This is a genomic window from Actinomadura sediminis, assembly GCF_042675525.1.
Lineage (GTDB): Bacteria > Actinomycetota > Actinomycetes > Streptosporangiales > Streptosporangiaceae > Spirillospora > Spirillospora sediminis.
Map to the genome: position 1 here is coordinate 170017 of NZ_JBHTJA010000001.1, position 55222 is coordinate 225238.

Consider the following 55222-nt stretch of genomic DNA (forward strand, 5'->3'; position numbering starts at 1 on the left):
CGCACCGTTTGAGCGCGAACGGCGATTCCTTTACGAAGAATTCCGGTTTGCGCCCGGAGTGGAGATCGACTTTCACCGGCGGACGGCCCGCGCCGCGTCGAACGCACCCGGCGAGCGGACGTCCGGGCGGCGCGGCGACCGGGCACGCGGGGACACTCGCCGTGTCGCGGTATGTCGCGGTCGATATCCCCGCGTATCCCCATCCCCGCGTATCCCCATCCCCGCGTATCCCCACCCCCGCGTGTTCCCACCCCTGCGTATCCCCGTCTCGCGCGGCGACCCGGCGCCTGGAGGCGGGCGCCGGGTCGCGGGGCGAGATCGGCCGAGGGCCGGCCGGGGGTCAGCTGCCGGGGCAGGTGTCCCGGTACTCGGAGATGTTCCGGTCGCCGGTCGGCGCCGGGCAGAGGAACCGCTCGTAGCGGGTGTCGTTGTCGACGTACCGCTTCATCCACGCGATCGTGTACTTGGCGATGGTGTCGTTCGGGGAGTTCGCGACCAGGTGGCCCGCGCCCCTGATCTCCAGGTACGCCTTCTCCCGGGCGGACCGGAGGCTGTTGTAGAACGGCTCGGAGTGCAGGCCCACCGACGCGATGAGGTCGTTCTGCGCACCGATGATCATCGTGGGGGTCCGGACGTCGCGCCAGTCGGTGAACAGGTTCCACGGCATGAGCGGGACGGCGGCCTTCAGCGACGTGCGCTCCTTGACCGCGTGCAGGGTGCCGCCGCCGCCCATCGAGTGGCCCATGACGGCGAGGCGGTTCGGGTCGACGCGGTCGCGCACCGGGCTGTCGCGGCTCGTCAGGAAGTCGAGCGCGGCGAGGAGCTGGTCACCGCGCTGGGCGGGCTGGTCGAGCAGGGTGGTGGTCTCGATCGTCATGACGACGAAGCCGCGCGACGCCAGCCGCTCCCCGTACCAGGAGACGAGGAACTCGGGCGAGACGAACCCGGGCGACACGGCGATCGCGCCGAACGTCCCCTGGCTGCGGTCCTTGGGCGCGTAGATCGTGCCCTTGTTGAAGCCCGGCCCGCTCCACGAGCCGACGCCGATCCGCTCGACGTCGAACGAGCCCCGTTCGGCGACGATGCTCCGGTCGGTCGGATCCGGGCCGCGCTGGTACGGGTTCTCGGCCGCCTGCGGAGCCTGCGGAGCCTGCGGAGCGGCCGGGGCGGCCGCGGCGGCGGTCGCGGCCGGCGCCACGGCGGCGCCGGCCGCGAGGACCGCGGCGGGGAGCATGCTGAGCGCACGCGTCAGACGCTTGTTCATCGGGCGTACCCTTCGCTGGACGAACCCGCGGCGGGGGACTCGCGGGTGCCAGAATTGTGGGACGCCCGATCATCCGAAACTTCTCACTTTCCGACATCTTTCACGCGCGATGCTTTGCGCGGGCGAACAAAATGGCCGGAACGCAACGGCGGGCGGGGCGGCGACACGGAACCCGGAACGCGCGGCCGGTGCGGGGAACGCACGCGGGGCCGTGCGTCCGCCCGTCCGTCCGCGGCGTGCGGTCGTCAGCTCCCGGGGCAGGTGTCCCGGTACTCGACGAGCGCCGGGTCGCCGGTCGGCGCCGGGCAGAGGAACCGCTCGTAGCGGGTGTCGTCGTCGACGTACCGCTTCATCCACGCGATCGTGTACTTCGCGATGACGTCGTTCGGGGTGTTGAACGACATGTGCCCGGCGTTGCCGAGCTCCGCGTACGCCTTCTCGGGCGCGGCCGTCAGCCCCTCGTAGAACGGCTCCGAGTGCACGCCGTTCGCGGCGATGAAGTCGTTCTGCGCGCTGAGGATCATCGTGGGCGTCCGGACGCCGCTCCAGTCGCGGTTCAGGTTCCACGGGGCGAGAGGCACGGCGGCCTGCAGGGCGGTGCGCTTGCGCGCGGCCTCGAGGGTCCCGCCGCCGCCCATCGAGTGGCCCATGACCGCGAGGCGGGCGGGGTCGACCCGGTCGCGGACCGGGCTGCCGCCGCTCGTCAGGTAGTCGAGGGCGGCGAGGAGCTGGTCGCCGCGCGCGGCCGGCTGGTCGAACAGCGTCTTCGTCTCGATCGTCATGACGACGAAGCCCTGCGAGGCCAGCCGGGGCCCGTACCAGGAGATCCAGGCTTCGGGGGAGACGAACCCGGGCGACACGGCGATCGCGCCGAACGTCCCCTGGCCGCGGTCCGTCGGTGCGTAGATCGTGCCCCGGTTGAAGCCGTCGCCGCTCCCGGCGGGGACGGCGATGGCCTCGAACTCGAACGGGCCCTCGTCGGCGGTGATGCTCTCCTCGGTCGGCGCGGGCCCGCGCTCGTAGGGGTTCGCGGCGGCCTGCGGGACGAGCGGGACGGCCGGCGCGGCCGGGGCGCTCGCGGCCGAGGCGCTCGCGGCGGGGGCCAGGGCGGCGCCCGCGGCGAGGACCGCGGCGGGCAGCGCGCCGAGCGCACGCGTCAGACGCTTGTTCATCGGGGCGACCCTTCACTGGACGAACCCGCGACGGGGGTGCTCGCGGGTCCCAAGAATTCTGGGGCGACCCGACGCCGGCGTTCTTCGTGTTCCGCTACGCGTTCCGGCCGGTGGCCTCGGCGGCGACTGACAAAAGCCGCCGGAAACGGGACGGAGGGGCCACTCCCCCCGAAGTGACCCCTCTCCCCCCGTTCCGCCGCGCCGGCCAGGTGCTCTCTGGGGCTCGCCGCTCCCCCCGAAGCGGCTCGCACCGGCGCGCGGCGGATGAGTCGAAGGTAGCCACCCCGTCCAGGGAAGTTCGAGGGTTCGCGCCCCGATGTCGATGAGCGGGCCACTCTGTGCGACGAGTGGATTACATGCTGCGTTCGGCGCGCCCTGCAACCATGGGGCATATCCCGACCGAACAGGACGATCCGGTCGGTGGGTTCAGCCTCGCCAGACGGGCAGCGTGAGCGCCGAAGGGCGGGACGCGTCCCGGAAGACCTCGAAGCCCGTGCGGCGCATCGCCACCGCCCGTCCGATCGGCTCGCCGGTGCCCGGATTGCGGGCGAACCGGGGGAACGCCCCGCCCGCGAGGACGACGCGGAGCCGGTGCCCGCGCCGGAACCGGTAGCCGGTCGGGTGCATCTCGACGTCGGCGCGGACGGTCCCCGGTTCGGCGATCCGCACGATGCCGTCGGTGACGTTCCGGGACACGCCGTCCCTGTCGACGTCGCAGAGCCGCACGAACAGGTCGCCGTGGCCCGTGCTCGTCCAAACGTGGACGGTCGCCGACACCGGCCCGATCAGATCGAGGTCCCGGTCGAGCGGCGCACCCGTCAGGACGGCGACGTCCCCGCGCCGCTCCATCACCGCGTTGTCGCGCTGCCGTCCTTTGCCCGGCGCCAGGAGCGGCCCGCCGATGTTCGGCGTGGGATCGAACGGGTCGTAAACGAACGTGGCCGGATCGTCCGTCCCCGTCGGCTCCTCCCACGCGAGCCCCTGCGACAGGTAGAGCCGCGTGGGTTCCGTGCCCGGGGGCGGCCACGCGTCGAAGTCGAGCCAGCGCCCGGCGCCCTGCAGGTACAGGCGGACGGGCGCGCGCCGCAGCTCGGCGGCGTCCCCGTGCAGGTGCGCGCCGAGCCACGACACCTGGTCCGCGAGGACGGCCCGCAGCGCCCGCGCGTCGTGCCCCCACGGGCCGATCGTGATGCGCGGGCCGCGCCCCGCGGCGTCCAGCGCGGCGAAGTCGCGGAGCTGCCCGCGCAGGAACAGGTCCCACCAGCCGGTCACCATGCTCGCGGGCGCCGTGGTCGCGGCGACGGCCGCACTGTGGTCGGTCGCGTCCCAGAAGCCGTTTCCTGGCTCGGTGTGCGCGGCGACGTCCCGCAGGAACGGCTCCGGACGGCCGATCGCCGCCAGGTCCGCCTCCCCGACCGGCAGGTGCCGCATCGCCCGCCGGACGCGCCGCGCGTGCAGCGGCGCGAACCGTTCGTCCCGCGTCCCCATCGACGACGACCACACCAGCGTGTTGAACAGCGCCATCGCGCCGCCCGGGTAGAACGAGCCGACGAACTCCGACGCCGTCACGCCGAGGCCGAGCGCCGCGAGCGGCGGGTCCGCGTACGGCGCGACGGCCCACTGCGTGAAGCCGAGGTAGCTGGCCCCCGCCATCGCGACCCGCCCGTCGCACCACGGCTGCGCCCGCAGCCACTTCAGCGTCGCGAGGCCGTCCTCGCGCTCGTGGTGGAACGCGCGGAACTCGCCGCCCGAGCCGCCGATGCCCCGCACGTCCTGCACGACGACCTGGAACCCGCGCCTCGCCAGCACGCCCGTGAAGTACCGCACGGGCCGCTGCGCCTTCCCGTACGGGGTGCGGACCAGGACGGCCGGCAGCGGGCCCGCGCCGCGCGGGCGGTGCAGGTCGGCGCGCAGGACCGTCCCGTCCGGCATCGGGACGCGCAGGTCACGGGCCGTCTCGACGGCCGGTGTCGTCTCTTCCGGAAGCCCGAGGAGACGATCCACGAACCGGGCCATGAACGGGCTCCCTCCGCCGCGATGCCAGCGCGCGCGAGCGCACCCACACGCTACTCGGGAGTGTCCGCCATGTACGGCGGGGCGGGCTCGTACTGGATCTCCGCGCGCACCGCGCGCGCGTGGTCGCGGCCGTGGAGACGCCCCACCAGCCACAGGGACAGGTCGATCCCCGCGGACACGCCCTGGCTGCTGATCAGGTTCCCGTCCACGACGTACCGCGCGTCCCGCACCACGGTGACGTCCCCGCGCCGCTCCAGCTCGTCCTCCCAGGACCGGTGCGTGGCGACGCGGCGTCCCCGCGCCGGACCCGCCGCGTGCAGCAGGAACGCCCCGGTGCACACGCTCGCCACCCACTCGGCCCGCTCGGCGGTCTGCACGATCCACTCCGTGACGGCCGGGTTCTCCGGCTGCGTCACCCGCGCCCCGCGGCCGCCCGGGACCAGCAGGACGTCCAGGTCCGGGTGGTCGTCGATCGTCCGGTCGGGCACGACCCGCAGCCCCTTCGCGCACCGGACGGGCTCGTCCCGCTCGGCGATCAGCATCGCCTCGTCCCCGGCGCCGCGCAGCAGCGCCGACGCCGCGAACACCTCCCACGGTCCCGCGAAGTCCAGCTCCTCGGCGTCCTCGAACACCAGCAGCCCGTAGGTCGTCATGCGTCCTCCCTCGTTCCTCTGAATCGGTTCCGGTAGTCGGCCGGGGCGACGCCCAGCCGCCGGTGGAACACCCGGCGGAGCGTCTCGCCCGTGCCGAAGCCGAGCCGGCGCGCGAGCGCCTCGACCGGCTCGTCGCCCTCCGCGAGCGCCCGCCGCGCCGCCTCCACCCGCACCCGCTCGACGTACGCGGCGGGCGGGACGCCCAGCTCGGCGGCGAACCGGCGCTGCAGGTGCCGGGGGCTGAGCCCGGCGCGGTCGGCGAGGTCGCCGAGCGCGTGCCGCGCGCCCGGGTCGGCCTGGACGGCCGCGACCGCCGCCCGGATCGGGTCGCTCTCCGGCTGCCGCGACCACAGCGGGACGCTGAACTGCGACTGGCTCCCGGGACGCCGCAGGAACATCACCAGCTCCCGCGCCGCCGCGTGCGCCGCGTCCCGGCCGCGGTCGTCCTCCACGAGGGCGAGGGCCAGGTCGATCCCGGCCGTCACCCCGGCGGACGTCCACAGGCGCCCGTCCCGGACGAAGATCGGGTCGCAGTCGACGGCCGCCTCGGGGTGCTCGCGCCGGAGCTGTTCCTCGCGCGCCCAGTGCGTCGTGACGCGGCGGCCGTCCAGGAGCCCGGCCGCGCCCAGCAGGAACACGCCGCTGCACACCGACGCCACCCGGCGGGCGTGCCGCGCCGCGTCCGCGATCCAGCCGACGAGCGCCGCGTCCCGGCGCGCCGCGTCCACGCCCCGGCCGCCCGCGACCACGAGCGTTTCGACGCCGTCCGGCGGCACGTCCGCGACACCGTGCGCGGCGTGCATGGGCAGCCCGCCGCTCGACCGGACGGGCCCCGCCGCCGGCGCGACCACCCGCAGGTCGTAGCCGCCCGCGTGACCGAACACCTCGTGGGGGCCGGTCAGGTCGAGCACCTGGAAGTCCTCGTAGATCACGAACGTGACGCGCATGCCTCCAGGCTCGGGGCCGCGGGGCGATGGCGTCAACGACACGTACCCCACAGTTCGCGCCATCGACGTCCCCGGAAAGGGCGGCGCGCATTTCCTGGAATTCGTGGTTGACATCGTCGGTGCCGTATGGCTTACTTCTAACCATGCTGCTTTGATGCTTCTCCGGTTGAGCCGCCCGCGACGCCACGTCGCCGGCCCCGCTCCCGAATCCCCTCGGCGTCCCGGACGCACCCCGTACCCACTGCTCGCATGCGCGCGACCAGTGCCGTCGGCGTGCCGCCCCGGCCTCACGCCGCCCGCTCACCCTTTTCGCGGCCATTCTTTTCGGCCGAATTCGAGCCTGCCCGGAGGTGGTTCATTCATGCGTGCCATTAACCAAGAGAACATCCCCTTCCCGAACGCCAAGAAGAAGAACAAGCGCAAGGGGCCCGACGTGAAGTCGGCGGCGTTCGCGAACCACAACCGGCGGAACGCCCGGCAGTTGCCGACCCGGCAGCTCAACCGGGGCCGCTGACCGCTTCCGCCTGCCCCCGGCCCGTCCCAGGGCCGGGGGCTCTCCCGACCCCACGCCGCCACGATCGCCTACCCTGAGTAGTCGATGATCACTGTCGGCGACGTCCGGGGGCTCGGCTGTGGCGAGACGAGAACGGTTCGACCGCTGGTGTCGGCGCGTGTTCCTCTCGGTGCGCGGCCGCGCCACCGTGATCACCATCGTGGTGTCCGGGCTGATCCTCGCGCTCGTGTTCGTCCTGGTGCTCCTCCTCGCGCGGGACGCGCTGATGAACCGGACCATCGACACCGCCCAGCGGACCACCGAACGCGTCGCCGACGACCTGCTCTCCGGCGTCCCTCCCGCCAGGGCGCTCGTCCCCCGGCCCGGCGAGGCGCCGCTGATCCAGGTCGTCGGCCCGGACGGCCGCCTCCTCGCCGCGAACCGCCGCGCCGCGAACCGCCCGGTGCTCGGCAGGTCCGCCATCGCGCACGGCGAGCTGCTCGTCAGCGGCCGGAGCTGCCGGCCCGCCGGGGCGCGCTGCGTCCGCTACTTCGGCATGCGGCTGCGCGAGACCCGCTGGGGCGGCGACATCACGGTGATCGCCGCCGAGCCCGTCCCGCTGATCGGGCGGTTCTGGCCCCTCCCCCTCGCCATGGCCGCGATGCTCGTGGGGCTCCTCGCCCTGATCGGCTGGTGGACGTGGCGGACGATCGGGCAGGCGTTCGTCCCCGTCGACCGGATCCGCGCCGGGATGGCCGAGTTCACCATCCGCGGCCTCTCCCACCGCGTCCCCGTCCCCGACACCGGCGGCGAGATCCAGGACCTCGCCGAGACCGTCAACCGCACCCTCGAACGGCTCGACGAGGCGATGAGCCGCGAACGCCGCTTCATCTCCGACGCGTCCCACGACCTGCGCAACCCCATCACCGGGCTGCGGACCCGCCTCGAGCTCGGACTCGACGAGGACGACGTGGACGAGTGCCGGGAGACGATCCGCGCCGCCCTCCGCGACACCGAACGGCTCAACGACATCGTCGTCGACCTCCTCGAACTGTCCCGGCTCGACTCCCGCGCGCCCGTCCCCGTCGAACGCGTCGACCTCGCCGACCTCGCCCGCCGCGAGGTGGCGCGCCGCCCGCGGGGCACCCCCGTCGCCACGCGGCTCGAACCCGGCGTGGTCGTCGAGGCGAACCCGGTCCGGCTCGCCCGCGTCGTCGGCAACCTCCTCGGCAACGCCGAGCGGCACGCCGAGTCCCGCATCGAGGTGACCGTCGCCCGCGACGGCGACGAGGCCGTCCTGCGGGTCGCCGACGACGGCGCCGGCGTCCCCGCGGACTCCCGCGAGCGCATCTTCGAGCGGTTCGCCCGCCTCGCCGACTCCCGCCGCCGCGACCCCCAGGGCACCGGCCTCGGCCTGCCCATCGCCCGCGAGATCGCCGAGATCTACGGCGGGACGCTCCGGCTCGTCGACGCCCCCGCCGCCGGCCCGCCCGGAGCCAACTTCGAGATGCGACTCCCCCTCGCCGGGCCGTCCGGGGATTGAGCGGGCCGGCGAGGGGCGCGGCCGCGTACCCGTCGAGGCGGTGGCCGTGGCCGTACCGCCGCCTGTCACGGGCGGGCATGCCCGGACGCGGGGACGGCGGGGACGGCGGCGCGCGGGACGTTCGGCGGGCGGGTGTCAGGCGCCCTTGCGGATCACGTTCATGACGCTGGTCAGGCCGTCGGCGCCGTGGCCGGCGTCGACGGTGCGCCAGAACAGGTCGCGGAGCGCGCGCGGGCCCATGGTGTCGATGCCGGCCGCTTCGGCGGTCTCGACGACGTGGTCGGCGCCGACGGCCTGCATGAGCATGCTGTTCTCCCCGCCGGGGCTGGTGCCCGCGTCGATCTCCTCGGCGATGATCCGCAGGAAGCCCATCGGCCCGTCGACGCCGAGCGACGTGACGGTCTCGGCCGCGAACGGGCGGAACTGCTCGGCGGAGACGCCCGCCGACTGGAGCATCGCGATCGAGTGCATGTAGGCCGCGAGCGTGGACCAGAACAGGTAGAGCTGCGCCTGGTAGTACAGGTTGGACAGCCCGACGTCCGCGCCGACGTAGGTCGTGTCGCCGAGCACGCGCAGGGTCGCCCTGTGCCGGTCCAGGAGCTCTTCCGGGCCGCTGTACATGATGTACGCATCGGGCCCGCCGATGCCCGGGGGCGGGGTCATGACGCCGCCGGTGAGGAGGGCGGCGCCGTTGGCCGACGCCCACTCGCCCGCACGGCGCAGTTCGTCCGGGCTGCCGGAGCTGAGGTTCACCAGGACGCGGCCCTTCAGGTCGGCGCCGTCCAGCGAGTCGTACATCGCCTTGTAGTCGGTCTGGCTGATGACCGCGAGTTCGGACGCGGCGAGCGCCTCGGCCGGGGTCGCGACGAGGGCCGCTCCCTGCTCGACCAGGGACGCGGCCTTGGACGCGGTGCGGTTCCACACGGTGGTCGGGTGGCCGTTCCTCAGGAACGCCGCCGCCATCGCCCTGCCCATCGGGCCGAGGCCGACGACCGTCACCGGAGCTTTCATGGTTCCTCCTCGTTGTCGTGGCTCCACGGTCGTGGGCGGCGCTTCGGGATCCCTACGGGTCCGTCCGTAGCGGGAGATACGGTGACAAAATGCGCTTCGGGGTGTTGGGGCCGCTCGCCGTGTGGACGGGCGACGGGACGGCCCTGCGGGTCCCCGAGGCGAAGGTCCGCGCGGTCCTCGCGGCGCTGCTGGTCGAGCCCGGACGGACCGTCTCCGCCGATCGGCTGGTCGACGCGCTGTGGGGCGACCGGCCGCCGCGCAACCCGGCCGGGACGCTGCAGGCGCGGGTGTCGCAGCTCCGGAAGGTGCTGGACGACGCCGAACCTGGCGCGCGGGCGCTGATCGCGACGCGTCCGTCCGGGTACGCGCTGGACGTCGAGCCGGACGCGGTGGACGCGGGGCGGTTCGCGGCGCTGCTCGTCCGGGCGCGGGACACGGCGGACGGGCTCGCGCGGTCGCGGCTGCTCGGCGACGCGCTCGCGCTGTGGCGGGGCCCCGCGTTCGCCGACTTCGCGGACGCCGGGTTCGTCCGGGAGGCGATCGCCGAGCTGGAGGAGCGGCGGCTCGCGGCCCTGGAGGACCACGCGGAGACGCGGCTGGAGCTCGGCGAGCACGCGGCGCTGGCGGCGGAGCTGGCCGGTCCGGTGGCGCGGGAGCCGCTGCGGGAGCGGCTGCGGGCGGCGCACCTGCGGGCGCTGCACCGGGCCGGGCGGCGAGGCGAGGCGCTGACCGGCTACCACGGGCTGCGCGAGCGGCTCGCGGAGGACCTGGGCGTCGACCCGAGCCCCGAGCTGTCGGAGTTGTACCAGGAGATCCTGGAGGATCGTCCCGCCGAGCCGGTGCGGCCGAGGCCGGTCGTGCGGCTGCCGGTGCCGCTGGACGAGCTGATCGGCCGGGACGCGGCGGCCGGGCGGGCCCGCGCGCTGCTGGACGGGCACCGGCTCGTGACGCTGACGGGGCCGGGCGGGGTCGGGAAGACGCGGCTGGCGCTGGAGACGGCCGGGCGGTCGGCGGCCGGGCATCCGGACGGCGTCTGGTTCGTGGAGCTGGCCCCGGAGCGGCCGCGTGCGGCGGCGGACGTCGCCGAGCTCGTCGCGCGCGAGCTGGGCCTGCGGGACGAACCGGCCGACCCGGGCGCGGGGATCGTGGACCGGCTCGCCGACGCGCTGCGCGGGCGCCGCGCGCTGCTCGTCCTCGACAACTGCGAGCACGTCGCCGAACCGGTCGCCGAGCTGGCGGGGCGGCTGCTGGCGGGGGCGCCGGGGCTGCGGATCCTCGCGACGTCGCGGGAGCCGCTGGGCGTCCCGGGCGAGCGGCTGCAGATCGTCCCGCCGCTGGACCTGCCGGGCAGCCGCACCGGCCCGGACGACCTGCGGCGGTCCGGGGCGGTGCGACTGTTCGTCGCGCGGGCGTCGGCGGCGGCGCCCGGGTTCGCGCTGGACGCGGCGACGGCGCCGTGGGTCGCGTCGATCTGCCGGCGGCTCGACGGCGTCCCGCTGGCGCTCGAGCTCGCGGCGACGCGCGTCCGGGCGCTGGGGGTGCGGGAGCTGGCGGCGGCGCTGGACGACCGGTTCCGGGTGCTGGGCGGCGCCCGGCGGGGCCCGGAGCGGCAGCGGACGCTGCGGGCGACGATCGACTGGAGCTGGGGGCTGCTCGCCGGGGACGAGCGGGCGGCGCTGCGGCGGCTCGCGGTGCACGCGGGCGGCTGGACGGCGGACGCGGCGGCGGAGGTGTCCGGCGCGGACCTGGACGTGCTCGCCCGGCTGGTGGACCGTTCCCTCGTCGCGCGCGGCGCGGACGGCCGGTACCGGCTGCTGGAGTCGATCGCCGCGTACGGGCTGGAGCGGCTGCGGGAGGCGGGCGAGGAGGACGAGCTGCGGCTGCGGCACGTCCGGTACCTGGTGGGGCTCGCGGAGCGGGCGGCGGCCGGGCTGCGCGGGCCGGAGCAGGCGCGGCTGCTCGGCCTGCTGGACGCGGAGGCCGCCGGGTTCCGCGCGGCGCTGGAGCACGCGCCGCCGGACCTCGCGCTGCGGCTCGTGAACGCGCTGGCCTGGCACTGGTACCTGCGCGGCCGTTTCGGCGAGGCGCGAATCGCGTTCGCGGACGTCCTGGAATCGGCTCCCGAGGGCCCGGGGCGGCGGGAGGCGGAGACGTGGCTCGCGGTGATGACGATGGCGTCCGGGGAGAGCTCCGACTCCGACGAGCTCCGCCGCGCCGCCCTGGAGCGGTACGGCGGCGCCGAAGAGTTCGAGCGGGCCAAGGCGCAATGGCTGCTGAGCCGCGTGCACTGGGCCTACGGCGACTTGCAGGCGGGCCATGACCGCGTGAACGAGGCCCTCGCCGTCTTCCGCGCGCGCGCCGACCGCTGGTACACGGCCGCCGCGCTCGCCACCCGCGCCATGCTCGCCGTCGGACGCGGCGACGTGGCGTCCATGCGGGCCGACGCCGCCGAGAGCCTGGAGATCTTCGACGGCCTCGGGGACCCGTGGGGACGGCTCGAGGCGACGGACGTGCTGGCGCAGCACGCCGAGATCACCGGCGACTACGCGGCGGCGGCCGAGCTGCTGCGGGCCGGGCTGCGCCTCGCCGAGGAACTCGGGATGTGGCCGGAGGCGTCGTTCCGGCTGTCCGGGCTGGGCCGGATCGCGCTGCTCGGCGGCGCTCTCGGCGAGGCCCACGAGCTGCACGAACGCGCGCTGTGCACGGCGACGCGGCACGCGGCGAGATCGGCCGAGGAGTTCGCCGAGCTGGGGCTCGGGCTGGTCGCGCGGGCGCGCGGCGAGCCGGACGCCGCCGAGGCGCACCTGCGCGCCCCGCTGGGCTGGCTGCGCGCCATCGGCGGGACGGCGGGGATCGCGTTCGTGCACGCGCAGCTCGGGTTCATCGCCGAGGAGCGCGGCGACGCGGACGCGGCGCTCGCCCTGCACACCGAGAGCCTGGCGGCCGCCCGCGCGACCGGCGATCCGCGCGCGATCGCGCTGGCGCTGGAGGGCCTCGCGGGGGCCCGGGCCCTCGCGGGCCTGCACGGCGAGGCCGTCCGGCTGCTGCGGGAGGCGGCCGGGCTGCGGGCGGCGGCGGGGGCGCCGCTGCCGCCGGGCGAGCGGCGGGAAGTCGACCGGATCGCGGGGATGATCACCGATGCGCTCGGTGTTTCCCCCTTTGACGGATATATCCCCGAGAGGACGTCCCGATGACCACCCAAGACGCCATGGACGATCTCGGCTTCGGCTGGCGCGGCGACGCGGTCGACCTGCCCGCCTACCTGAAGCGGATCGGACTCGACGCCGGGCTCCCGCCGACGGAGGCGACGCTGCGCGCCCTGCACCGCGCGCACGTCACGTCCATCCCGTTCGAGAACCTGGAGATCATGCTGGGCCGTCCGGTCGACGTCGGGCTGGAGGCCGTGCAGGCCAAGCTGATCGACCGGCCCCGCGGCGGCTACTGCTTCGAGCACAGCGGCCTGTTCGCGGCGGTGCTGGAGCGGCTCGGCTTCCAGGTGACCGGCCTGCTCGGCCGCGTGATGATGGGCGCGGAGAAGCTCCGCCCGACGACGCACGGGATCCTGCACGTCCGCCTCCCGGACCGGCCCGCGGACGAACCGGGCTGGCTCTGCGACGTGGGGTTCGGCGGCGGGCCGCTGGAGCCGCTGCGGTTCGACGACGGCGCGGAGGTCGAGCAGGACGGCTGGGGTTTCCGCCTGCGGCGGGACGGGCGGGACGGCTGGGAGCTGTACCAGCGCGATCCCGGCGGCTGGACGCGGCGGCACGTCTTCGCGATGACCGAGGCGTACCGGATCGACTTCGAGGCGCTCAACTTCTACGTGTACGCGCATCCGCGCTCGCCGTTCACGACGCGCCCGTTCGTCCAGCGGTTCCTGCCCGAGTCGCACCACGTGCTGGACGGGACGACCGTCACCGTCACGCGCCCGGACGGGTCCGTCGAGACCCGCGAGCACGCGCCCGCCGCGCTCCCGGACGTCCTGGCCTCGGATTTCGCGATCACGCTGGAGGGCGACGACCCGGCCCGGCTCGTCGGGTGGCTCGAAGCGCGGTCGTGACCGGGGTGGCGCGGACAAACCTGGACATGTAATATCCCGATTATGCGGATGAGCGAGGGCGTCGAGTGGGCGGCGCACTGCTGCCTCCTCCTGGACTGGCTCGGCGAGGACGGCCCCGTGCCGACCTCGCGGATCGCCGCCGGTTACGAGCTGCCCCGCCCGTACCTGAACAAGCAGCTCCAGGCCCTCGTCCGGGCAGGCATCGTCACCTCGACCCCGGGCGCGCGCGGCGGTTTCCGGCTCGCGCGCCCGCTGGCGGAGATCACGATGATGGACGTCGTCACCGCGATCGAGGGCCCGGAACCGGCGTTCCAGTGCACCGAGATCCGGCGGCGCGGCGTCGGCGCCGAGGCGCCCGAGTCGCTCTTCCGCACGCCCTGCGCCGTCAGCACGGCCATGCGCACGGCCGAACTGGCCTGGCGCAAGGCCCTGGCGGAACAGACGCTCGCCGACGTGAACACGGCGGCGACGCGCGGCAACCCGGCCCTGCCGAGCCAGGTCCGCGCCTGGTACGCCCGCAACTGACCCGCACACCCCGACCGCCGACCGCACGCCAATTCTGGACATTCCCCATCTCTGAAAGGGACTCCCCATGGAACCGCGCATGAGCAACCTGCCCGCCCTCGCCGCCGACGGCTTCAAGGCCATGCTGAACCTGGAGGGCTTCCTCGCGAAGAGCCCCGTGCCCGGCAGCACCCTCGAACTCGTCCGGATCCGCGTCAGCCAGATCAACGGCTGCGGCTTCTGCGTCGACATGCACGCCCGCGACGCCAAGAAGGCGGGCGAGACGGACGAGCGCCTCTGGGCGGTCGCCGCGTGGCGCGAGGCGCCGTACTTCACCGACGAGGAGCGCGCGGCGCTCGCGCTCGCCGAGGCCGCCACCCGCATCGCCGACGACCCGGCGGGCGTCCCCGACGACGTGTGGGACGAGGCCGCCGACCACTACGACGAGGAGAGCCTCGCCGCCCTGATCTTCGCCATCGCGGCGATCAACGCCTGGAACCGCCTCAACGTCACCACCCGGCAGATCGCGGGCACGCCCATCGCCTGACCCGGGGGCGGACCGGTCACCTGACGGATGCCGGGCCACGGCCGTCCTCCCTAGCGTCGTCGGTACCGAAAGGAGCACCGATGACCAGTGAGAAGACCGTGGCCGACTGGGTCGCCGCCACCGCGCGGCCCGTCCACGCCGACACCGCGGACGGGCCGCTCACCGACCTCGAACCGCTCCGGGACGCCGCCCGCGGCGCCGTCGCCGCCGCCGTGGCGACCGCCACGCGCGGCGCGCACGAACTGTTCGTCCTGCACGACCGCGTCCTCCGGTTCCTCGTCGAGGAACTGGGGTTCCGCACGCTCGCGCTCGAGGAGGACTGGACGACCGGCCTGCGGCTCGACGCGTACGCCCGCACCGGCCGGGACGACCCGGCCGCGGCGCTGCGCGACGCGTGGCTGCCCTGGCAGACCGCCGAGGTGCTGGACGCGCTCCGGTGGATCCGGTCGTTCAACGAGCGGCACCCGGACGACCCCGTCCGGATCATCGGGCTCGACTTCCACGCGACCCGCGCGTCGGCCTACGACGCCGTCGAGGAGCACGTGCGGCGCGCCGCGCCCGGCCGGGCCGCCGAACTCGCCGGGCTGCTCGCCCCGCTGCGCCCCGACGGCCCCATCGACGAGCACGTCGCGCGGTACCGGGCGCTTCCCGACAAGCGGCCGCACATCGAGCGGGCGGAGCGGGCGCTCGCGCTCGTCCGGTCGCTTCCGGTCGACCCGATCGCCGTCCGGCACGCGCAGGCCATCGCCGACTTCCACCACCTGCACGCGCGGCCCGTCCTCGACATCGAGCACGTCGAGAGGCGGTTCGCGCAGAACATCCTGTGGTGGCACGAGCACACCGGCTCCAAGGTCGTCTACTGGGGCGGCACCGCCCACGCGTCCGCGGGCGAGGCGGTGCTGAACGGCGGACTCGGCCAGGCCCGGACGAACGCGGGCGGCCTCCTGCGGCGGCGCCTCGGCGCGCGCTTCCTCGCGATCGGGCTGACCTTCGACCACGGCGCCGTGCACGGCGGCGTGCCCGTCCCGCCGCCGCCCGCCGCGTTCGGCGACGCGGTGCTCGGCACCGCCGGCCCGCCGCACTACCTCCTCGACCTGCGCGACGCCCGCACCCGGACGGACGAGGTCGGCGCGTGGCTCGGGACGCCCGCGCCCGTCCGGGTGATCGGCCCCGGCTACCGGCCCGCCGACGACCCCGACCACAACATCCAGGGCGGCGCGCCGGGCGCGCTGTTCGACGTCGTCGTCCACTCCCGGGAGGTCACGCCCGCCCGGCCGCTGCCCTAACCGAGCGGCAGGCGGGCCAGCTCGCCGCGCGACGCCACCCCCAGCTTGGGGTACGCCTTGTAGAGGTGGTAGCCGACGGTCCGGGGGCTGAGGAACAACTGCGCGCCGATCTCCCGGTTGCTCAGTCCCGTCGCCGCCATCCGGACGACCTGGAGTTCCTGCGGCGTGAGCCGCGCCGCCAGATCGTCCGGTGCCGCGCCGTCGCCGAGGCTCTCCCCCGCGGCCCGCAGTTCCGTTCGCGCCCGCTCGGCCCACGGCACCGCACCGAGCCGCTCGAACCGCTCCAGGGCCGCGTGCAGCATCGCCCGCGCGTCGTTACGCCGCCGAGCCCGGCGCAGCCACTCCCCGTACACCAGCTCGGTGCGCGCGCGCTCGAACGGCACCTTGCTTTCGCGATGCAGTTCCAGCGCGCGCGTGTACGTCTCCTCAGCCTTCTCGTCCGGCCCCAGGAGGGCTTCGCAGCGCAACGCGACCGCCTCGGCCCACGGCTGCCGCACCTGCGCCGCCCACTCCGCGTACCAGGCCGCCGCCTCCCGCCCGTCCTCCGGACGCCCGGACCGCACCGCCGCCTCCACCAGGTCGGGCAGGCTCACGATCGACCCCTGCCGGTTCGGTCCCGCGACCACGTCCGCCAGCCGCCGCAGCGCCTCCTCGTGCCGCCCGAGGCCCAGGTCCAGCAGGCTGAGCGCCCCCGCCGCGTGCACGTCGCTCGGCGGGACGCCCCGCGCGAGGGGTTCCGCGGTCAGCTCGGCGCACCGCGCCTCGTCCCCCTCCATCGCGGCGATCAGCGCCAGGACCGTCTCCAGGTAGACGCGGACGCGGTGCTGCCCGGTGTCGGCGGCGATCCGCAGCCCCTCCGTCGCGGCCGTCAGCGCCTCCCGGTGCCGTCCCAGGAAGAGCAGCGTGCGCGACCGCAGCATCAGCACGGACGGCAGCAGCCCGATCGCGCCGTCCTCGCGGAACCGCCGCTCCAGCAGCGCCGCGTGCTCCTCGGCGCCCGCGAAGTCCCCGAGCATCAGGTGCCACATCCCGGCGCGCACCCGGTCCCGCGCGCCGAAGCACTGCGTCATCCCGTCGATCAGCTCGCGCAGCGCCGCCACGCCGTCCGCGCTCCCGGCCTCCCCGAGCGGGTTCTGGCCGGCGAACACGCGGGACAGCGCCGCCAGGCTCGACCCGTTCGGCAGGCCCGCGCCGCGTTCCGCGATGTCCTCGACCGCCGCGAAGTCCCCGGCATTCGCCGCCGCCGACGCCGCCTGGAAGAACAGGTACCCGGCCGTCATCGGGTCCGTGTCCGCCACGGCCGCCGCACTGTCCGCGAACAGCCGGTACGCCTCCTTCGTCCGGTCCTGTTCGTCGGCGAGCGTCGCCCGGATCAGCACCAGGGACGCCCGCGCCACCGGATCCGCCAGATCGGGCTCCGCCCGCGCCGCGAGCTCCACCGCCCGCTCCGCCAGCCCCGCGTCCGCCGCGGCCCGCGCGGCCGCCGCGAGCCGCCGCCCCCGCTCCGCCCGGTCGGGGCTCAGCTCACCCGCGGACTCGTACATCGCCGCCACCGACGCGTACCCGCCCGCGTTCCGCTCCGTCTCCGCCGCCTCCTCCAGGACCCGCGCGACCTCCTCGTCCGGGCCCGTCACCGAACGCGCCAGATGGAACGCCCGATGGCACCCGTCGCCCCGCTCCCCGTACGCCTCCGCGAGCGCCCGGTGCGCCGCGAGCCTGCGCCGCAGCGGCTCGTCCCCGTACACCGCCGACCGGATCAGCGGATGCCGCACCTCGATCCGCCCGTCCACCGAACTGCGCAGCAGCCCCGCGCGCTCCGCCGGCTCGAGGTCCGCGACGGACGCGCCCAGCCGCGCCGCCGCGTCCGTCACGACCCCCACGTCGCCGAGATCGTCCGACGCCACCAGCAGCACGAACACCCGCGACGGCTCCGGCAGCGCCGCGACCTGCACGGCGAACGACCGCCGGATCCGCTCGTACGCGGACGAACCGCCGTCCGTCCCCGGGAACTCCAGCAGCGCGAGCGGATTGCCCATCGCCTCCGTGAGCACCTCGTGGTGCACGTGCCTCGGCAGCTCGGGGGCCCGGCTCGCCAGCAGCCGCGCCGCCGCGTCCGGGTCGAGCCCGCCCAGCCGCAGCTCCGGCACCCCCGCCGCCCGGAAGTCCCCCGGCTCCCGCGCCGCCAGCAGCATCGCGATCCGCTCCGCGCCCAGCCGCCGCCCCGCGAACAGCAGCGCCTCCGCCGACGGGCCGTCCAGCCACTGCGCGTCGTCCACCAGCACCAGCAGCGGACGCTCCTCGGCCAGGTCGGCCAGCAGCGTCAGCACCGCCAGGCCGACCAGGAACCGGTCGCCGCCCTCGCCGCCCATCCCGAGCGCCGCCCGCAACGCCCGCGCCTGCGGGTCCGGCAGCGTCCCGACGCCGTCCAGGTGCCGGCCGAGCATCATGTGCAGGCCCGCGTACGGCATCCCGCTCTCGTACTCGACGCCCGTCGCCCGCAGCACCCGCGCGCCCGCGGCCCCGGCCCGCTCCGCCGCGTACTCCAGCAGCGCCGTCTTGCCGATGCCCGCCTCGCCCCGCAGGACGAGCATCCCGCTGCGCCCGTCCCCGGCCTCCCCGAGCAGCCGGTCGATCTCGGCCCGTTCGTCTTCCCGCCCGTACAACACGATCGCCAGGCTATGACCTCCGTCCCTGGACCGGCACCGCGGAGCGAGGCCGTCCCGCGCGACCGGTCACGTGACGGATGCCCCGCCGCCCAGGGCGTCCGTAGCGCTCACGTCATGAACACCACCGTGGAATTCACGCTCGACATCCCCTGCGTCTGGTCCTACTTCGCGTTCGCCCGCCTCCGCCGGGCCCTGGACCGGTTCCGGGCCGACGGCGGCCGAACCCAGATCGTCTTCCGGCCGTACCAGTTGAGCCCGGAGGCAACCGCGGCGGGCGAGCTCAAGACCGAGGTGCTGCGCCGCGCGTTCGGCGGGGACCCCGCCGACGCCGTCGCCGAGATCACCGCCAGGGCCGCCGAGGAAGGGCTGGAGTTCCGGCACGAGCGGGCGATCTTCTCCAACACCTTCGAGGCGCACCGCCTGATCGGCGTGGCCGCGGCCCAGGGGCGGGCCGAGGAGATGGTCGAGCGGCTCTTCCGGGCGCACCACACCGACGAGCTCAACATCGCGGACGTGGAGGTCCTGAAGGGGCTCGCGGCCGAGGCCGGGGTCGAGTGGAGCGACGAGGGCGCCGACGCGACCCGCCGGGAACTCGACCGGGTGCGGGGCTCGGGCGTCCGCGGGGTGCCGGTGCTGCGGTTCGGCGGCCGGCCCCAGGTCTCGGGCGCCCTGCCGGAGGAGGAGTTCCTGGCCGCGCTCCGGGAGAGCGCCGCCCCGCGCCCCGCCGTCCACACCCCTGTGGACGGCGCGGACCTGGCCGCCCTGCGCCGGCTGGTCACCGACATCGAGGACGGCTTCAACGGGAAGCGGGCCGCCATCCTGGACCGGCCGTTCGCCGCCGACGCCGTCGTGGTCGTCCCGGACGGCACGATGATCCGCGGCTGGGACGACCTGTTCGCCTACCACACCGCCCGGCTGGCCGGTCCCGTCGCCGACTGGCGGACCCGCGTGACCCTGCTCGACGCCGTGTCCCCGAGCCCGGGCACGGCCGTCCTGCACCTGCGGCAGGAGACGACCGGGCCGGACCTCGCGTTCGCCAACCACGGCACCGTCGTCGCCGTCCGCCGCGACGGCGCCTGGTGGATCGGCGCGCTGCAGAACACCAACGTGGCCTGAGGCGTCGAATCGCGCTCGCCGGGTAGCGGTCCCACCATGACCCAGGACAAACGCGACGAGGACAAGCCGCTCGCCGACCGCCGCGACGACGTCGGCGAAGCCGAGCCCGACTTCGCCGACGAGCACGCCCCCGGCCCCACCGACCCGCCCAACGCCGAGGCCGAGACGCCCGGCGGCGAGGACGACGGCTACGAGCCGCAGACCCGCGCGTAACCGCCGGGCCGGGCGCGCGGACGGCCCGGCCCGGCGGCCAATTTAGTCACGATTCTTGACCATCAAGAATCTTGACTATAACGTGGGCGGCAACGGCACAGCGGCGCGCCCCGTCACCGACGGCCGGGGGCGCGACCGGCCGACCTCCTGGAAGGAGCCGCCCCCATGTCCCGACCGGCGCTCAAGCCCGCCCCCGCCCGGCGGCGGCCGCACGCGGCCTTCACCGGCGCCGTGCACCTGCCCGGAGAGACCCGGTACGACGACCTCCGGCGCACCCCGTTCGCGCCCATCGACCCCCGCCCCGCGCTGGTCGCCGAGGCCGCCTGCGCGGACGACGTCCGGGCGGCGGTCCTGGCGGCCCGCGCCGCCGGAATGCGGCTCGCGGTGCAGGCCACCGGGCACGGCACCCGCGTGGCCTGCGACGACGGCCTGCTGCTGCGGACGTCCCGGATGGCCGGAGTGCTCGTCGACCCGCACCGGCGCCTCGCCCGCGTCGGTCCCGGCACCCGGTGGGACCGGGTCCTGGCGGCCGCCGCGCCCTTCGGCCTTGCCGGGCTGTCGGGCTCGCACGGCGACGTCGGCGTCACCGGCTACACCCTCGGCGGCGGCCTGGGCTGGCTGTCGCGCGCCCACGGCTTCGCCGCCGACAGCGTCCTGCGCGCCTGGGTCGTCACCGCCGACGGGCGGCAGGTGGTCGCCTCCCCCGACAGCCACCCCGACCTGTTCTGGGCGCTGCGGGGCGGCGGCGGCAACTTCGGAGTGGTCACCGCGCTGGAGTTCCGGCTGTACCCGGTGTCCCGGGTCTTCGCCGGGACCGCCTGCTTCCCGGTAGAACGCGCCGCCGAGATCGTGACCCGCTACCGCGACTGGATCGACGGGGCGCCCGACCGGCTCAGCACGGCCCTGCTGTTCACCACGATGCCCGAGGGGCCCGGCGTCCCGCCGTCCGTGCGCGGCCGCCGCGTCCTGCAGCTCAAAGCGCTGTACGCCGGGAGCGCCGACCGGGCCCGGCGCCTGCTCCGGCCGCTCGTCCGGGCCGCGGGCCCGGCACTCGCCGAGGACTTCCGCGTCCTGCCCTACGCCCGGGCCGAGATGGGCGCCATCGCCCCCGGCCAGGTCGAACTCCTCAGGGAACTCCCGGACTCCGCGATCTCCGCGATCGTGCGGGCCGCCGAACCCGACCACGGCCCGGCGGTGGAGATCCGGCACTGGGACGGCGCGATGGGCCGCCCCTCCCCCGACGCCGGACCGGTCGGCCACCGCACCACCCGCCTGTCGGTGACCGCCGATACGCCGTCCCCGGCCCTCGCCGGCGCCCTGCGCCCGCACACCAGCGGCGGAGCGTTCCTGAACTTCCTGCACGACCCGTCCCGGACCGCCGACGCGTACACCCGCGCCGACCGCCACCGGCTGACCGGCGTCAAGCGCCGCTACGACCCCGACAACGTCCTCGGCCTCACCCACAACCTCCCGCCCGCACCGGCCGCCGCCCGCACCGCCGGATGACCCCGGCGGCGAGGACTCCGGTCGCACCGCCGCGGACCCGCGCCCAGCCATTAGGCTGATCATGAGCGGCCGCCCCCCGTTCCGGCCGCCGGTCCCGGAGGTCACGGCCCATGGTCAGCGAGCACGCCCGGACGCGCGACGGGCGCGAACTCCACCTCGAACGGCACGGCGCGGGCTCGCCCGTCGTCGTGTTCGAGTCCGGCGCGGGCGCCTCCCGCAACATGTGGGGCACGGTCGTCCCCGCGGTCTCCGGGCGGACCACCGCCGTCGTCTACGACCGCAGCGGCCTCGGCCGCAGCCCCGCCGACCCCGAACCCCGCACCCTCGCCCGGCTCGCCGGCGACCTGCGGGACGTCCTCGACCACCTCGGCGACGGCCCGTTCGTCCTCGTCGGCCACGACTGGGGCGGCCCGATCGTCCGGACCGTCGCCGCCGCGGACCCCGGCCGCATCACCGGGCTCCTCCTCGTCGACCAGGACGACGAGGGCAGCGACCACTACTTCATGCCCGGCGCCCGGCGCCGGATGCGGCTCGCCGCCCTCACCGACCCCGCCGCCGCCCGCCTCGGGCTGCTGCGGTTCAGCACCGGCCGGCTGGCCGCCAAGCTCCCCGAACCCGCCGCGACCGCCTTCCGCGAAGAGGACGGCACCCTCGAATCCACCCGCGTCCAGTGGGCCGAACTCGCCGGCATGGTCGACGACCTCCGGCGCCTGCGCGACGATCCGCCGAAGCTGCCGGACGTCCCGGTCACGATCGTCTCCGGCCGCCGCTCCGGCGGCCTCGGCGGCGGGGGCCGCGCCTCCCTCAACACCGCGCACCGCGCCCGCGCGGAGGCCCTCCCGCGCGGGCGGCACATCGTCGCCGAGAAGTCCGGCTACCTGGTCCCGTTCACCGAGCCCGGCCTGCTCGTCCGCGAGATCCTCCGGATCCTCGACGTCACGCGCTGACGCCGGGGGCCCGCAGGCCCCCGGCGTCCGCGTCAGTCGGGATGCGGCGGCCGCTGTCCCGGCGGCTTCCCGCCGCCCTTGCCGCCGCCCTTGTTCCCCTTGTCCGTGCCGTGCGCGTGGCCCTTCTCCCGCGTCATCTTCGGGTCCGTGGCCTCCGGCGCCGGCTCGTTCGTCACGGAGGTCCGCTCGGTGCGGCGCATCTCCGGTTGCTGCGGGTTCGGCATCTCTCCCCCTATGCGCTGGACGGTTCGGGACGCAGCGGGTCGTGCCCCACGCTCATCAGCTCGTGCCGCCACCGCTCGTCCCCGGCCGCGTCGGGCGGAGGATTCTCCAGGTGCTCCTCGACGTAGTCGACGACCTCCTGCATCACCTCGGCGTCCCCGGCGGTCAGGTCCACCTTCCGCTTCCGCAGGATGTCGACGACCCGGGCGCCGAGTTCCGACACCCCGGGCCCCTCACCGGGCTCGGGGAACGCCTCCTCCCCCGACGCGTCCGTGAGCAGCCACGTGCGCAGCTCGTCCGAACTCATGTTGACGAGCCGGTGAAAGTCCTCCCAGGCGATCTCCGCCTCGGCCGATATCCGATCGCTCATCGGCACCTCCCGTGGACGTTCAACCCCGCCCCTACCCACCCGAACCGTCCCCATTCACCTCCCGTTGAACATCGGCCGCGCCCGCTCGTCCCCGCCCGGCGGATGGGATCATGCGGGGGAAGCACCGTCCGATCGGAAGGGACATCGGGGCATGGCCGTCGTCCACCGCACCACCCTCGAACCGAGCAAGCTCGACCTGCTCACCGCCTGGCTTCCCTCCCGGCCGTGGTACTCCGGCGGGAGCGAACCGGCGCTGACCAAGGCCGGCGGCTTCCGGCTGGACGACCCGCAGGGCGAGGTCGGGATCGAATTCATGATCGTCAACGACGCCTCGGGCGCCCGCCCGGTCACCTACCTGGTGCCGCTCTCCTACCGCGGCGCCCCGCTCGACGGGGCGGAGCACGCGCTCGTCGGCACGATGGAACACGGGGTGCTGGGGCGCCGCTGGGCCTACGACGGCTGCCACGACCCGGTGCCGGTCGCCCGGCTGGCGGCCCTGATCGAGGGCCGCGCCCAGGCCCAGGACCAGAACACCAGCGACACCCCCGACCCGGAGGTCACCCGCTCCTACGTCGGCGACGGCCTCCCCGCGGACTTCGCCGCCGCCGTCGACGACCGCGAAGGCACCGAGCTGACCGCGCCCGGCGCGATCCTCCGCCTCTACCGGGTCCTGCGCCCCGTCCCCGACGACGCGCCCGTCCCCGAAGCGGCCGGTCACGTCGCCGGGCCGTGGCGCCGCCCGGACGGCTCCCGCGCGAGAGGACTCTTCGCCGTCCTGCACGCGGCCACCTGAAAGGTCAGCGGCCGGTCGCGCCGTCGATCAGTTCTCGCAGGATGTCGGCGTGGCCCGCGTGGCGGCCGGTCTCCTCGATCATGTGGACGAGGGCCCAGCGGACGGTGGGGGCGGGGCGTCCCGGGCGCGGGAGGGCGGCGTCGAGGTCCGGGCAGCCGTCGAGCACCTCGTTCGCGCGTTGGACGGTCTCCCGGTAGCGGCGGACGATGTCGGCGACACCGTCGTCCGGTGCGGGGCTCCTCGTGTCGGATGCGCCCAGTGTCACCACGCCGAGCACGATCCGGCACATGACCTTGCGGTTCCGGCAAACGCGGAGCGTGCCCGGCGGGGCGAACGGCGCCCCGCCGGTGCGCCGCGGATTCAGCCGGACGGAACGGGCCGGGGCTCGGGGTCGCCTTCGGCCGGGGCGACCAGGAGACCGGCCGAGGTGGGGCCGCGCATCCACGCTCCGGTGACGCGGCGGTCGGCGGCGGGGCGCCAGTTCGCGGGCGGGTCCCACATGGTGCCCGAGCCGTCGGCGTTGAACGCGCCGATCGTGAAGACGGCGGTGAGCCCGCGGCGGCGGAGACCGGCGAGGGCCTCGCCGGCGGTCCGGCCGGTGAGGCCGAGGCTCCCGGGATGATCGCCCGCACGCGGCATGACGTCCGCGTACACCTCATGGGGGCGGGCCTTGCGGCCGATGAGGATGTCGGCCCCGTGCCGGCGGAACATCTCCCCGCCGAGCCCGACCTTCAGGGAACAGACGACCTGGCCGGGCGAGCACTCCAGCTCGGTGCTGGACGTGCCCGTCACGCCCCCCGGCGGCACGTGGCCGCCGCGCGCCGGATGCAAGGTCCGCACCTGGACGAAGTCGCGCTCGCGGCGCGGCGACACGGGGACGACGCGCAGCCTGACGTCGAGGCCGAACCGGGCGAACGCCGCGCTGAACTCGCGCTGGCCGGCGTAGGCGTCCTTGACCCGCACCTCGTACACGTCGCCCTCGACGTCGATCGCGACCGCGGCGTTGGCGTAGCTGCGCAGCGGCTCGGACTCGAAGCCGGGCAGGCCGATGACGGACGCGGCCGCGAGCGCGGCGACGGTCGCGGCACCGGCCGCCAGGCGCGGGTACAGCCGGGGGCGGCGCCGCCGGGGTGGCGGGGACCCGGCGGAGACGACCGCGGCCAGCAGCTCCCGGCCCCCTCGGCCGGACGGTTCGCTGGGGACGTCGTCGTCGCGCACGGGGGCCAGTCCCGCCACGAGTTCGTCGATCCGGGACGTCATGTCAGGTCACTCCTTGAAGAGACGGGGTTGCGGACGGCGACGCGGTCCCGCACGACGTCCGGCGGGGCGTCGACGCCGGCGGACCGGAGGGCGCGGGCGAACCTTCTGCGGGCGCGGTGCAGCCGGATGCTCACCGCGTTGCGCGAGCACCCCAGCACCGTGGCGATCTCGGTGTTGGACAGGCCCTCCCAGGCCACGAGCGCGAGGAGTTCGCGGTCGCGGTCCGGCAGCGCGCGGAACACCTCGGCGACCGCCGGGCCGTCCGGTCCCGGTGCGGGGCGGGGCGCCGTTCCCGCCGCCAGTTCGTCCCGCAGCGCCGCGACCCTGATCGTGTCGCGCCGCGCGCCGCGCCGGTGGTTGGCGAGGACGCGGTGCGCGACCCCGTACAGCCACAGGCGGGCCTGGTCGCCCGCGGGGATGTCGGCCGCGCGCCGCCAGGCGATCGCGAACGTCTCGGCGACGACGTCGGCGGCGTCCTCGGGGGTGTCGCAGCGGCGCAGGGCGTAGCCGAGCAAGGGTCTGTAGGTGGCGGTGTACACCGCCGTGAACTCGTCCTCACCCATCGGCGGTCTTCGGCATGTCGGGCTCCTCGGTCGACGATCACCCCGTACATGTCCGGACGTCCGCCGATCTTTCACGACACGGGCGGAACGGGTGGAGCGTCAGCGGACGAGACGTTCGATCAGGTACTGCCAGCCGTCGCCGAGCATGCGGGCGACGTCCGGTTCCAAGGGCGGGACGTCCTCGGACGCGGACAGCGCCAGCAGCAGCGGGGCTTCGAGCGCGGCGGTGAGCTGGATCACGACGCCCTCGATGGCGGGAATCCGCACCCCGGCCCGGTCGAGCAGGACGCGGACGTGGAGATGGGTGGTGTCCGCGGCGACGGCGGCGGGACGGTCGCGGTCGAGCGAGGCGCGGGCGATGTCCTGGTGGTCGAGGAGGAAGCCGATGCGGGCGCGGCCGTAGGCGACGAGCCGGTCGACCGGATCGGCGCCGGGGCCGAGCGGCGGCGGCCCGGACAGGACGCGTTCCTGGAAGCGCCGCTCGTCCGCGTCCAGCAGCGCCCGGAAGATGCCCGCGCGGGAGCCGAAGCGGCGGAAGACGGTGCCCTTGCCCAGGCCGGCGCGTTCGGCGAGGCCGTCCATCGTCACCTTCGCCGCGCCGTGCTCCGCGATCATCTCGCGGGCCGTCGCCAGCAGCAGCTCGCGGTTGCGGGCCGCGTCGGCGCGCTCGCCGCGCGGCCTCCCGAACGGGACGACGGACGTGGCCACGCGGACAATCTACCGCCGGGAATATAAGCGGGGTGAAGTCCGCTTAGCTGGGTGAGGCCGCGGCGGCACCGCCACGTCCCGCCGTCATCGAAGGAGTGCCATGAACCTGTTCCGCCTGGACGCCAGCATCACCCCCGGCGCGTCCGCGTCCGCCGAACTCGCCGACATCGCCGAGGCCCAGTGGACCGCCGCGAACCCGGGCACCACGGTGACCCGCCGCCACCTGGGCACCGACGCGCTGCCCGCGGACGCCTGGACGCTCGCCGTCACCGCCGGTTTCACCCCCGCGGAGGAACGCACCCCCGCCCAGGTCGAAGCCCTCGCCCTGGGCGCGACCCTCGCGGCGGAGCTCCGGGACGCCGACGCCGCGATCCTCGCCGTCCCGCTGTACAACTACGGCGTCTCCCAGCACTTCAAGACCTGGGTGGACCTCGCCATCGCGGGCGCCTCCCCCACGGACCCGCTCCTCCAGGGCACCCCGACCGCGCTGGTCACCACCCTCGGCGGCGGCTACGGCCCCGGCGCCCCGCGCGAAGGCTGGGACCACTCCACCCCGTACCTGCGGCGCGTCCTCGCCGACATCTGGCAGGCCGACCTCACCGTGATCAAGCGCGAGCTCACCCTCGCCGACACCACCCCCGGCATGGAGGGCCTGCGGGACATCGCCCGCGAGCACCACTCCGCGGCCGTCGCCACCGCCCGCCGCTTCGGCGCCCGCACGCTCGCCGCCTGACGCCCCGCACGCGGGACGAACGGCGCCGTTCGTCCCGCGTGCGACCGGGGTAAACTTCGCGGGCGCCTGGAGGTGACCGGACGCTCCTCAGCGGACGCCGACGCCCTGCGGGCGCCCGCACACCGCCACGCGAGCTGAGGAGCGTCGATGGAACTCGTCCACTCGGGCAAGGTCAGGGACGTCTACGCCGACGGGGACGAACTGATCCTCGTCGCGTCCGACCGGGTCAGCGTGTACGACGTCGTGCTGCCGACGACCGTCCCCGACAAGGGCAAGATCCTGACGCAGCTCTCGCTGTGGTGGTTCGAGCAGCTCGGCGACATCGTCCCGAACCACGTCGTGTCCGCGACGGACGTGCCGGACGAGTGGGAGGGCCGGGCGATCCGGTGCCGCCGGCTGTCGATGCTGCCCGTCGAGTGGATCGCCCGCGGCTACCTCACCGGCCTCGGGCTGAAGCAGTACGAGAAGGACGGCGCGGTGTCCGGCATCGCGCTGCCGGACGGCCTCGTCGAGGCGTCGAAGCTCCCCGAGCCGATCTTCACCCCGACGACGAAGGCCGTCGAGGGGCACGACGAGTTCATCACGTTCGACGACGTCGTCGCGGAGATCGGCGCCGGCACCGCCGAGCGGCTGCGGGACGTCACGCTCGAGATCTACCGGCGGGGCGCCGAACTGGCGCGGGAGCGCGGGATCATCATCGCCGACACCAAGCTCGAGTTCGGCCGCGCCGCCGACGGGACGCTCGTCCTCGGCGACGAGGTCCTCACGCCCGACTCGTCCCGCTTCTGGCCCGCCGACGCGTACGAACCGGGACGCGCGCAGCACTCCCTCGACAAGCAGTTCGTCCGCGACTGGAGCAGCACCCTCGACTGGGACCGCACCCCGCCCGGCCCCGAGATCCCGCAGGACGTCGTCGACGCCACCCGCGCCCGCTACATCGACGTCTACGAACGCCTCACCGGCCGCCCCTGGACGTCCTGAGAGTCCTAGCGGTTTCCCTTCCCCGACCGGCGCGGCGTGGGCATGATGTCCTTTCGACCGTTCAGACATGAACGTTCCTATGAGGGGGTCGGGTGGAGGGGTTGCGGCCGGGTGATCCGCGCCAGGTAGGGCCGTACCGGCTGGAGAGCAGGCTCGGCGGGGGCGGGATGGGCCAGGTGTACCTGGGCCGTTTCCGCAGCGGACGCCCGGTCGCGGTCAAGATCGTCCGGCCGGAGTTCGCCGGGGACGCGGGGTTCCGACGCCGGTTCGCCCTGGAGGTGGAGGCGGCCCGCCGGGTCGGCGGGTTCTTCGCCGCCCAAGTCGTCGACGCCGACCCCGACGCCGACCCGCCCTGGCTGGTGACCGCCTACATCCCCGGCCCGTCGCTGCACGCGGCCGTCGAACGGCACGGCCCGCTGCCCGCCACGGCGCTCGGGGTCCTCGGGGCCGGGCTGGCCGAGGGGCTGGCCGCCGTCCACGCCTGCGACCTGGTGCACCGCGACCTCAAACCCTCGAACGTGCTGCTGGCCGACGACGGGCCGCGCGTCATCGACTTCGGGATCGCCCGCGCCCTCGACGCCACCGCCCACACCCTCACGCAGGGCGTGGTCGGGACCCCGTCGTTCATGTCCCCCGAACAGGCGAACGGGGAAGCCGCCGGCCCGCCCAGCGACGTGTTCGCGCTGGGCTCGGTCCTGGTGTTCGCCGCCACCGGCCGCGGCCCGTTCGGCGCCGGCCCGGCCTTGGCCATCCTCCGCCGCGTCATCGACGAGGAGCCCGACCTGACCGGCCTGACCGGCGCGCTCCGCGAAACGGTCGCCGCGTGCCTGGCGAAGGACCCGGACGACCGTCCCACCGTCGCCGAGGTCCTCGACCGGCTCGCCGCACCCGCCGCGACCGCGACCCGCTGGCTCCCGCCCGAGATCACGACGGTGATCCCCGAACCGGACGGCAGCCCGCCCGGCGGAACCGGCACCGGTCCGCACGTCCCGCCGCCCCGCCGTGAGCCACGGACAGGACCGGCCGAGCTAACGATCGGCAACCTCGGCCCCGACGACCTGGATGTCATCGTCGACGGCACGACGCTCGGCACCGTCCGTCCGGGCGAGCACGGCACGTTCACCGTCGACTCGGGCACCCGCACCGTCCAGGCCGCCGCCGGACGGAACCACAGCGCGGCCCGGCGAATGCGGCTGGACCCCGACACCACCACGCGGCTCGCGTACGACATCCCGAACGGCGGCCAGCTCCCGGAACCGGTCACCGAAGCGACCTTCACTACGAACAAGCTCCGGGAGGCGTTCGACATGGGGTGGAAGATCGCAACCATTGCCGGAGGCTTTAGCTTGCTGCTTTGGCTCGCCGAAATGTACCTGGAGGACGAGGCTCTTCCCAAGACCCTCACACCGGGTGCCGTCCTCGCCCTCTCCCTTCTGGTCGGGCTGGTTGTCGGGCTGCTCATGATCGGTCACAACCACCGTCTCGTCCTGCGGTCCACTGGTTTCACCTTCGAGGCCGGGCACTGGCGGCGCACCACGACAGAAGTCGCCTGGGAGGATGTTCAGCAGGTCAGCCTCATCAAGCATCGCCTTACCGCTTGGAAGATGGTGGTCTGGTTCAAGAGCGGGCGCACACCTCCGCCCGGCGAGGAGTTCCAGGGCGGCATCGTCGTCGGAGTCGGCGAGATCATCACCCAGGGGAAGCCCGCCGCCGGAATTCGCCGGGCGCTGCGCTGGTTCGCCGGTGACCTGTACGTCGACCAGCCGAACCCCGCACCAGAGAACTCCTGACACCACGCATCCGCCCGGGCCGGCACCGTCACCGTGCAGGTAGGCCGGCCTTCTCCAGCAGACCCGCCGGTGACGCCGCGCGGCTCGCCGAACTGGTCGCGCGGGTCGACGCGGGCGAGCTGACGATCGACGTCGGCGAGCGGCGGCCGCTGGCCGACCTCGCGGACGTCCACGACGCGGCCGTCGCCGGGCGGCTGCCCGGCAAGGTCGTCCTGTCCTGGTGCCGTGAGCGGACCGGCCCCGTTCCCGGGCGGGAACGGGGCCGGTCCGGTCGCGTCAGCGGACGAGCGTGAAGAACTTGCGCAGGTCGGCGGCCACGGCGTCGGGGCGTTCCATCGCGATGAAGTGGTGGCCGCCCGGGTTGTCCTCCGGCCAGTGGACGATCGTGTTGTGGCGCTCGGCGAGCCTGCGGATGCCGGGAGGGCCGCTGTAGAGGCCGGTCGGGACGAGGTCCTGCCCCTCGGGCCACGCCGACTCGGACGTCTCGTAGTACTGCCACGCGGCCGTCCCGAACGACTGCGTGAACCAGTACAGGCTGACGTTCGCGAGGATGAGGTTGCGGTCGATGGCCTCGTCGGCCGGGACGCCCGAGGTGTTGAAGTCCTCGAACTTCTGCATCATCCAGGCGAGCGCCGCCGCCGGGGAGTCCTCCCACCCGTACGCGAACGTCTGGGGCGCGGCCCGCTGGATGGCGTGGTGGTCCAGGCCGCCCGTCGACCACTGCTGCATCATCTCGTAGTGCGCGCGCTCCTCGGGCGTCATGTCCGGGACGTCCTTCTCGGTGGGGAAGCCGAGGCCGGCGATGACGTACACGCCCGCGACGTGCCCGGGCGCGGCCTTCGCGACCTCCGGCGCGATGTAGGCGCCGAGGTCGCCGCCCTCGACGCCGTACCGGTCGTAGCCGAGGCGGCGCATCAGCTCCGCCCACATGCGGCCGACGCGCGCCACGCTGAAGCCGGTCTCCCGGGGCGCCGCCGAGAACCCGAAGCCGGGGACGGTCGGGACGACGACGTGGAAGTCCGCGAGGTGCCCGAGCAGTTCGACGAACTCGACGAACGAGTTCGGCCAGCCGTGCGTGAGGAGCAGCGGGAGGGCGTCCGGGTCGGCCGACCGGACGTGCAGGAAGTGCACGTCGAGCCCGTCGATCTCGGTCATGAACTGCGGGAACCCGTTGAAGCGGGCCTCCTGGGCGCGCCAGTCGAACCCGGTGCGCCAGTACTCCGCGAGGTCGCGCAGATAGTCGACGGGGACGCCGCGGCTCCAGCCTTCACCCGGGAGCCGCCGCGGCCACCGGGTGCGCGCGAGCCGCTCGTTCAGGTCGTCCAGGTCGGCCTGCGGGACGTCGATGCGGAACGGCCGAACGGTCATGTGTCCTCCTCGGTGCTGATGGCCCCAAGGTAGGCTCGGTTTAGGTCAATTTCTGGCCTCGACTTCGCCGACCCTGGAGAACATGACGGACACCCCCGGACGGCTCCTGACCCTGCTGTCGCTGCTCCAGACGCCGCGCGAGTGGCCCGGCGGCGAACTCGCCGACCGGCTCGGCGTGAGCCCCCGCACCGTCCGCCGCGACATCGACCGGCTGCGCGGCCTCGGCTACCCCATCGAGGGCACCACCGGCCCGGACGGCGGGTACCGGCTCGTCGCCGGGACCGCGATGCCGCCGCTGCTGCTCGACGACGAGGAGTCCGTGGCGATCGCCGTCAGCCTCCGCACCGCCGCCGGGAACGCGGTGGACGGCATCGGCGAGGCGTCCGTCCGGGCCCTCGCCAAACTGGAGCAGGTGCTCCCCGCGCGGCTGCGGCGGCGGGTCGGCACGCTGAACACCGCGACCGTCGCGATGCCGCCCCCGGACGGACCCCGCGTCGACCCGGACGTCCTCGCCGCCGCCGCGGCCGCCGTCACCAACCGCGAGGCGCTGCGGTTCGCGTACGTGAAGGCGGACGGCACCGAGGGCCGCCGGAAGGTCGAGCCGTACCGGCTGGTCGCCGCGGGCCGCCGCTGGTACCTGCTCGCCCACGACACCGAACGCGACGACTGGCGCATCTTCCGCGCCGACCGGATCCGGGAACCGCACCCCACCGGGCAGCGGTTCGCGCCACGCGACGTCCCCGGCGGGGACGCCGTCGCGTTCGTCACCGACCGGATGTACTCGCTCGCGCCCGTCCACACCGCGACGGTCACCCTGCGGGCCCCGGCGGAGGAGGTCCGGCTGGGGCTCGGCGCCGCCCCCGACGACGTCACCCCGATCGACGAACGGACCTGCCGCCTCGACACCTACGCCGACACCCTGCCGTGGCTCGCGGCCCGGCTGCTGATGCTCGGCTGCGACTTCACCGTCCACGACCCGCCCGAACTGGTCGAGCACCTGCGCGACCTCGGCGCCCGCGCGGCCCGCGCCGCCGGATGACGAACCGGGGTGCGGGCCCGCACCCCGGTTCGTCCCCGCGTCAGCGTCCCTGGAGGGAGCGGACGTTGTCGCCGAACGTCCAGCCCTTCGACCCGTCCCAGTTCAGGGACCAGGTCATCAGGCCCTTCAGCCGTCCGCCGTAGTGGTTCCACGCCTGCGCGACGAGGCTCGGCGGCATGTGGCCGCCGCCCGCGCCCGGCTGCGCGGGCAGCCCGGGAACCTGCTTGTCGTACGGCACCCGGATCGTCGTGCCCTGGATGACGAGCCCGTCGTTCAGGCAGTCGGTCTGCTTCACGAACCCCTCGACCGTCCCGGCGGAGTAGGAGTCACCGGAGCACCCGTACATGGAGCCGTTGTAGTACTGCATGTTCAGCCACCACAGACGGCCGTTGTCGGCGTACTTCTTGATGATCGGGAGGTACGCGCCCCAGATCGACCCGTAGACGACGCTGCCGCCGGTCACGTACGCGGTCTCCGGCGCCATCGTCAGCCCGAAGTTCGCGGGCATCCGCGCGAGCACGCCGTCGATGATGTGGACCAGGTTGGCCTGGGATGTCGAGAGCGTCTTGATGTCGCCGCCACCCGTCAGGCCGGTCTCGATGTCGATGTCGATGCCGTCGAAGTTGTACCGCCGCAGGATCGGGACGATCGTCTCGACGAACCGGTCGGCGACCGCCCGCGACGACAGGTCGATGCCCGCCGTCGCCCCGCCGATCGACATCAGCAGCGTGAGCCCCGCCTCCTTCGCGGCGCACATCTCCGCGGGCGTCGCGACCTTGACGGTCGCGTCCATCCCGTCCTCCCACAGCACGGTGCCGTCCGAGCGGATCACGGGGAACGCCATGTTGACGACGTTGTATCCGTGCCGCCGGATCTCCGGGTTCGTGATCGGCGTCCAGCCGAACGGCGGATGCACGCCGTTGGCCGCGCCGTCCCAGTTCTCCCAGTACCCGTGCAGCACCTTGCCGGACGGCCTGCCCTTCGGCGCGCAGTCGTCCTCCCCTCCGGGCGGCGGCGTCGTCGGCGGGTCGGTGGTCGGCGGGGCGGTGGTCGGCGGGGCGGTGGTCGGCGGGGCGGTGGTCGGGGGCGTCCCCTCGCAGGCGCCGATGTCGCGCCACAGGGTGGGAGTGGACGCCGGATTCCACCCGGCGCCCGGGTGCGCGGTGTGCGACGAGACGGCCTCGTACCCGCGTCCCTCGTAGGACACCTTGGTACCGGCCGTGTAGGAGTTGCCTTCGGCCCAGGCGGGATACGCGCACGCGGTCAACGACGCGGACGACGCGTGAAGGGGGAACGTCACCACGACGGTCAGTGCGAGGACGAGCGCGGTGACGGCCGCGGCGAGCGCGGGCCATGTTCTGGACGTGGTCTTCATCGGGCTCCTCGGCAGACGGGGATACTGAGGAGCCGGCACAGAGCCACGCGGTCCCGCGTGCGGGACCCTCCCAGGCGCAGGGCGCACTGCCGGCCAGGACGCCACGCACACGGTAACCCGCCGGAAGCCTCCCGAGAAGGGCCCTGTCCGCCCCGCGTGCGTTCAGCGAACCGATCGGTCCGTCAAGGCCCGCTCACTGTCAGGGGCCTTCGAAGTCTTCGACGCCGAAGGGGTTGTCGATGGCGTAGCGCCAGTATCCGTCGGGGCCGCGGCGGGCGACGTCGGTCGCGGTGCCGCGGATCGCGACGGGTTCGCCGTCCGGGCCGGTGCCCTCGATGGACCAGTCGACGATGAGGAGCGCGAGGTCGCCGTTGGCGTGGACGTGCCGGGGGCGGACGGTGATCGGGACGCCGAGCCCCTGGAGGCGGGCGTTCGCGGCGTGGGCGGCCTCGCCGGTGAGGGGCCCGCCGAGGACGAGCATGCCGTCGTCCTCGTAGACCTCGGCGAGGGCGGCCGGATCGCCGGAGTTGAAGCGGTCGGCGAAGACGGCGGGGACGTCCTCGGGGCGTTCGGCGAGCTGTCGCATGCGGCATCCTTCCGGTGGGAGGGCGAGTGGTCGAGAACGTAGTGGGCGGGGCCGTGGCTCACCAAGCGGTTAGCCGGCCGGGGCTGCCGGACGATCCGCGCGCGGCGGTCGCCGCGCCGGCGGCGGAGTGCCCGGTGGAGATCACGCTGGGGGCGCTGCGGGGCCGCTGGACGACGCTGGTGGTGCGGGAGCTGCTGAAGGGCGACCGCGGGTACGGGGAACTGCGGGAGCTGCTGCCCGCGCTGTCGGACAAGGTGCTGTCGGACCGGCTGGCGCAGCTCGTGGCGGCGGGCGTGGCCGAGCGGCACCGGTTGCCGGGCCGTCCGGTCCGGACGCGGTACGCGCTGACGCCGCGGGGGCGGGAGCTCGGCCCCGTCCTGCAGGCCCTCTGGGACTGGGGCGCGCGATAATTCGCCCTGCGAACTCCGTGGGTCCCGCCGGTACACTTGCGGCGTGCGCACGGATGACGACGGCCGGATCGGGGTCGTGGCGGCGCTGGTGCGGTCCACGTTCCTGGTGAACGCCGTGTACAGCGAGTCGGCCCGGGAACACGGCCTCACCTCGCAGCAGGGCCAGTTGCTGTGCGTGCTGATGCACCGGCCGTACGGGATGGGCGAGCTCGGCGCGATGCTGGGCCTGGCCAAGTCGAGCCTGACCGGCCTGGTCGACCGCACCGAGCGCAACGGGCTGGTCCGGCGCGAGACGTGCCCGTCGGACACGCGCGCGGTCCTGGTCTCGCTCACCCCGAAGGGCGCGCGGCTCGCCGAGGAGTTCTACGACGAGACCTGCCGGCGGGTCGACGCGCTGCCGAGCGGGCTGGGCGACGCCGAGCGGGAGACCCTCGGCCGCCTGCTCGGACGCGTCGTCCTCGACAACGAGGTCCCGCTCGTCTTCCTCGAACCGGGCCAGGGCGCCGACGAGCCCGGCGACCGCTGACCCGGCCCCCGAAGGAGGCGCGACCGGAGCCCGCCCTTGCAGTTCGCCTCACGAACTAATAAAGTTCGCGAGACGAACGAAAGGTGCGACCGTGTCCATTCATGATGTCGTTTTCGGGTTCGGTGCGCACACCGGCATCGACGAGGCGCCCGAGCTGCTGCGCATGGTGCGGCGGGCCGACGAGGACGGCCTCGACCTGTTCTCCCTCTCCGACCACCCCTACATCGGCGGACGCCTGGACGCCTACGCCACGATCGGGTTCGTCCTCGGCCGGACCCGGCGCATCGCGGGCTTCGCCAACGTGAGCAACCTGCCGACCCGGCCCGCGCCCATGCTCGCCCGGACGGTGACGTCGCTGTCGGCGCTGTCGGACGGCCGCGTGGTGCTCGGCCTCGGCGTGGGCGGGCTGTGGGACCGGATCGCCGACATGGGGGTGCCGCGGCTGTCGCCCGGCGACGCGGTGGACGCGTTCGAGGAGGCGATCGTCCTCGTCAAGGCGCTGTCGGGCGGCGGCGCGCCGGTCACCCACCACGGGCGGCACTACCGGGTGGACGGCATCGAGCCGGCGCCGGTGCCCGCGCCGCCCGTGTGGACCGGATCCGTCGGGAAGAAGTCGCTGGCCGCGACGGGCCGGGTGGCGGACGGCTGGATCCCGGGGCACGCGGCGGACTGGCTCAGCGAGCGGTACCGGACGTCGCGGCCGGTCATCGACGACGCGGCGGCCGCCGCCGGGGCGGGACCCGGGCGAGGTCCGCACCGTCTACAACCTGCCCGGCCGCATCACCGACCGACCGCTCGCGGCGACGCGCGACCGCGAGGGCCGCTGGGTCGGCGGGTCCGTGGACCAGTGGGCCGAGGAGCTGACGGGCGCGGTGCTGGAGCACGGCGCGTCCGGGTTCGTGCTCTTCCCGCCCGGCCACGACGCGCACGACGACGTCTCGCTCGGCCGGTGGGGCGGGGAGATCGCCCCGGCGGTGCGGGAGGCGGTCGCGAAGGCGCGCGGCTGACGCCGGGGGTCAGCCCGCCAGGGACCGGACGACCTCGGCGGCGGGCGCGTCCGCGGCGTGCCGCCAGGACGTGCCCGCCCACAGGTTCGGGACGTCCGGGTCGCCCGCGGCGACGGCGGCCTTCCGCAGCGGCGCGGTGACGTGGTGGACGTCCGGGTACGCGGCGGGCGCGTGCGCGTCGTGCTCGGCGAGGAAGCGGTTGACGAGGCCGCGCGCGGGGCGCCCGCTGAACGCGCGGGTGACGGCGGTCGCGGTGAAGCGGGGGTCGGCGAGCGCGGCCTTGTGGACGGCGTTCGCGCCGCTCTCGGGGCACCGGACGAACGCGGTGCCGAGCTGCGCGGCGACCGCCCCGAGCTCGAGCAGTTCGGCGACGTCCGCCCGCGTGGCGAGGCCCCCGGCGGCGATCAGCGGACGGTCGGGGACGGCGGCCCGCACGGCGGCGAGGAGCCCGCGCACCGGCAGGCCGTCGTCGAGGGTGTTCGTGAAGGACGCCCGATGCCCGCCGGCCTCGAAGCCCTGCAGGCAGAGGGCGTCCGCGCCGGATTCGTGCGACGCGCGCAGGGCTTCGTCCACGTTCGTGACCGTGACGACCACGGTGACGCCGCGTTCCTGCAAGGCCCGGACGACGTCGGCGTGCGGTGTCCCGAAGGTGAAGCTCACGAACGCGGGCGGGTCGCCGAGGAGATCGGCGATCTTCGCGTCGTAGTCGTCGTCGCGTGCGGACGGCGAGGGGTCCCCGGGGGCGGTGCCGAGCCGTTCGGCCTCGGGGACGAGCCGCGTCCGGTACCTCTCGACGGCCGCGGGATCGACGTCGTCGTGGGACGGCGTGAACAGGTTCGTCCCGAAGGGACGGTCCGTCAGCTCGCGGGTGCGGGCGATGTCGGCGCGCATGGCGGCGACCGTCTTGTATCCGGCGGCGAGGAAGCCGAGGCCGCCGGCCGTGGAGACGGCGGCGGCGAGTTCGGGCGTGGACGGTCCGCCCGCCATGGGCGCCTGGACGATCGGCAGTTCGGGCCAGGTCATGATGGTGGACCGTACCCGGGGAACAACGGTCGCGACCGCCGGGTTCACGTTTCTTGAATCGATGATCGAAAGGCCGGGCATGCGCGTTCTGCTGCACTACGACATGGATCGTTCCGAGCCGGGGCTGGACGTGGTGAGCTGCCCGGAGGAGGACGAGGCGCGGTTCGCGGAGCTGCTGCCGGACGCCGAGGTGATCTGGCACGTCCTGCGCCCGCTGACGGCGGCGGACATGGACCGGGCGCCGAAGCTGCGGCTGATCCAGAAGCTCGGCACCGGGGTGAACACGATCGACCTGGACGCGGCGGCGGAGCGGGGCATCGCGGTCGCGAACATGCCGGGGCGGAACGCGCAGGCGGTGGCGGAGACGACCCTGCTGCTGACGCTGTCGGTGCTGCGCCGCGTCGTCACGTTCGACGCGCGCACCCGCGCGGGCGCGGGCTGGCCGGCCGACCGGGCGCTGGTCGGCGGCGAGCTGAAGGGCCGGACGGTCGGGCTGCTCGGCGGCGGCGAGATCGCGGGGCTGCTGCGGGGGATGCTGGAGGCGATCGGCGCGCGCGTCCTGTACACGTCGCGGCGGCCGCGCCCGGACGACCCCGCGTGGCGCGACCTCGACGGGCTGCTGCGGGCGAGCGACGTCCTGTCGGTGCACGTCCCGCTGACGGACGAGACGCATCATCTCCTGGACGAGCGGCGCCTGGCCCTCCTCCCGGACGGCGCGGTCGTCGTGAACACGGCGCGCGGCGCGGTGATCGACGAGGCGGCGCTCGTCCGGGAGCTGGAGTCGGGACGGCTGGGCGGCGCGGGCCTCGACGTGTTCGAGTCGGAGCCGGTCGACCCCGCGAACCCGCTGCTCGCGCTGGAGAACACGGTCGTGCTGCCGCACGTGGCGTGGCTGACGCGCGAGACGTGGGAGCGGTACTTCGAGGTCGCGGTGGAGAACTGCCGCCGCCTCGACCGCGGCGACGACCTCCTCCACCGCGTCCGCTAGCCGCCCGGGATGAGGACGGGCTTGACGACCTTGCCCGCGTGGGCGTCCGCCTCGGCCTCGTTGATCGCGGCGAGCGGGTAGGTCGTGATCAGCCGGTCGAACGGGAAGCGGCCCTGCCGCCACAGTTCGATCATCTTCGGGATGAACGTGTGGGGGACGGCGTCGCCCTCGATGATGCCCTTGACCGTGCGGCCCAGGAGCAGCAGGTTCGCGTCGAGGCGGTACTCGGTCGCGCCGACGCCGACGAGGCCGCAGACGCCGTTCGCCCGCAGCGACGCGACGGCGCCGGACACGACGTCCGGGACGGCGGTGGTGTCGAGCGCGTACCGGACGCCGCCGCCGGTGAGCCCCCGGATCTGCCCGGGGAGGTCGTCGTCGGCGCCGTTCAGCGTGTGCGTGGCGCCCAGTTCCCGCGCCAGTTCCAGCCGTGATTCGTGCAGGTCGACCGCGATGATGGTCGCGGCGCCCGCGAGCCGGGCGGCCATCACGGCGGCGAGCCCGACGGCGCCCGCGCCGAACACCGCGAACGTGTCGCCGGCGCCGACGCCGAGCGCGATGAGCACGGACGCCGCGCCCGTCTGGACGCCGCAGCCGAGCGGGCCGAGCTTCGCGAGCGCGTCCGGCGGGAGGTCGCGGGTGACGGGCACGACGTTGCGGGCGGTCCCGAGGGCGTGCGTCGCGAACGACGACTGGCCGAACCACCGGTTGTGGACGGCCGCGCCGGACGCGTCGGTGAGCCGGGCGACGCCGTCGAGCGGGGCGGCGAGCATGTTCCGCGTGACCATCCCCGGGCAGAAGCCGGGGTGGCCGTCGCGGCAGTCGGCGCAGGTCCCGCAGGAGTCGAACGACATGACCACGGGGTCGCCCTCGGTGACGCCGGCGACGCCCGGCCCGACGGCCTCGACGACGCCCGCGCCCTCGTGGCCGAGCACGACCGGCTTCGCGACGAGGTCGCCCGGAATGCGGGCCATCTGGTCGGTGTGGCACATGCCGGTGCCCGCGATGCGGACGAGGATCTCGCCGGGCCCGGGGTCGGCCAGGTCCAGGCCCTCGATCGTGAAGGGGGCGTCGGCGGCCCGCAGGACGGCGGCGTCGATCTGCATGCGAACTCCTCGGCGGCGGGACGGGGTCAGGAGATCTTGTACCGGATCGGCAGCCGCTTGAGGCCGCCGACGAACGTGGTCGCGATCCCCTCCGGCTCGCCCGCGAGCTCGATCGAGCGCAGCCGCGGCAGCAGCTCCTCGAAGAACGCGCGGACCTCGATGCGGGCGAGGGCGGCGCCCAGGCAGTAGTGGACGCCGAACCCGAACGCCAGGTGCTTGTTCGGGTCGCGGCCGACGTCGAACCGGAACGGGTCGGCGAAGACCTCCTCGTCGCGGTTCGCGGACGGGTACGACAGCAGCAGCGCGTCGCCCTCGCGGATCGTGACGCCGCGCAGCTCGTAGTCCCGGACGGCCGTGCGCATGAACTCCTTGACCGGCGTGGTCCAGCGGATCATCTCGTCGACGGCGAGCGGCATCAGCGAGAGGTCGGCGCGGAGCCGGTCGAGCTCGCCGGGGTTCTCGACGAGCGCGTGCAGGCCGCCCGCGATCGTCGCGCTGGTGGTGTCGTGCCCGGCGGTCGCGATGATGACGTAGTACGACGCGGTGTCGAAGTCGTTGAGCGGCTCGCCGCCGACGCGGGCGTTCGCGATCGCGGACGCGAGGTCGTCGGTCGGGTTCGCGCGGCGGGCCTCGGTCAGCTCCTGGAAGTAGGCGAAGAACTCCATGATGACCTGGAGCTTCTCTTCGTTGCTCTGGCCCCGCCGCCGCTCCTCGTCGTCACCGCCGAAGAGCTCCTGGGTGAGCGTGAGCATCCGGTCGAAGTCGCTTTCGGGGAGGCCGAGCAGCGACAGGATGACGTACAGCGGGAAGTGGACGCTCACCTCCTGCGCGAAGTCGCACTCGCCGCCGAGGTCGACCATGCGGTCGACGTACCGCTTCGCCAGCTCCCGGACGCGCGGTTCCAGCGCCCGCATCGCGCGCGGCCGGAACCAGTCGGCGCCGATCGCCCGGATGACCCGGTGGTCGGGGTCGTCCATGTGGATGAGGGTGCGCAGCCCGATGCCCTGCTCGGCCCGCCGCCGGTTGATCTCGTCGAGCTCGGACGTCGCGAGCAGCGGGCGGGGCGCGTTGCGGAACAGGTCGTGGGCCCGTTCGATCTCCATGACGTCCGCGTGCCGGGTGACCGCCCAGAACGGGTCGTAGCCGGGGGCGTCGACCCGGTGGACGGGCGACTCGCGGCGCAGCAGCGCGCACGCGTCGTGCAGCCGCCGGTCGTCGGCGTACGCCTTCGGGTCGGCGAGCGCGAGGCCCGCCTGCTCCACGGTCAGGGTCATGCATTGACTCCCTAGGTCGCGACGGGGCCGCCCGCACACTAGGGAACCTAGGACCCGAACCGGATTCGGTCAACGTTCAGATGTCGGAGAAGTCGCCGTGTCGCCCGCGCCCCCCGGCGAACCGGGCGGCGCCGGTGAGGGCGTCGTCCAGGGAGCCGAGCCCGTGCCGGTGCTCGACGGCGAGGGCGTCCGGCTCGGCGAGCCCCGCGCCGTCCAGGACGGACGCCCGGTCGTTGCGCAGGCACGCCTGCGGGAAGCGGGCCAGTTCGGCGGCCAGTTCCTCGGCGGCCTCCCGGCCCGTCCCGGACGGGACGAGCCGGTTCGCGAGCCCGATGTCGAACGCCTCGCGCGCCCGCACCGGACGTCCCGTCAGGATCAGGTCCAGCGCGCGGCTCTCGCCGATCAGGCGCGGGAGCCGCACCGTGCCGCCGTCCACGAGCGGGACGCCCCAGCGGCGGCAGAACACGCCGAACACGGCGTCCTCCTCGGCGACGCGCAGGTCGCACCAGAGCGCCAGCTCCAGCCCGCCCGCGACGGCGTGCCCGGCGACGGCCGCGATCACCGGCTTCGACAGCCGCATGCGGGTGCAGCCGAGCGGGCCGTCGGCGGGCGGCGGGTCCACGCGCGGGCCGCGGTCCGTCCCGATCGACTTCAGGTCGGCGCCCGCGCAGAACGTGCCGCCCTCGCCCCACAGGACCGCGACGCTCGCCGCCGGGTCCGCGTCGAACGCCCGGAAGGCGTCCGCGAGCCCGGCCGCCGTCGCCGCGTCCACGGCGTTGCGCACCTCCGGCCGCGACAGGATCACCGTCGTCACGGCGCCGCGCCGCTCGACCCGCACCCCCATACCGTCACTCCTCCGTGAAGGCCCCGCCGACGAGTTCGTCGAACCGGTCGAGATCCTCGGCCGGGCCGTCGATACCGCGCAAGGGGCTCGGGTCGGCCAGGTGGGCGCGAGCGTAAAGGCGCGCGACGAGGGCCTTGCGGTCCGTACCCGTGTCGTCGCGTTCCCATCCGGCCTGCTCCAGAAGCAGAGCCGCCGCGTACACGTCCGCCATGTACTGCGCCAGCGGGTAGAGGCGCGCCTCCGCCACGTTCTTGTCGAGGCCGCGCCACGCTTCTATGGCCTCGCGGAGATGCCCGATGCGGTCCCGGACGAGCGCGGCCGTGGCGTCGTCCCCCGCGGGCGCCCGCCCGGCGGCCTCGGCGACCCGGGCGAGGAACGGCTCGTGCGCGTCCTGCCGCTCGATCCCGCGCCGCACGTCCAGGCACAGGATGTTGTCGCCGCCCTCCCAGATCGGGTTGACCTGCGCGTCCCGCAGGATGCGCGCCACCGGCCACTGCTCGATGTACCCGTTGCCGCCGTGGATCTCGATCGCGTCGCTCGCCGCCGTCACGCCGAGCCGCGCCGCCCGCAGCTTCACCAGCGCCGCGCCGATCCGCAGCGGCGTCAGGTACCCGTCGAACACCAGCGCCTGCGCGGCCTCCGTCTCGACGACCAGTTCCGCGAGCTTGCGCCGCATCAGCGGCTGCTCCGCCAGCGGCGCGCCGAACGCCTCCCGCGCCCGCGCGTAGCAGAGCGCCTCGACGAGCGAGCGCCGCGCGCAGCCGAGCCCCATCGTCGCGATGCCGAGCCGGGCGCCGTTCGTCAGCTCCATCATCCGCGCGAGCCCCCTGCCGTCGCCGCCCTCGCCGGCGGACGACCCGGGGGCCAGCAGGAACGCCTCCGCGCCGGTGAACTCGATCTCCGCGGACGCCACCGACCGGGTGCCCAGCTTGTCCTTCAGCCGCCGGATCCGCACGCCGTTGCGCGTCCCGTCCCGCCGCTCCCGCAGGACGAGGAACGGCGCGATCCCCCGCACCCCGTCGTCCGCGCCCGCCGGCTTGGCGAGCACCACGAACGCCGAGCCGTTCGCGTTCGACGCGAACCACTTGAACCCGTCGAGCCGCCACGCGTCCCCGTCGCGGACCGCCGTCGACTCCAGCGCCCCGAGGTCCGAACCGCCCGACCGCTCCGTCAGCATCTGCGCGGCCTCGCCGGAGAACGCCCCGGCGGCGAACAGCTCCCGGACCCGCGCCTTCACGTCGTCCGGCGCGAACGCCTCGGTGAGCCCGACGACCATGTCGCCGCCCGTGCCGAGCGCGCACGCCATCCCGATGTCGGCCTGGTCGAGCAGGTAGCTCCACGCGACGCCGAGCGCCACCGGGTCCGCCCCCGCCGCCTTCGCCTCGCGGACGAACTCGGGGCGGGTGAACGACGTCGCGACGATCTCGCGCCGCGCCGCCTCGAACGACGGCGGCATCACGACCTCGCTGACGTCCCGCCCCCACCGGTCGTACTTCTCCAGCCGCGGCGGGTTCCGGTCGGTCTCCTCGGCCCACCGTGCCACCGGGCCGCCCATCAGCGCGCCGAGCTCCCGCAGCCGCGGCTCGGCCCAGCCGAACCCGTCCCCGAGGTGGCGCCGCATCAGGAACCGCAGCGTCGGATCGCTCTCGTACCAGTTGCGGCCCACCGCGCCCCGGTACCGCTCGGTCGCGTACCGGCGGGCCTTCTCCGCGTCGCCGAACGGGAGCCGGTCGAACGGCTCGATCAGGTAGCTGCCCATACCCTGGACGTTACACTTACTCAACACGTGACGGAAGACCTGTAATGCACCGGGCTCCCGATAAGGTCACTGGCAACCATGGAGATCCGGGCCCTCACCGCACGGTCGGTGGTCCTGAGCACCCTGCTGGGCGTCCACCCGCCCCGCCTGCCGGTCCGCCACCTCGTCCGCGTCGGCGCCCTGTTCGGCATCGCCGACGGGGCGATCCGCGTCGCGCTCTCGCGCATGGTCGCCGCGGGCGACCTCGTCCGCGACGGCGACGGCTACCGCCTCACCGAACGCCTCCTCGCCCGGCAGGCCCGCCAGGACGAGGCCCGCTCCCCCCGCACCCGCCCCTGGGACGGCGCCTGGGAGATCGCCGTCATCACCGCCGAACGCCGCCCCGTCGCCGAACGCACCGCCCTCCGCCAGGCCATGTCCGGCGTCCGGCTCGCCGAACTCCGCGAAGGCGTCTGGATGCGGCCCGCGAACCTTCTGCACGAGCGCCCGGACATAGCCGTCCGGCAGTGCACGTTCATCGAGGGCCGCCCCGAAGGCGACCCCGCCGCGCTCGCCGCGTCCCTGTGGGACCTGGACGCCTGGGCCGCCCCCGCCCGAGACCTGCGGGCCGCGTTCGCCGCCGCCGACGGCATCGTCGACCGCTTCACGCTCGCCGCCGCCGTCGTCCGGCACCTCCTGGACGACCCGCTCCTCCCCGCCGCGCTCCTCCCCGCCGACTGGCCCGGCCCCGACCTCCGCGCCCAGTACGAGCGCTTCCGCGCCGACTTCGCGCGCCTGCTCAGCGACGAGGTCCTCACCTGAGGCCCGTCCGGAACCCCCGGTGGCCCGTGGGGCAGCATGGACGCATGACGACTCTGCCGCTGAGCCCCGACGAGCTGCTCACCACCACACGGGCCGTCCGCAAGCGCCTCGACCTCGCGCGTCCCGTCCCGATGGACCTGATCCGCGAATGCCTCGAGATCGCCGTGCAGGCCCCGACCGGCGGCAACGCGCAGAACTGGCACTGGATCGTCGTCACCGACCCCGGCAGGCGCCGCGCCGTCGGCGAGTACTACCGCCGCGCGTTCGCCGCCTACGCCGAGTCGAAGTCCTTCGCCGGCAACCTGCACGCCGACGATCCCGACCGCGCCGCCGTCCAGCGCCGCGTCGGCGACAGCGCCGCCCACCTGGCCGAGCACATGGGCGAGGTGCCCGTCCTCGTCATCCCCTGCCTGCACGTCCCCGGCGAACTCCCCGCCGCCAACCAGGCCGGCCTGTGGGCGTCCCTCCACCCCGCCGTCTGGAACTACGCGCTCGCCGCCCGCGCCCGCGGCCTCGGCACCGCCTGGACGTCCCTGCACCTCGCCTACGAACGCGAGGTCGCGGAACTCCTCGGCATCCCCCCGAACATCCGGCAGGGCGCGCTGATCCCCACCGCGTACTACACCGGCGACACCTTCAAGCCCGCCCGCCGCGCCCCCCTCGACACCGTCCTGCACCACGACGCCTGGTAGCGGGCATTCAGTACGGTGCTCCCTGAACGCCGGTGAACGGGCGCCCGCCGCGGGCGGAGGACGCGCGCGCCGGGCACGGACGGGAGGGCGGGATGGCGCACGGCAATGTTCGGGACGCGGTCGCCGACGACCTCGCGTTGCAGATCGCCACGGGTCGCCTCCGGGCCGGCGACACCCTCCCGTCGATCCGGCGGCTCGCCGACCGGTACGGGCTGAACCCCTCGAGCGTCCAGCAGGTGCTGACCCGGCTCCGCCTGGCGGGGTTCGTCGAGCCCCGCCACGGCGTCGGGGTCGTCGTCCGCGACATCCGCCTCTACGGCGGGATACAGACCTGGCAGTACCTGTTCCGGTTCTCCAGCAGCCTTCCCGAGCTGACCGTGCGGAACGTCCAGGAGATCCTGGAGACGCTCCAGCTCTTCTACCAGGCGGCACTGGTCAAGCTCATACCCGGCTCGGACCGCCCCCGCCCCGATGGCGCCGATCCCGCACCGGCGCGGCGGGCCTTCGCGCAACTGGAGCTGCTCGCGCGCAGCGACGCCGTCCGGGCGGCGGACGTCCACCAGGGCGTGCTCGGCGTCCTGCGCGCCGTCCTCGCCGGACTCGGCGGAGGCGTCACGCTCGGGCTCCTCAACTCGATGGGCGACGTCCTGGCGGAGGTGCCCGAGGTGCTGGAGGCCCTCTACGGGGACGCGTCCGAGCACGTCTATTTCTGGGGCAACGTGATCACCGCCTGGGAGACCGCCGACGCGGACCTCGCCCGGTCCACGCTCGCGCTCCTCGACGACTGGCACGCCCTGGCCCTCGGGCGGCTGCGCGACCGGCTCGCCGCCGGGACGACCGGCACCGGGTAACCGCCCCCGCGCACACGCCGGGGCGCCCGGCCGGGCCTCTTCCGTACTTGAGTGAGCATCGCGCCCGGAGAAGTCCTACGGAGCGCGGCTATGTGTAGGGACACTGTTTGATACAGACTCCCACACACTTCCGGGTGCGAGGGAGACGGGCCGTGCCGTCATGGGTTGCGCAAGGACGCCGTGAGTCTGGGCCAGACACGGTGGAGTTCCCGCCGCCAGTACGGCCAGCTGTGCGTGCCGTCCCGGTACAGGTGGGCGGCCGCGGGGATCCCGAGGGCCCGGAGGCGGCGCAGGAACGGGCGGATCGTCGCGCGGACCAGGGGCTCGGCCAGATTGGCGGCGCTCCACGGCGCCGAGGGGTCGAGGGGGCCCGGCCGTCCGGTCAGCCCGGACGACAGGTAGACGCCCGTGCCGCGGAGCCCGGCGGCGAGATGGAGGGGGTCCGCGGCGCGCCAGTGGCGGTCGTGGACGACCGGGACGCCCCACATCGCGAAGGGGTTCACGCGGCCGGCGACCCCCGTCGCGGCGAGCAGCGTCGCCGCGGACAGGGCCGTGCGGATCGTGCACGGGCCGCTGAAGGCGGCCGCGAAGCGGAACGCGCCCGGGTTCGAGGCGGCGCTCAGCAGCGCGCCGTACCCGCCGCCGGACACCCCCGCCACGGCGCGCACCCGCCCGGCGGCGTAGCGGTCGCGCATCAGCGCGTGGACGTGGTGGACGTGGAAGGTCTGCCACTGGGGGCCGCGCCGCCAGTCGGCGTACCCGCCCGCGCGGCCGCCGTCGGGCATGACGATCAGGACGCCGTCGTCGCGGCTGAGCCGCTCGACGTCCGTGCGGCGGACCCACGAGGACGAGTCGTCCAGTCCGCCGTGGTGGAGCGTGAGCAGCGGCCACGTGCGGCTCGCCGTCCAGCGGTGCGGCAGCAGCACGTGGATCGCCAGCTCGGCCGCGGGCACCGAGCTCGCGCGGACGGTCAGCCTGCGGAGCCGGTCGCCGATCTTCTCCTCGTCGATCACCGTGATTCCCATGCCCGGATCATGCCGTTACAAAGAATGGATTGAATACTTCTCCGGCACACGAAAGCACGCATTTGATTATTACCTCGACACGCCTTTATGGGGCGCCGTTTCGAGCTGCCCGGAAAGGGTTCTCCCATGCTCATCGCGATGGCGGTCGTCGCCGCCTGCATGGCCGCCAACGCGCGGCGGCTGCGCGCCCGGCTCCGCCGGCTGCGCACGCTTCCCGGGCCGGGCGACGGCCCGCCGGACCCGGCGTTCGTCCTGCTCACCGCGCCGCACGTCGACGTGCCGGACGACGTGGCGCGCGCCGCCGAGGACTACGCCCGCCGGAACGGGCTGGGGCTCCTGGACCTGCTGCCCCGGGACATTCCGGTCGACGGCGCGCTCGATCTCGCCCGGCACACCGAATTCGACGCCTACCGGGACGATCCGTTCTGCATGGGGCGGGGCGCCTGCCATGCGGTGCTCGCGTCCCGGGACGCCGTGGCCGCCGCCGGGCTGGACGGCGCCCGCGTCCTCGACCCGGACGCGCTCGGGGCGGCCACGGCCCGCCTCAAGCTGTACGTCGAGCGCGCCGACATCGTCGTCGCGGAGATCGCGGGACGGGACCAGACGGCGTACCGGCGCGCCCGGATGCGGGCGCTGGCCCTGGTGATCCCGCAGACGCTCGCCCTGCCCCAGACGCTGGCGGCCATGGCCGCCGGCCTCCTGCTGGTGGCGGGGAGCGCGGCCGTCGCGCCCGCCGCGGGGCTCCTGCTCGCGCTGTGGTACTGCGCCGTGCCCGAGCTGATCTTCGCGGGCACCCCGGTGCGGCCCCGCGACCTGCACCGGGTGAGCCTGCTGCGCCTCCTCTACGTGCCGGTGTCGATCGTGCGCACCCTCGCGGCGCCGCGGACCGCGTGGGAGCGGGAGCTGCTGGCACGGCGGGAGGAGGCGCGGGCCTGGTACCGGGCCGAACTGGAACGGGGCGTCGAGCGGTTCCTCGGGCCGCGGTCCCCGGAGTGCCCGTGGTGCGGGTCCGGCGAGCTGCGCGGGCACGTCGTCGCCCGAGACATCCTCCAGGGCAAACCAGGACGTTTCACGTTGGAGCGGTGCGCGAGCTGCGGCCACGTCTTCCAGAACCCGCGCGTCACCCCCGAGGGCCTCGCCTTCTACTACAAGGACGTCTACGACGGGCTCGGCGACGTGCTGGCCGAGCGCATCCTCAGCTCCAACACGTCCTGGTACCTCGCCCGCGCCGCGATGGTGCGGCGCACGACGGAGCCCAGGTCGTGGCTGGACGTCGGCACCGGCAAGGGGCACTTCGCCCGCGCCGCCCGCACCGTGCTCCCCGCCACCCGCCTGGACGGCCTCGACTTCGGCCCGGCGGTCGTCGAGGGGGCCCGGCGCGGCTGGATCGACCGCGCCTACCACGGCGAGTTCCTCGACCTCGCCCCCGATCTGGCCGGACGCTACGACGTCATCAGCATGCACCACTACCTGGAGCACACCGCGGACCCCCTCGGCGAACTGGACGCGGCGGCCAAGGTGCTGCCGCCCGGCGGGCACCTGCTGATCGAGATGCCCGACCCCGAGTCGTGGTTCGGGAAGGCGCTGCGCGGCTTCTGGGTGCCGTGGCTCGCGCCGCAGCACCTGCACATGATCCCCCTCGGCAACCTGCGGGACGCGCTGGAGCGGCGGGGCCTCGAGATCGTGGCCGAGGAGCGCCGCGAGGCCGACCAGGGTCCCGACTTCGCCGCGTCCGCCGCGGCCGTCGTCAACCTGCTCGGCCTCGACGTCGACCGCCCCTGGTGGCCGCGCGTCCCGGGAGCCCGCGAGTACGCGCGCGTCCTCGCCACCCTCGTCCTCGCCGCCCCGCTCATGGGGGCGGCCGTCCTGCTCGACGCGCTGACCGTCCCGATCGCCCGGAGGAACAGCAACGCCTACCGGGTCCTCGCCAGAAAGAACCCCGGATGAGACACCCCCGACACCCCTTCCCCCACCCCTTCGCCCACCGCTTCGGGCGGCTCCTCGCCGTGCTCCTGCTGCTGTCCGCGCTCGCCGCGCCGGCGGGAACGGCGGGCGCCGCGGCCGCCCCGGCGATCACCGAGACGTGGCAGGGGCCGCGCACGCTCGACCTGAGCTGGCACTCGCCGAACGTCGACCAGACCGTCCGGGTCCGCCTGCTCCTGCCCGACGAATGGCGGCGCTCCGCCCGCGAGACCTGGCCCGTCGTCTTCGCCCTCCAAGGCGGCCGGGACGACTACACCTCCTGGACCCGCGAGACCGACATCGAGGGGCTCGCCGAACGCTGGGACGTCATGGTCGTGATGCCGTCCGGCGGCGTCAACGGCAGCTACACCGACTGGTGGAACGGCGGTGCGGGCGGCGTCCCCCGCTGGGAGACGTTCCACACCGACGAGCTCGTCCGGGTGCTGGAGCGCTACGGCGCGGGCTCCCGCCGCGCCGTGATGGGCGCCTCCTCCGGCGGCCAGGGCGCGATCGCGTACGCGGCACGGCACCGCGGGATGTTCAGGTACGCGGCGTCGTTCAGCGGCTCCACGCACCTGACCATGGGCGGCATGCAGGCGTTCCTGCTCTTCATCAACCTGATCGGCTCCGGCCTCGACGCGTTCCGCATCTTCGGCGTGCCCGGCCTGGACGACGCGAACTGGCGCGCGCACGACCCGTACCATCTCGCGCCGCGGCTGCGCGGCGTCGGGCTGTACGTCTCCAGCGGGACGACCGGCCTGAACGGCCCCCACACCCCGCCGGGCGCGCAGTGGCGGCTGACCCAGCTCAGCGAGATCCTCATCGGCGGCATGAACCGGTCGTTCGTCACCCGGCTGCACGAACTCGGCATCCCCGTCACCTCCCACATCTACGGCGACGGCTGGCACGCGTGGCCGGAGTGGATCCCCGAGATGGAGCGGGCCTGGCCGCTGATGATGGACGCGATCGACGCGGAGGAGGCGCCGACATGACCGGCATCGACCCGCGCCGGCCGCTGGTCGGAGGGCTCGCCGCGCGGGCCGGCCGGTATCCGGCGGCACCGGCTACACCGCCGTCGCCGGCTCCGCCGGCCGGCGTCCGCCGAACCGCCCGGGGGTGGTGCCGAACGCCTGCCGGAACGCCTGGATGAACGCGCTCGGACCGGCGTAGCCGCATTCGGCGGCCACGGCGGTGACCGGGGCGCCGGACGCGAGCAGGATCAGCGCGCGGTGCAGCCGCACCTGCGTCCGCCACTGCGGGAAGGTCATCGCCGTCTGCGCGCGGAACAGCCTGCTCAGGGTGCGTTCGGACGCCCCGACGGCGCGGCCGAACTCGGCGAGCGTGCGCGGGTCGGCGGGATCGGCGTCCAGGGCGTCCGCGATCGCCCGCAGCCGGTCGTCCGCCGGAACCGGCAGGTGCAGCGGCAGCTCGTCGACCGCCCGGATCTCGTCGAGGGCCACGCGCCGGAGGCGTTCGCGGCGGCGGGCGTCCCGGCCGTCCTCGGTGAGCGCGACGACGACCTCGCGCAGGAGCGGGGAGACCGCCAGGACGACCGGCCCGGCGAAACCGGGGCCCGGTTCGCCGACCTCGAAGTTCACCGTGCGCAGCCGCGTCGGGCCGTGCGCCCGGTGCGCGTGCGCGATCCCGGTGGGCAGCCACACGGCCCGGTGCGGCGGGACGATCCACGTGCCCGCGTCCGTCGACACCTCCAGGACGCCGTGACTCGGGTAGGCGAGCTGGTGGTGCGGGTGCTCGTGCCGGGGGACGCGCTCGCCGTGCGCCAGCCGCAGCAGAGGTTGGCGGGTCGGCGACATCGTTCGGCAGGATATCGCTAGCCCGCAACATCGCGCGCTCACGATCCTGGACGACGTGGCGACGATCACCAAGACCGAACCGGTCGTGCGGCGCATGGGGACGTGGGCCGCCGCCCACGCGGTCGACGACTTCTACCAGGGGCTCGTGCCGGCGGCCGTCCCCTACTTCGTGCTCGAACGGAACTACGGCTACGCCGCGGCGGGCGGGCTGACGCTCGCGGCGACGCTCGGCAGCGCGCTCCCGCAGCCGCTGATCGGCCTCGCCGTCGACCGGTTCCGGCTGCCCCGGCTCGCGGCGGGCGGCGTGCTGCTCGCCGGGGCGGGGTTCGCGCTCGCCGGGCCCGCCGGGCCGTACCCGCTCGTCCTGGCGCTGCTCCTGCTGTCGGGCCTCGGGACGGCAATGTTCCATCCGGCCGCGGGGAAGGCCGCCAGGGACGCCGCCGGGGACAGCGTCACCGCCATGAGCGTGTTCGCGGCGGGCGGCACCGTGGGGTTCTTCCTCGCGCCCGTCCTGGCGGTGCCGGTCCTCGCCGCGTGGGGGCTCGGCGGGACGGTCGCGTTCCTCCCGCCCGCGGTGCTGGCGGCGTTCGTGCTGGTGCGGAACGCGCGGCGGGCGAGCGGCGGGCGCGCCTCGGCGGCCGGTGGACGCGACCGGTGGGGGCCGTTCGCGACCCTGACGGCGATCACGGTCGTCCGGTCGGCGCTGTTCTCGGCCGTCGCGACGTTCATCGGCCTGTACTGGATCGGGCACCTGCACGCCTCCCCCGCGCTCGCCGGGGCGGCCCTCGCGTGCTTCCTCGGCGGCGGCGTCGCGGGGACGATCGCGGGCGGGCGCCTCGCCGACCGGGTGGGGCCCGTCCGGACGATCCAGGTCGGCGCGGCCCTCGCGGTGCCGATGCTCGCCGGGCTGCGGCTCGCCCCCGGCCCGTACGCCCCGCTGGCGTTCGCGGTCCTCACCGGCCTGGCGGTGAACGTGCCGTTCGCCGTCCTCGTCCGGCTCGGCCAGGACTACCTCCCGGGACGCCCCGGCACCGCGGCGGGCATGACGCTCGGCCTCGGGGTCAGCGTCGGCGGCCTCGCGACCCCGCTGTTCGGCCTGGTCGCGGACGCGCACGGGACGCCGCTCGTCTTCGCGCTGCTGTGCGCCGTCCCGCTCGCCGCCCTGGCCCTCGGCCTCCTGCTCCCCCGAACGGGGTGACGCGGAGCGCGGAGGGCGTCACCGGCGGCGGCCGCCTGCCCGACGGCGCCCGTCCCGAACTGCCCGCCGCCTCACTCCGCGCCCTGCGCTCTTCCGTGTGACCTGCGGGTATGTCACGATGAAAGGGCATGTGGCGGTGCGGCGGAGCCGGTTCCCGGGCCCGCCCCCCTCCTCCCCCCGGTGGCTCTGCGGCGGCCCGGGCGCGGAAGGAGGAGACGATGCGGAAAGTTGCCGACTGCAGGGACATGCCGAGCGAGTCCGGCTGCACCCTCACGATCAGCGGCGAGGAGGACGAGGTCGTCCGCGCCGCCGCCGAGCACGCGGCCTCGGTGCACGGGCACGAGGACACCCCCGAACTCCGGGAGTGGGTCCGCGGCCAGCTCAAGGACGAGCATCTGATCACGCACTAGCGGAGCAGCCCGGATCGGAGATCACGAAGTAGCCGGGGGACGGCTCCCTCAGCGTGCGGGTGACGAAGACGTTGAACAGGCCCATGTTCTGGCCGGAGCCGTTCGCGTACGCGTAACCGCCGCGGGCGTGCGCCCGTCCCGCCGTCACGTGCGCGTAGTTCGTCGCGGTGAAGCACCGGGGCGGGGCGCCCGCGGTGGTCGCGGTGACGGGGGCCGAGGCCGGGCCGGTGCGTCCCTCGGCGTCGACCGCCGCGACCGTGTAGGCGTAGGACGTCCCGGGCGCGAGACCCGTGTCGGTGAACGCGCCCGCCGCGGACGTCCCGGCGTCCGCGCCGTCGCGGCGGACGACGTACGACACCGCGCCCTCGACGGTGTCCCACGCGAGCGACACGGTGCCGTCGCCCGTCCCCGTCACCCGGAGACCGGTCGGGGCGGGCGGGGCGCCCGGCTCGCCGCCGTCCCCGTCGAGACCCCAGAAGAGCGCCGTGCGGTGGCTGGAGCAGATCGTGTCGAGGAAGTACGCGCCGGACGCGCCGCACTGCTCGGCGCCCGATCCCGGATCGACCGCCAGGCCGTGCCCCATCCCCGAGATCGAGTACACCTCGACGGCCGAATCCCCGTAGACGCTCCGCGTCGTCCCGCCCGGCAGCGTGTGCGTGCTCGTCGGCGACCTCGGCACGCCCCACACGTCCGTCCACTGGTCGCGCAGCTCGTCGGCGTTCACCGGGCGGACCGTGTAGTCGGCGGTTCCCTGCCAGATCGCCACCCGGGGCCACGGCCCCCCGTACCCGGGGAACGCCGCCCGCACCCGGTCGCCCCACTGCCGCGGCGTGAGGCCCTGGTCGTTCATCTGGCACCCCGTCGCCTCCAGCAGGCTCGACGCGCACGCCGCGGGCGGCCCGGCGTTGATCGAACCCCCGGCGAACACGTCCGGGTACGCGGCCAGCAGGTTCGCGGCCATCCCGCCGCCGGCCGACAGCCCCGTGACGAACGCCCGGCCCGTCCCGAGCCGCCCCCGGGCGTCCGCCACCATCTGCGCGATCGACGCCGCCTCGCCCCGGCCCCGCCCGTACTCGCTCGGCTCGAACCACTGGAAGCACCGCTGGACGTTGTTCGCCGTCGTCGTCTGCGGGTAGACGACCGCGAACCCCCAGCGGTCGGCGAGCTCGGCCCATCCGGAGTGCCGGTGGTAGGCGTCGGCGCTCTGCGTGCAGCCGTGCAGCGCCACGACGAGCGGCGCGCCGGACGGCAGCCCGGCCGGGACGTACTCGAACATCTGCAGGTCGCCGGGATTGGACCCGAACCCTGTGACCTGCCGGTAGCCGCCCGCCGCCGCGGCGGCGGCCCCGGCGCGGGCGGCCGCGCCCGCCGGGAGGAGGAGGCTCAGGACGGCGACGAACGTGACCAGTCGGGCGGGGAGGCGCATGACAGCTCCCTGTGCAGGGGACGAACGCCGCCATCGTCCGCCCGTCCCGTGACCCGCGACACGTGCGCGCCCCGCACCTTCGCACGACCCGTCATGTGCGCCCCCGACACCATGCCGCAGGGGCCGTCGTGATCAGTGCGGCCGGCACGGGACCCGGGGCATGCCCGCCCCGACCGCACGGACCAGGGCGCGGGGCTCCCTCGACCGCCGCCCGCGACCGCAGCGGGCTCCGCGGGCGTCAGGGGGCGGGCATGGGGGTGACGCCGAGGGCGGTGAGGGCCGCCGTGCCGCGGGCGGCGTGGGCGCCGCCCGCGAGGACCAGGGTCCGGGCGGCCTGGTAGCGGCAGCCTGCGGCGTCGAACGCGTCCGCCGTGGCGAGCAGCCGCCCCGGATCGCCGTCGAGCAGCGCCTCCGCCCGGTCGGCGAAGGCGTCCGCGACCGGGTTCCCGGCCGCGAGTTCGCGGACGGCGGCCAGCCGGGACCGGGCGTCCGGGCTCCCGGCGAGCACCGCGGACTCGGCGCGCAACGCCACGTACCAGGGGAGCCAGGTCCAGGTGACCCACCGCCACACGTCGGCGGGCTCGGTGGCCGTCCGCTCCGCCGCCTCGGCGGCGCGGCCCTCGTGGAGCAGGAGCATCGCGTCGAAGACCGCGCCGTAGCCGTGGACGCGGCTCGGTGACGTCCCGAACCGGTCCAGGACGGCGCCCCACTCGTCGCGGGCGTCCCGGTCGCCGCGGAGGCCGTGGACCATCGCGACCGCGGCGACCGCCGGGTCGAGGTCCGGACGGTCCCGGCCGCCGCTCCGCCGCCACGCGTCCAGGAACCGGACGGCGCCGGCCCGCACGGCCTCGGCGTCGCCCGCCAGCGCGTCCGCGACCAGCAGCCAGCTCGTCGCGCGGTGCCCCATCTCCGCGAGCGTCGGGTGGTCGGCGAGCCGCCGCGCCCAGCGGCGGGCGCCGGGCAGGTCCCCGACGCCGATGCCGGTCTGCGCCGCCTCGCCGAGGGCCTGGACGAGCTCGTGCGTGACGGCGGGCGTGGGCGGCGCGGAAGACAGGAGCGCGACGCGGCGGCGGGCCGTGGCGGCGGTCGCGAACGCGTCGCCGACCCAGCTCTGGACGGCCGCGAGCGCGTCCAGCGCGGCGGACTCGGCGGGGGCGTCGCCGGTGCGGTGCGCGAGGTCGGCGGCGCGTTCGGCGAGCGCGAGGGTCTCCGCGACGACGTCGTCGTGCGGGTCCTGGTCGGCGCCGAACGCGTCGGCGGCCGACGCGGCCTCGGCGAGCGCGACGGCCGCGCACGCGGCGGGGTCGTCGCCCGCGGACCCGCGCGCCTCGGCGATCAGCGCGCCCGTCTCGTCCGGGGGCGGCGTCCGGACGAACGTGCCCGAGAAGCGGTAGACGGTGACGGCGGCGGTCGCGAGCTCGGCGGCGGCGCGGGGGGCGGCGCCGGACCGGCGGGCGGCGTCGGCGGCGGCGCGGTGCAGGCGGTACATGTCGTCGCCGTGCATCCCGCACCCGGCGACGGCCGCGGCGGGCCCGATCATCGCGGCGGCGGCGCCGGGGTCGGCGGCGAGCGCGGCGGCCTGCTCGTACCGCTGCTGGGACTCGCCGGCCAGGTTGCGGGTGAAGGCGAGGTCCGCGAGGTGCCGGGCGAGGTCGTGCGCGTCCGCGCGGTGGTCGGGCTCGTCGGCCGCCCACGCCAGCGCGGCGCGCAGGTCGTCGGCGACGGCGTCGAACCGGGGCCGCCAGTCGGCTCCGGCCTCGGCGAGACCGGCGGCCCGGGCCAGGCACCAGCGGAGGTGCCGGGCGCGCGCGTCGGCCAGCTCACCGGCCTCGGCGAGCCGCTCCGCCCCGTACTGGCGGATCGTCTCCAGTGCCCGGTACTCGGTGCCGCCCGCGGACGCCCGCACGACGAGGAGGCTCTGTTCCGCGAGGCGGGCCAGCCCGTCGGCGACGACGCCCGCGTCGGCTCCGGCCACCTCCGCCGCCGCGGCGGCGGTGAACGGCGCGACGAACACCGACACGCGGCGGAGCAGCTCCCGGTCCGCCGGATCCAGCAGGGCGTGGCTCCAGTCGACCGCGGCCCGCACCGACCGGTGCCGGTCGTCGGCGCGGGACCCGCCGGTGAGCGTCCGCAGCGGATGCGACAGGGCGGCGGTGAGACCGTCCAGCCCGAGCGCCGGGTACCGGGCGGCGGCCAGCTCGATCGACAGCGCCATGCCGTCCAGCCGCTCGCAGATCGAGCGGATGTGGTCGTGCAGGGGCGGGTCCAGCGGCCAGCCGATCGCGGACGCCCGCTCCTTGAACAACGCGACCGCGTCCGACTCGCCGTCGTCCGTCAGCGACAGCGGCGGCACCTGGTACGCCCGCTCGAACGGCACCAT

General features: G+C 74.9%; 53 protein-coding genes and 1 pseudogene (1 of these 54 cut by a window edge). 29 read left to right on the top strand and 25 right to left on the bottom strand.

The window, feature by feature from the left end; translation table 11 throughout:
- Window positions 1–340 precede the first annotated feature (340 nt).
- The 5 genes from ACFQ11_RS00775 to ACFQ11_RS00795 form a co-directional block, all read right to left on the bottom strand.
- Entirely contained in the window at window positions 341–1264 is a 924-nt protein-coding gene (locus ACFQ11_RS00775; protein WP_378295720.1) for an alpha/beta hydrolase family protein, read from the bottom strand.
- Between the two features lie 245 nt (window positions 1265–1509).
- A complete protein-coding gene (locus tag ACFQ11_RS00780; RefSeq protein WP_378295721.1) occupies window positions 1510–2436 on the bottom strand; it encodes a dienelactone hydrolase family protein in 927 nt (308 codons plus the stop codon).
- Between the two features lie 426 nt (window positions 2437–2862).
- Complete coding sequence (locus tag ACFQ11_RS00785) at window positions 2863–4452, bottom strand: CocE/NonD family hydrolase (RefSeq protein ID WP_378295723.1); 1590 nt, start codon at window positions 4450–4452, stop codon at window positions 2863–2865.
- 50 nt (window positions 4453–4502) lie between these two features.
- Window positions 4503–5105, bottom strand: a complete 603-nt coding sequence (locus tag ACFQ11_RS00790) for a DJ-1/PfpI family protein (RefSeq protein WP_378295724.1) — start codon at window positions 5103–5105, stop codon at window positions 4503–4505.
- Entirely contained in the window at window positions 5102–6052 is a 951-nt protein-coding gene (locus ACFQ11_RS00795; RefSeq protein ID WP_378295725.1) for a GlxA family transcriptional regulator, read from the bottom strand. The genes ACFQ11_RS00790 and ACFQ11_RS00795 overlap by 4 nt, the downstream gene beginning before the upstream one ends.
- Before the next feature lie 361 nt (window positions 6053–6413).
- On the opposite strand from ACFQ11_RS00795, the gene ACFQ11_RS00800 reads away from it, so the two are divergent.
- Together ACFQ11_RS00800 and ACFQ11_RS00805 are read left to right on the top strand one after the other, a co-directional pair.
- Window positions 6414–6566, top strand: a complete 153-nt coding sequence (locus tag ACFQ11_RS00800; protein WP_157433047.1) for a hypothetical protein — start codon at window positions 6414–6416, stop codon at window positions 6564–6566.
- 157 nt (window positions 6567–6723) lie between these two features.
- Window positions 6724–8088, top strand: coding sequence for a sensor histidine kinase (locus ACFQ11_RS00805; protein ID WP_378295726.1), 1365 nt, complete (start codon window positions 6724–6726; stop codon window positions 8086–8088).
- 135 nt (window positions 8089–8223) lie between these two features.
- Here ACFQ11_RS00805 and ACFQ11_RS00810 read toward each other — a convergent pair whose 3' ends face one another.
- Window positions 8224–9099, bottom strand: a complete 876-nt coding sequence (locus ACFQ11_RS00810; protein ID WP_378295727.1) for an NAD(P)-dependent oxidoreductase — start codon at window positions 9097–9099, stop codon at window positions 8224–8226.
- An 89-nt stretch (window positions 9100–9188) separates the two neighbouring features.
- Between ACFQ11_RS00810 and ACFQ11_RS00815 the strand changes: the two genes are divergently transcribed.
- From ACFQ11_RS00815 to ACFQ11_RS00835, 5 genes are all read left to right on the top strand, one after another.
- On the top strand, window positions 9189–12293 hold the full coding sequence (locus ACFQ11_RS00815; protein ID WP_378295728.1) for a BTAD domain-containing putative transcriptional regulator: 3105 nt from the start codon (window positions 9189–9191) through the stop codon (window positions 12291–12293).
- Window positions 12290–13156 (top strand): arylamine N-acetyltransferase family protein, encoded by an 867-nt coding sequence (locus tag ACFQ11_RS00820; RefSeq protein ID WP_378295729.1) that lies wholly within the window; start codon window positions 12290–12292, stop codon window positions 13154–13156. The genes ACFQ11_RS00815 and ACFQ11_RS00820 overlap by 4 nt, the downstream gene beginning before the upstream one ends.
- Before the next feature lie 42 nt (window positions 13157–13198).
- Window positions 13199–13681, top strand: coding sequence for an RrF2 family transcriptional regulator (locus ACFQ11_RS00825; RefSeq protein ID WP_378295730.1), 483 nt, complete (start codon window positions 13199–13201; stop codon window positions 13679–13681).
- Window positions 13682–13760: 79 nt separating this feature from the next.
- Entirely contained in the window at window positions 13761–14207 is a 447-nt protein-coding gene (locus tag ACFQ11_RS00830; RefSeq protein ID WP_378295731.1) for a carboxymuconolactone decarboxylase family protein, read from the top strand.
- A gap of 80 nt (window positions 14208–14287) precedes the next feature.
- Entirely contained in the window at window positions 14288–15493 is a 1206-nt protein-coding gene (locus ACFQ11_RS00835; RefSeq protein WP_378295732.1) for an erythromycin esterase family protein, read from the top strand.
- Here the strand turns inward: ACFQ11_RS00835 and ACFQ11_RS00840 are convergent.
- Window positions 15490–18159, bottom strand: a complete 2670-nt coding sequence (locus ACFQ11_RS00840) for a helix-turn-helix transcriptional regulator (RefSeq protein ID WP_378295733.1) — start codon at window positions 18157–18159, stop codon at window positions 15490–15492. The two genes, ACFQ11_RS00835 and ACFQ11_RS00840, sit on opposite strands and share 4 nt — an antisense overlap.
- A gap of 114 nt (window positions 18160–18273) precedes the next feature.
- On the opposite strand from ACFQ11_RS00840, the gene ACFQ11_RS00845 reads away from it, so the two are divergent.
- From ACFQ11_RS00845 to ACFQ11_RS00860, 4 genes are all read left to right on the top strand, one after another.
- Window positions 18274–19275: an SgcJ/EcaC family oxidoreductase gene (locus tag ACFQ11_RS00845; RefSeq protein WP_378295734.1), complete on the top strand. Its 1002-nt coding sequence runs from the start codon at window positions 18274–18276 to the stop codon at window positions 19273–19275.
- A 36-nt stretch (window positions 19276–19311) separates the two neighbouring features.
- Window positions 19312–19488 carry a hypothetical protein gene (locus ACFQ11_RS00850; protein ID WP_378295735.1) on the top strand — a complete coding sequence of 59 codons (177 nt, stop codon included), beginning with the start codon at window positions 19312–19314 and terminating at the stop codon, window positions 19486–19488.
- A 165-nt stretch (window positions 19489–19653) separates the two neighbouring features.
- Window positions 19654–20994: an FAD-binding oxidoreductase gene (locus ACFQ11_RS00855; protein WP_378295736.1), complete on the top strand. Its 1341-nt coding sequence runs from the start codon at window positions 19654–19656 to the stop codon at window positions 20992–20994.
- Window positions 20995–21104: 110 nt separating this feature from the next.
- Window positions 21105–21941, top strand: a complete 837-nt coding sequence (locus tag ACFQ11_RS00860) for an alpha/beta fold hydrolase (RefSeq protein ID WP_378295737.1) — start codon at window positions 21105–21107, stop codon at window positions 21939–21941.
- Window positions 21942–21973: 32 nt separating this feature from the next.
- Here ACFQ11_RS00860 and ACFQ11_RS00865 read toward each other — a convergent pair whose 3' ends face one another.
- Together ACFQ11_RS00865 and ACFQ11_RS00870 are read right to left on the bottom strand one after the other, a co-directional pair.
- The gene (locus ACFQ11_RS00865; protein ID WP_378295738.1) at window positions 21974–22165 is read right to left on the bottom strand and encodes a hypothetical protein; all 192 of its coding nucleotides are present in this window, start codon (window positions 22163–22165) and stop codon (window positions 21974–21976) included.
- 8 nt (window positions 22166–22173) lie between these two features.
- On the bottom strand, window positions 22174–22533 hold the full coding sequence (locus ACFQ11_RS00870; protein ID WP_378295739.1) for a DUF3140 domain-containing protein: 360 nt from the start codon (window positions 22531–22533) through the stop codon (window positions 22174–22176).
- Window positions 22534–22684: 151 nt separating this feature from the next.
- On the opposite strand from ACFQ11_RS00870, the gene ACFQ11_RS00875 reads away from it, so the two are divergent.
- On the top strand, window positions 22685–23326 hold the full coding sequence (locus tag ACFQ11_RS00875) for a maltokinase N-terminal cap-like domain-containing protein (RefSeq protein WP_378295740.1): 642 nt from the start codon (window positions 22685–22687) through the stop codon (window positions 23324–23326).
- A gap of 4 nt (window positions 23327–23330) precedes the next feature.
- Here ACFQ11_RS00875 and ACFQ11_RS00880 read toward each other — a convergent pair whose 3' ends face one another.
- From ACFQ11_RS00880 to ACFQ11_RS00895, 4 genes are all read right to left on the bottom strand, one after another.
- Window positions 23331–23594: a mycothiol transferase gene (locus ACFQ11_RS00880; protein WP_378295741.1), complete on the bottom strand. Its 264-nt coding sequence runs from the start codon at window positions 23592–23594 to the stop codon at window positions 23331–23333.
- Window positions 23595–23686: 92 nt separating this feature from the next.
- On the bottom strand, window positions 23687–24586 hold the full coding sequence (locus ACFQ11_RS00885; RefSeq protein ID WP_378295742.1) for a hypothetical protein: 900 nt from the start codon (window positions 24584–24586) through the stop codon (window positions 23687–23689).
- A complete protein-coding gene (locus ACFQ11_RS00890) occupies window positions 24583–25149 on the bottom strand; it encodes an RNA polymerase sigma factor (RefSeq protein WP_378295743.1) in 567 nt (188 codons plus the stop codon). Before ACFQ11_RS00890 ends, ACFQ11_RS00885 begins: the two co-directional genes overlap by 4 nt.
- 99 nt (window positions 25150–25248) lie before the next feature.
- Window positions 25249–25857, bottom strand: coding sequence for a TetR/AcrR family transcriptional regulator (locus ACFQ11_RS00895; RefSeq protein WP_378295744.1), 609 nt, complete (start codon window positions 25855–25857; stop codon window positions 25249–25251).
- Between the two features lie 100 nt (window positions 25858–25957).
- On the opposite strand from ACFQ11_RS00895, the gene ACFQ11_RS00900 reads away from it, so the two are divergent.
- The 4 genes from ACFQ11_RS00900 (at window position 25958) to ACFQ11_RS00915 (ending at window position 29654) form a co-directional block, all read left to right on the top strand.
- Window positions 25958–26590: an FMN-dependent NADH-azoreductase gene (locus ACFQ11_RS00900; RefSeq protein ID WP_378295745.1), complete on the top strand. Its 633-nt coding sequence runs from the start codon at window positions 25958–25960 to the stop codon at window positions 26588–26590.
- 147 nt (window positions 26591–26737) lie between these two features.
- Window positions 26738–27571 (top strand): phosphoribosylaminoimidazolesuccinocarboxamide synthase, encoded by an 834-nt coding sequence (locus ACFQ11_RS00905; protein WP_378295746.1) that lies wholly within the window; start codon window positions 26738–26740, stop codon window positions 27569–27571.
- Window positions 27572–27663: 92 nt separating this feature from the next.
- A complete protein-coding gene (locus ACFQ11_RS00910; protein ID WP_378295747.1) occupies window positions 27664–29361 on the top strand; it encodes a serine/threonine-protein kinase in 1698 nt (565 codons plus the stop codon).
- A gap of 8 nt (window positions 29362–29369) precedes the next feature.
- Window positions 29370–29654, top strand: coding sequence for a zinc-binding dehydrogenase (locus ACFQ11_RS00915; RefSeq protein WP_378295904.1), 285 nt, complete (start codon window positions 29370–29372; stop codon window positions 29652–29654).
- Here the strand turns inward: ACFQ11_RS00915 and ACFQ11_RS00920 are convergent.
- Window positions 29638–30729, bottom strand: a complete 1092-nt coding sequence (locus ACFQ11_RS00920; RefSeq protein ID WP_378295748.1) for an epoxide hydrolase family protein — start codon at window positions 30727–30729, stop codon at window positions 29638–29640. The two genes, ACFQ11_RS00915 and ACFQ11_RS00920, sit on opposite strands and share 17 nt — an antisense overlap.
- An 82-nt stretch (window positions 30730–30811) precedes the next feature.
- Between ACFQ11_RS00920 and ACFQ11_RS00925 the strand changes: the two genes are divergently transcribed.
- The gene (locus ACFQ11_RS00925) at window positions 30812–31768 is read left to right on the top strand and encodes a helix-turn-helix transcriptional regulator (RefSeq protein WP_378295749.1); all 957 of its coding nucleotides are present in this window, start codon (window positions 30812–30814) and stop codon (window positions 31766–31768) included.
- Window positions 31769–31808: 40 nt separating this feature from the next.
- Here ACFQ11_RS00925 and ACFQ11_RS00930 read toward each other — a convergent pair whose 3' ends face one another.
- Together ACFQ11_RS00930 and ACFQ11_RS00935 are read right to left on the bottom strand one after the other, a co-directional pair.
- The gene (locus ACFQ11_RS00930; RefSeq protein WP_378295750.1) at window positions 31809–33143 is read right to left on the bottom strand and encodes a glycosyl hydrolase family 18 protein; all 1335 of its coding nucleotides are present in this window, start codon (window positions 33141–33143) and stop codon (window positions 31809–31811) included.
- A gap of 199 nt (window positions 33144–33342) precedes the next feature.
- On the bottom strand, window positions 33343–33729 hold the full coding sequence (locus tag ACFQ11_RS00935) for a YybH family protein (protein WP_378295751.1): 387 nt from the start codon (window positions 33727–33729) through the stop codon (window positions 33343–33345).
- Window positions 33730–33863: 134 nt separating this feature from the next.
- Between ACFQ11_RS00935 and ACFQ11_RS00940 the strand changes: the two genes are divergently transcribed.
- The 4 genes and pseudogenes from ACFQ11_RS00940 to ACFQ11_RS00955 all read left to right on the top strand — a co-directional run bounded on the left by ACFQ11_RS00940 (window position 33864) and on the right by ACFQ11_RS00955 (window position 35672).
- Complete coding sequence (locus tag ACFQ11_RS00940) at window positions 33864–34139, top strand: winged helix-turn-helix transcriptional regulator (RefSeq protein ID WP_378295752.1); 276 nt, start codon at window positions 33864–33866, stop codon at window positions 34137–34139.
- A gap of 43 nt (window positions 34140–34182) precedes the next feature.
- Entirely contained in the window at window positions 34183–34665 is a 483-nt protein-coding gene (locus tag ACFQ11_RS00945) for a MarR family winged helix-turn-helix transcriptional regulator (RefSeq protein WP_378295753.1), read from the top strand.
- 163 nt (window positions 34666–34828) lie between these two features.
- Window positions 34829–35350 (top strand): annotated as a pseudogene (locus ACFQ11_RS00950) (LLM class flavin-dependent oxidoreductase); the annotation flags it as partial.
- Between the two features lie 154 nt (window positions 35351–35504).
- On the top strand, window positions 35505–35672 hold the full coding sequence (locus tag ACFQ11_RS00955; protein ID WP_378295913.1) for a hypothetical protein: 168 nt from the start codon (window positions 35505–35507) through the stop codon (window positions 35670–35672).
- A 9-nt stretch (window positions 35673–35681) separates the two neighbouring features.
- On the opposite strand, the gene ACFQ11_RS00960 is transcribed toward ACFQ11_RS00955, so the two are convergent.
- Window positions 35682–36695 (bottom strand): nitronate monooxygenase, encoded by a 1014-nt coding sequence (locus ACFQ11_RS00960; protein ID WP_378295754.1) that lies wholly within the window; start codon window positions 36693–36695, stop codon window positions 35682–35684.
- A gap of 79 nt (window positions 36696–36774) precedes the next feature.
- On the opposite strand from ACFQ11_RS00960, the gene ACFQ11_RS00965 reads away from it, so the two are divergent.
- On the top strand, window positions 36775–37683 hold the full coding sequence (locus ACFQ11_RS00965; protein WP_378295755.1) for a 2-hydroxyacid dehydrogenase: 909 nt from the start codon (window positions 36775–36777) through the stop codon (window positions 37681–37683).
- On the opposite strand, the gene ACFQ11_RS00970 is transcribed toward ACFQ11_RS00965, so the two are convergent.
- From ACFQ11_RS00970 to ACFQ11_RS00985, 4 genes are all read right to left on the bottom strand, one after another.
- Window positions 37680–38786 (bottom strand): NAD(P)-dependent alcohol dehydrogenase, encoded by a 1107-nt coding sequence (locus ACFQ11_RS00970; RefSeq protein WP_378295756.1) that lies wholly within the window; start codon window positions 38784–38786, stop codon window positions 37680–37682. The genes ACFQ11_RS00965 and ACFQ11_RS00970 overlap by 4 nt on opposite strands.
- A gap of 26 nt (window positions 38787–38812) precedes the next feature.
- A complete protein-coding gene (locus ACFQ11_RS00975; RefSeq protein WP_378295757.1) occupies window positions 38813–40060 on the bottom strand; it encodes a cytochrome P450 in 1248 nt (415 codons plus the stop codon).
- 76 nt (window positions 40061–40136) lie between these two features.
- Window positions 40137–40904 (bottom strand): crotonase/enoyl-CoA hydratase family protein, encoded by a 768-nt coding sequence (locus ACFQ11_RS00980; RefSeq protein WP_378295758.1) that lies wholly within the window; start codon window positions 40902–40904, stop codon window positions 40137–40139.
- Window positions 40905–40908: 4 nt separating this feature from the next.
- The gene (locus ACFQ11_RS00985; protein WP_378295759.1) at window positions 40909–42663 is read right to left on the bottom strand and encodes an acyl-CoA dehydrogenase family protein; all 1755 of its coding nucleotides are present in this window, start codon (window positions 42661–42663) and stop codon (window positions 40909–40911) included.
- Between the two features lie 78 nt (window positions 42664–42741).
- On the opposite strand from ACFQ11_RS00985, the gene ACFQ11_RS00990 reads away from it, so the two are divergent.
- From ACFQ11_RS00990 to ACFQ11_RS01000, 3 genes are read left to right on the top strand one after another with little or no spacing between them, the layout of a single operon-like run.
- Window positions 42742–43464 carry a PaaX family transcriptional regulator C-terminal domain-containing protein gene (locus tag ACFQ11_RS00990; protein WP_378295761.1) on the top strand — a complete coding sequence of 241 codons (723 nt, stop codon included), beginning with the start codon at window positions 42742–42744 and terminating at the stop codon, window positions 43462–43464.
- A 44-nt stretch (window positions 43465–43508) separates the two neighbouring features.
- On the top strand, window positions 43509–44156 hold the full coding sequence (locus ACFQ11_RS00995) for a nitroreductase family protein (protein ID WP_378295762.1): 648 nt from the start codon (window positions 43509–43511) through the stop codon (window positions 44154–44156).
- Window positions 44157–44188: 32 nt separating this feature from the next.
- Entirely contained in the window at window positions 44189–45007 is an 819-nt protein-coding gene (locus ACFQ11_RS01000; RefSeq protein WP_378295763.1) for a GntR family transcriptional regulator, read from the top strand.
- A gap of 158 nt (window positions 45008–45165) precedes the next feature.
- Here the strand turns inward: ACFQ11_RS01000 and ACFQ11_RS01005 are convergent, their stop codons facing one another.
- On the bottom strand, window positions 45166–46032 hold the full coding sequence (locus ACFQ11_RS01005; protein WP_378295764.1) for an alpha/beta hydrolase: 867 nt from the start codon (window positions 46030–46032) through the stop codon (window positions 45166–45168).
- Between the two features lie 126 nt (window positions 46033–46158).
- Between ACFQ11_RS01005 and ACFQ11_RS01010 the strand changes: the two genes are divergently transcribed.
- Window positions 46159–47979, top strand: coding sequence for a class I SAM-dependent methyltransferase (locus tag ACFQ11_RS01010; protein ID WP_378295765.1), 1821 nt, complete (start codon window positions 46159–46161; stop codon window positions 47977–47979).
- Entirely contained in the window at window positions 47976–48986 is a 1011-nt protein-coding gene (locus tag ACFQ11_RS01015) for an alpha/beta hydrolase (RefSeq protein ID WP_378295766.1), read from the top strand. Before ACFQ11_RS01010 ends, ACFQ11_RS01015 begins: the two co-directional genes overlap by 4 nt.
- 72 nt (window positions 48987–49058) lie before the next feature.
- Here ACFQ11_RS01015 and ACFQ11_RS01020 read toward each other — a convergent pair whose 3' ends face one another.
- Window positions 49059–49808 carry an AraC family transcriptional regulator gene (locus ACFQ11_RS01020; RefSeq protein ID WP_378295767.1) on the bottom strand — a complete coding sequence of 250 codons (750 nt, stop codon included), beginning with the start codon at window positions 49806–49808 and terminating at the stop codon, window positions 49059–49061.
- Window positions 49809–49863: 55 nt separating this feature from the next.
- On the opposite strand from ACFQ11_RS01020, the gene ACFQ11_RS01025 reads away from it, so the two are divergent.
- The gene (locus ACFQ11_RS01025; protein ID WP_378295768.1) at window positions 49864–51006 is read left to right on the top strand and encodes an MFS transporter; all 1143 of its coding nucleotides are present in this window, start codon (window positions 49864–49866) and stop codon (window positions 51004–51006) included.
- A gap of 218 nt (window positions 51007–51224) precedes the next feature.
- Window positions 51225–51416 carry a DUF1059 domain-containing protein gene (locus tag ACFQ11_RS01030; RefSeq protein WP_378295769.1) on the top strand — a complete coding sequence of 64 codons (192 nt, stop codon included), beginning with the start codon at window positions 51225–51227 and terminating at the stop codon, window positions 51414–51416.
- Here the strand turns inward: ACFQ11_RS01030 and ACFQ11_RS01035 are convergent.
- Together ACFQ11_RS01035 and ACFQ11_RS01040 are read right to left on the bottom strand one after the other, a co-directional pair.
- On the bottom strand, window positions 51406–52842 hold the full coding sequence (locus ACFQ11_RS01035) for an extracellular catalytic domain type 1 short-chain-length polyhydroxyalkanoate depolymerase (RefSeq protein WP_378295770.1): 1437 nt from the start codon (window positions 52840–52842) through the stop codon (window positions 51406–51408). The two genes, ACFQ11_RS01030 and ACFQ11_RS01035, sit on opposite strands and share 11 nt — an antisense overlap.
- 238 nt (window positions 52843–53080) lie before the next feature.
- Window positions 53081–55222, bottom strand: partial view of an ATP-binding protein gene (locus ACFQ11_RS01040; RefSeq protein WP_378295771.1) — the 3' portion only. 648 nt of this gene lie beyond the right edge of the window; 2142 of the gene's 2790 nt are visible here — the last part of the coding sequence; its start codon lies off the right edge, out of view; the stop codon is at window positions 53081–53083.

Bases quoted from the DNA above. Each gene is read 5' to 3' on its own strand.
- ACFQ11_RS00825 (WP_378295730.1), top strand. From the start codon at position 13,199: ATGCGGATGAGCGAGGGCGTCGAGTGGGCGGCGCACTGCTGCCTCCTC.
- ACFQ11_RS00935 (WP_378295751.1), bottom strand. From the start codon at position 33,729: ATGCGACAGCTCGCCGAACGCCCCGAGGACGTCCCCGCCGTCTTCGCC.
- ACFQ11_RS01005 (WP_378295764.1), bottom strand. From the start codon at position 46,032: ATGGGAATCACGGTGATCGACGAGGAGAAGATCGGCGACCGGCTCCGC.
- ACFQ11_RS00875 (WP_378295740.1), top strand. From the start codon at position 22,685: ATGGCCGTCGTCCACCGCACCACCCTCGAACCGAGCAAGCTCGACCTG.
- ACFQ11_RS01035 (WP_378295770.1), bottom strand. From the start codon at position 52,842: ATGCGCCTCCCCGCCCGACTGGTCACGTTCGTCGCCGTCCTGAGCCTC.
- ACFQ11_RS00930 (WP_378295750.1), bottom strand. From the start codon at position 33,143: ATGAAGACCACGTCCAGAACATGGCCCGCGCTCGCCGCGGCCGTCACC.
- ACFQ11_RS00925 (WP_378295749.1), top strand. From the start codon at position 30,812: ATGACGGACACCCCCGGACGGCTCCTGACCCTGCTGTCGCTGCTCCAG.
- ACFQ11_RS00780 (WP_378295721.1), bottom strand. From the start codon at position 2,436: ATGAACAAGCGTCTGACGCGTGCGCTCGGCGCGCTGCCCGCCGCGGTC.
- ACFQ11_RS00860 (WP_378295737.1), top strand. From the start codon at position 21,105: ATGGTCAGCGAGCACGCCCGGACGCGCGACGGGCGCGAACTCCACCTC.
- ACFQ11_RS00885 (WP_378295742.1), bottom strand. From the start codon at position 24,586: ATGACGTCCCGGATCGACGAACTCGTGGCGGGACTGGCCCCCGTGCGC.
- ACFQ11_RS00985 (WP_378295759.1), bottom strand. From the start codon at position 42,663: ATGGGCAGCTACCTGATCGAGCCGTTCGACCGGCTCCCGTTCGGCGAC.
- ACFQ11_RS01010 (WP_378295765.1), top strand. From the start codon at position 46,159: ATGCTCATCGCGATGGCGGTCGTCGCCGCCTGCATGGCCGCCAACGCG.
- ACFQ11_RS01030 (WP_378295769.1), top strand. From the start codon at position 51,225: ATGCGGAAAGTTGCCGACTGCAGGGACATGCCGAGCGAGTCCGGCTGC.
- ACFQ11_RS00905 (WP_378295746.1), top strand. From the start codon at position 26,738: ATGGAACTCGTCCACTCGGGCAAGGTCAGGGACGTCTACGCCGACGGG.
- ACFQ11_RS01020 (WP_378295767.1), bottom strand. From the start codon at position 49,808: ATGTCGCCGACCCGCCAACCTCTGCTGCGGCTGGCGCACGGCGAGCGC.
- ACFQ11_RS00800 (WP_157433047.1), top strand. From the start codon at position 6,414: ATGCGTGCCATTAACCAAGAGAACATCCCCTTCCCGAACGCCAAGAAG.
- ACFQ11_RS00890 (WP_378295743.1), bottom strand. From the start codon at position 25,149: ATGGGTGAGGACGAGTTCACGGCGGTGTACACCGCCACCTACAGACCC.
- ACFQ11_RS00810 (WP_378295727.1), bottom strand. From the start codon at position 9,099: ATGAAAGCTCCGGTGACGGTCGTCGGCCTCGGCCCGATGGGCAGGGCG.
- ACFQ11_RS00960 (WP_378295754.1), bottom strand. From the start codon at position 36,695: ATGACCTGGCCCGAACTGCCGATCGTCCAGGCGCCCATGGCGGGCGGA.
- ACFQ11_RS00855 (WP_378295736.1), top strand. From the start codon at position 19,654: ATGTCCCGACCGGCGCTCAAGCCCGCCCCCGCCCGGCGGCGGCCGCAC.
- ACFQ11_RS00850 (WP_378295735.1), top strand. From the start codon at position 19,312: ATGACCCAGGACAAACGCGACGAGGACAAGCCGCTCGCCGACCGCCGC.
- ACFQ11_RS00970 (WP_378295756.1), bottom strand. From the start codon at position 38,786: ATGCAGATCGACGCCGCCGTCCTGCGGGCCGCCGACGCCCCCTTCACG.
- ACFQ11_RS00975 (WP_378295757.1), bottom strand. From the start codon at position 40,060: ATGACCCTGACCGTGGAGCAGGCGGGCCTCGCGCTCGCCGACCCGAAG.
- ACFQ11_RS00820 (WP_378295729.1), top strand. From the start codon at position 12,290: ATGACCACCCAAGACGCCATGGACGATCTCGGCTTCGGCTGGCGCGGC.
- ACFQ11_RS00790 (WP_378295724.1), bottom strand. From the start codon at position 5,105: ATGACGACCTACGGGCTGCTGGTGTTCGAGGACGCCGAGGAGCTGGAC.
- ACFQ11_RS00865 (WP_378295738.1), bottom strand. From the start codon at position 22,165: ATGCCGAACCCGCAGCAACCGGAGATGCGCCGCACCGAGCGGACCTCC.
- ACFQ11_RS00830 (WP_378295731.1), top strand. From the start codon at position 13,761: ATGAGCAACCTGCCCGCCCTCGCCGCCGACGGCTTCAAGGCCATGCTG.
- ACFQ11_RS00995 (WP_378295762.1), top strand. From the start codon at position 43,509: ATGACGACTCTGCCGCTGAGCCCCGACGAGCTGCTCACCACCACACGG.
- ACFQ11_RS00845 (WP_378295734.1), top strand. From the start codon at position 18,274: ATGAACACCACCGTGGAATTCACGCTCGACATCCCCTGCGTCTGGTCC.
- ACFQ11_RS00900 (WP_378295745.1), top strand. From the start codon at position 25,958: ATGAACCTGTTCCGCCTGGACGCCAGCATCACCCCCGGCGCGTCCGCG.
- ACFQ11_RS00815 (WP_378295728.1), top strand. From the start codon at position 9,189: ATGCGCTTCGGGGTGTTGGGGCCGCTCGCCGTGTGGACGGGCGACGGG.
- ACFQ11_RS01015 (WP_378295766.1), top strand. From the start codon at position 47,976: ATGAGACACCCCCGACACCCCTTCCCCCACCCCTTCGCCCACCGCTTC.
- ACFQ11_RS00965 (WP_378295755.1), top strand. From the start codon at position 36,775: ATGCGCGTTCTGCTGCACTACGACATGGATCGTTCCGAGCCGGGGCTG.
- ACFQ11_RS00870 (WP_378295739.1), bottom strand. From the start codon at position 22,533: ATGAGCGATCGGATATCGGCCGAGGCGGAGATCGCCTGGGAGGACTTT.
- ACFQ11_RS00920 (WP_378295748.1), bottom strand. From the start codon at position 30,729: ATGACCGTTCGGCCGTTCCGCATCGACGTCCCGCAGGCCGACCTGGAC.
- ACFQ11_RS00775 (WP_378295720.1), bottom strand. From the start codon at position 1,264: ATGAACAAGCGTCTGACGCGTGCGCTCAGCATGCTCCCCGCCGCGGTC.
- ACFQ11_RS00785 (WP_378295723.1), bottom strand. From the start codon at position 4,452: ATGGCCCGGTTCGTGGATCGTCTCCTCGGGCTTCCGGAAGAGACGACA.
- ACFQ11_RS00795 (WP_378295725.1), bottom strand. From the start codon at position 6,052: ATGCGCGTCACGTTCGTGATCTACGAGGACTTCCAGGTGCTCGACCTG.
- ACFQ11_RS00980 (WP_378295758.1), bottom strand. From the start codon at position 40,904: ATGGGGGTGCGGGTCGAGCGGCGCGGCGCCGTGACGACGGTGATCCTG.
- ACFQ11_RS00835 (WP_378295732.1), top strand. From the start codon at position 14,288: ATGACCAGTGAGAAGACCGTGGCCGACTGGGTCGCCGCCACCGCGCGG.
- ACFQ11_RS00990 (WP_378295761.1), top strand. From the start codon at position 42,742: ATGGAGATCCGGGCCCTCACCGCACGGTCGGTGGTCCTGAGCACCCTG.